General features: G+C 58.0%; 60 protein-coding genes, 1 tRNA gene and 1 pseudogene (1 of these 62 cut by a window edge). 33 read left to right on the forward strand and 29 right to left on the reverse strand.

Annotated features, from left to right (window positions below):
* Together ASD60_RS28130 and ASD60_RS09730 are read left to right on the forward strand one after the other, a co-directional pair.
* Nucleotides 1–976, forward strand: a pseudogene (locus tag ASD60_RS28130) (RHS repeat-associated core domain-containing protein); the annotation flags it as partial.
* Nucleotides 977–978: 2 nt separating this feature from the next.
* Nucleotides 979–1,371 carry a hypothetical protein gene (locus ASD60_RS09730; RefSeq protein ID WP_056853800.1) on the forward strand — a complete coding sequence of 131 codons (393 nt, stop codon included), beginning with the start codon at nt 979–981 and terminating at the stop codon, nt 1,369–1,371.
* 471 nt (nt 1,372–1,842) lie between these two features.
* Here ASD60_RS09730 and ASD60_RS09740 read toward each other — a convergent pair whose 3' ends face one another.
* The 8 genes from ASD60_RS09740 to ASD60_RS09775 all read right to left on the reverse strand — a co-directional run bounded on the left by ASD60_RS09740 (nt 1,843) and on the right by ASD60_RS09775 (nt 5,066).
* On the reverse strand, nt 1,843–2,055 hold the full coding sequence (locus ASD60_RS09740) for a hypothetical protein (protein ID WP_056853802.1): 213 nt from the start codon (nt 2,053–2,055) through the stop codon (nt 1,843–1,845).
* Between the two features lie 108 nt (nt 2,056–2,163).
* On the reverse strand, nt 2,164–2,352 hold the full coding sequence (locus tag ASD60_RS09745; protein WP_056853803.1) for a hypothetical protein: 189 nt from the start codon (nt 2,350–2,352) through the stop codon (nt 2,164–2,166).
* Between the two features lie 125 nt (nt 2,353–2,477).
* Nucleotides 2,478–2,888, reverse strand: coding sequence for a glycine zipper domain-containing protein (locus tag ASD60_RS09750; protein ID WP_442965991.1), 411 nt, complete (start codon nt 2,886–2,888; stop codon nt 2,478–2,480).
* Between the two features lie 162 nt (nt 2,889–3,050).
* Complete coding sequence (locus tag ASD60_RS09755) at nt 3,051–3,419, reverse strand: hypothetical protein (RefSeq protein WP_034150136.1); 369 nt, start codon at nt 3,417–3,419, stop codon at nt 3,051–3,053.
* 310 nt (nt 3,420–3,729) lie between these two features.
* Nucleotides 3,730–3,918, reverse strand: coding sequence for a hypothetical protein (locus tag ASD60_RS09760; RefSeq protein WP_056853805.1), 189 nt, complete (start codon nt 3,916–3,918; stop codon nt 3,730–3,732).
* A 149-nt stretch (nt 3,919–4,067) separates the two neighbouring features.
* Entirely contained in the window at nt 4,068–4,388 is a 321-nt protein-coding gene (locus tag ASD60_RS09765) for a YbjQ family protein (protein ID WP_056853806.1), read from the reverse strand.
* Nucleotides 4,389–4,486: 98 nt separating this feature from the next.
* Nucleotides 4,487–4,669 carry a hypothetical protein gene (locus ASD60_RS09770; RefSeq protein ID WP_082557555.1) on the reverse strand — a complete coding sequence of 61 codons (183 nt, stop codon included), beginning with the start codon at nt 4,667–4,669 and terminating at the stop codon, nt 4,487–4,489.
* 307 nt (nt 4,670–4,976) lie between these two features.
* Nucleotides 4,977–5,066 (reverse strand) — tRNA-Ser (locus tag ASD60_RS09775).
* A gap of 308 nt (nt 5,067–5,374) precedes the next feature.
* Here ASD60_RS09775 and ASD60_RS09780 point away from each other — a divergent pair.
* The 3 genes from ASD60_RS09780 to ASD60_RS09790 all read left to right on the forward strand — a co-directional run bounded on the left by ASD60_RS09780 (nt 5,375) and on the right by ASD60_RS09790 (nt 8,118).
* On the forward strand, nt 5,375–6,064 hold the full coding sequence (locus ASD60_RS09780; RefSeq protein WP_056853807.1) for a crotonase/enoyl-CoA hydratase family protein: 690 nt from the start codon (nt 5,375–5,377) through the stop codon (nt 6,062–6,064).
* A gap of 213 nt (nt 6,065–6,277) precedes the next feature.
* Nucleotides 6,278–7,000 (forward strand): lysophospholipid acyltransferase family protein, encoded by a 723-nt coding sequence (locus tag ASD60_RS09785; protein ID WP_056853808.1) that lies wholly within the window; start codon nt 6,278–6,280, stop codon nt 6,998–7,000.
* Nucleotides 7,001–7,146: 146 nt separating this feature from the next.
* Nucleotides 7,147–8,118, forward strand: coding sequence for a magnesium and cobalt transport protein CorA (locus tag ASD60_RS09790; protein ID WP_056853809.1), 972 nt, complete (start codon nt 7,147–7,149; stop codon nt 8,116–8,118).
* A gap of 89 nt (nt 8,119–8,207) precedes the next feature.
* On the opposite strand, the gene ASD60_RS09795 is transcribed toward ASD60_RS09790, so the two are convergent.
* The 3 genes from ASD60_RS09795 to ASD60_RS09805 form a co-directional block, all read right to left on the reverse strand.
* Entirely contained in the window at nt 8,208–8,930 is a 723-nt protein-coding gene (locus ASD60_RS09795; RefSeq protein WP_056853810.1) for an amidotransferase, read from the reverse strand.
* 95 nt (nt 8,931–9,025) lie between these two features.
* A complete protein-coding gene (locus ASD60_RS09800) occupies nt 9,026–11,170 on the reverse strand; it encodes a 3-hydroxyacyl-CoA dehydrogenase NAD-binding domain-containing protein (RefSeq protein WP_056853811.1) in 2,145 nt (714 codons plus the stop codon).
* A 24-nt stretch (nt 11,171–11,194) separates the two neighbouring features.
* Nucleotides 11,195–12,400 (reverse strand): acetyl-CoA C-acetyltransferase, encoded by a 1,206-nt coding sequence (locus ASD60_RS09805; RefSeq protein ID WP_056853812.1) that lies wholly within the window; start codon nt 12,398–12,400, stop codon nt 11,195–11,197.
* Nucleotides 12,401–12,686: 286 nt separating this feature from the next.
* Between ASD60_RS09805 and ASD60_RS28805 the strand changes: the two genes are divergently transcribed.
* Nucleotides 12,687–12,890: a hypothetical protein gene (locus ASD60_RS28805; protein WP_130905432.1), complete on the forward strand. Its 204-nt coding sequence runs from the start codon at nt 12,687–12,689 to the stop codon at nt 12,888–12,890.
* 96 nt (nt 12,891–12,986) lie between these two features.
* A complete protein-coding gene (locus tag ASD60_RS09815; protein WP_056853814.1) occupies nt 12,987–13,808 on the forward strand; it encodes a c-type cytochrome in 822 nt (273 codons plus the stop codon).
* A gap of 205 nt (nt 13,809–14,013) precedes the next feature.
* On the opposite strand, the gene ASD60_RS09820 is transcribed toward ASD60_RS09815, so the two are convergent.
* From ASD60_RS09820 to ASD60_RS09860, 9 genes are all read right to left on the reverse strand, one after another.
* On the reverse strand, nt 14,014–14,823 hold the full coding sequence (locus ASD60_RS09820) for a transglutaminase family protein (protein ID WP_056853815.1): 810 nt from the start codon (nt 14,821–14,823) through the stop codon (nt 14,014–14,016).
* On the reverse strand, nt 14,820–15,770 hold the full coding sequence (locus ASD60_RS09825; RefSeq protein WP_056853816.1) for an alpha-E domain-containing protein: 951 nt from the start codon (nt 15,768–15,770) through the stop codon (nt 14,820–14,822). The genes ASD60_RS09820 and ASD60_RS09825 overlap by 4 nt, the downstream gene beginning before the upstream one ends.
* A 12-nt stretch (nt 15,771–15,782) precedes the next feature.
* Nucleotides 15,783–17,192 carry a circularly permuted type 2 ATP-grasp protein gene (locus tag ASD60_RS09830; protein WP_056853817.1) on the reverse strand — a complete coding sequence of 470 codons (1,410 nt, stop codon included), beginning with the start codon at nt 17,190–17,192 and terminating at the stop codon, nt 15,783–15,785.
* A 385-nt stretch (nt 17,193–17,577) separates the two neighbouring features.
* Nucleotides 17,578–17,922 (reverse strand): ribonuclease E inhibitor RraB, encoded by a 345-nt coding sequence (locus ASD60_RS09835; RefSeq protein ID WP_056853818.1) that lies wholly within the window; start codon nt 17,920–17,922, stop codon nt 17,578–17,580.
* Between the two features lie 214 nt (nt 17,923–18,136).
* Nucleotides 18,137–18,370, reverse strand: a complete 234-nt coding sequence (locus tag ASD60_RS09840; protein ID WP_056853819.1) for a hypothetical protein — start codon at nt 18,368–18,370, stop codon at nt 18,137–18,139.
* A gap of 233 nt (nt 18,371–18,603) precedes the next feature.
* Nucleotides 18,604–18,795: a PLDc N-terminal domain-containing protein gene (locus ASD60_RS09845; RefSeq protein WP_056853820.1), complete on the reverse strand. Its 192-nt coding sequence runs from the start codon at nt 18,793–18,795 to the stop codon at nt 18,604–18,606.
* Between the two features lie 81 nt (nt 18,796–18,876).
* Nucleotides 18,877–19,407, reverse strand: coding sequence for a hypothetical protein (locus tag ASD60_RS09850; RefSeq protein ID WP_056853821.1), 531 nt, complete (start codon nt 19,405–19,407; stop codon nt 18,877–18,879).
* 151 nt (nt 19,408–19,558) lie between these two features.
* Nucleotides 19,559–20,077: an ankyrin repeat domain-containing protein gene (locus ASD60_RS09855; RefSeq protein ID WP_056853822.1), complete on the reverse strand. Its 519-nt coding sequence runs from the start codon at nt 20,075–20,077 to the stop codon at nt 19,559–19,561.
* Nucleotides 20,078–20,187: 110 nt separating this feature from the next.
* Nucleotides 20,188–22,026, reverse strand: a complete 1,839-nt coding sequence (locus ASD60_RS09860; RefSeq protein WP_056853823.1) for a long-chain-acyl-CoA synthetase — start codon at nt 22,024–22,026, stop codon at nt 20,188–20,190.
* Nucleotides 22,027–22,453: 427 nt separating this feature from the next.
* Here ASD60_RS09860 and ASD60_RS09865 point away from each other — a divergent pair, with 427 nt between their 5' ends.
* Complete coding sequence (locus ASD60_RS09865; protein WP_056853824.1) at nt 22,454–22,729, forward strand: DUF3509 domain-containing protein; 276 nt, start codon at nt 22,454–22,456, stop codon at nt 22,727–22,729.
* Between the two features lie 119 nt (nt 22,730–22,848).
* Here the strand turns inward: ASD60_RS09865 and ASD60_RS09870 are convergent, their stop codons facing one another.
* Genes ASD60_RS09870 through aroC form a run of 3 tightly spaced genes read right to left on the reverse strand, consistent with a single transcriptional unit; the run spans nt 22,849 to nt 25,699 of the window.
* Nucleotides 22,849–23,382 carry a 1,2-dihydroxy-3-keto-5-methylthiopentene dioxygenase gene (locus tag ASD60_RS09870; protein WP_056853825.1) on the reverse strand — a complete coding sequence of 178 codons (534 nt, stop codon included), beginning with the start codon at nt 23,380–23,382 and terminating at the stop codon, nt 22,849–22,851.
* A 45-nt stretch (nt 23,383–23,427) separates the two neighbouring features.
* The gene (locus ASD60_RS09875; RefSeq protein WP_056853826.1) at nt 23,428–24,579 is read right to left on the reverse strand and encodes an MFS transporter; all 1,152 of its coding nucleotides are present in this window, start codon (nt 24,577–24,579) and stop codon (nt 23,428–23,430) included.
* Between the two features lie 28 nt (nt 24,580–24,607).
* Entirely contained in the window at nt 24,608–25,699 is a 1,092-nt protein-coding gene (gene aroC / locus ASD60_RS09880; RefSeq protein ID WP_056853827.1) for a chorismate synthase, read from the reverse strand.
* 84 nt (nt 25,700–25,783) lie between these two features.
* On the opposite strand from aroC, the gene ASD60_RS09885 reads away from it, so the two are divergent.
* Both ASD60_RS09885 and ASD60_RS09890 read left to right on the forward strand, forming a co-directional pair.
* The gene (locus ASD60_RS09885; RefSeq protein WP_056853828.1) at nt 25,784–26,782 is read left to right on the forward strand and encodes an alpha/beta hydrolase; all 999 of its coding nucleotides are present in this window, start codon (nt 25,784–25,786) and stop codon (nt 26,780–26,782) included.
* Between the two features lie 109 nt (nt 26,783–26,891).
* Nucleotides 26,892–27,683, forward strand: a complete 792-nt coding sequence (locus tag ASD60_RS09890) for a hypothetical protein (protein ID WP_056853829.1) — start codon at nt 26,892–26,894, stop codon at nt 27,681–27,683.
* Between the two features lie 244 nt (nt 27,684–27,927).
* On the opposite strand, the gene prmB is transcribed toward ASD60_RS09890, so the two are convergent.
* Nucleotides 27,928–28,836: a 50S ribosomal protein L3 N(5)-glutamine methyltransferase gene (gene prmB / locus ASD60_RS09895; protein WP_056853830.1), complete on the reverse strand. Its 909-nt coding sequence runs from the start codon at nt 28,834–28,836 to the stop codon at nt 27,928–27,930.
* Nucleotides 28,837–29,075: 239 nt separating this feature from the next.
* On the opposite strand from prmB, the gene ASD60_RS09900 reads away from it, so the two are divergent.
* The 5 genes from ASD60_RS09900 (at nt 29,076) to ASD60_RS09920 (ending at nt 31,891) form a co-directional block, all read left to right on the forward strand.
* Nucleotides 29,076–29,666 carry a cysteine hydrolase family protein gene (locus ASD60_RS09900; RefSeq protein ID WP_056853831.1) on the forward strand — a complete coding sequence of 197 codons (591 nt, stop codon included), beginning with the start codon at nt 29,076–29,078 and terminating at the stop codon, nt 29,664–29,666.
* A 132-nt stretch (nt 29,667–29,798) separates the two neighbouring features.
* Nucleotides 29,799–30,119 (forward strand): hypothetical protein, encoded by a 321-nt coding sequence (locus ASD60_RS09905; protein ID WP_056853832.1) that lies wholly within the window; start codon nt 29,799–29,801, stop codon nt 30,117–30,119.
* Between the two features lie 115 nt (nt 30,120–30,234).
* The gene (locus tag ASD60_RS09910; RefSeq protein WP_056853833.1) at nt 30,235–30,792 is read left to right on the forward strand and encodes a Smr/MutS family protein; all 558 of its coding nucleotides are present in this window, start codon (nt 30,235–30,237) and stop codon (nt 30,790–30,792) included.
* Between the two features lie 77 nt (nt 30,793–30,869).
* Nucleotides 30,870–31,415: a GTP cyclohydrolase I FolE gene (gene folE, locus ASD60_RS09915; RefSeq protein WP_007988130.1), complete on the forward strand. Its 546-nt coding sequence runs from the start codon at nt 30,870–30,872 to the stop codon at nt 31,413–31,415.
* A 104-nt stretch (nt 31,416–31,519) separates the two neighbouring features.
* Nucleotides 31,520–31,891, forward strand: a complete 372-nt coding sequence (locus tag ASD60_RS09920) for a glutathione S-transferase N-terminal domain-containing protein (RefSeq protein WP_056853834.1) — start codon at nt 31,520–31,522, stop codon at nt 31,889–31,891.
* Nucleotides 31,892–32,056: 165 nt separating this feature from the next.
* On the opposite strand, the gene ASD60_RS09925 is transcribed toward ASD60_RS09920, so the two are convergent.
* Nucleotides 32,057–33,223, reverse strand: a complete 1,167-nt coding sequence (locus tag ASD60_RS09925; RefSeq protein ID WP_056853835.1) for an aminotransferase-like domain-containing protein — start codon at nt 33,221–33,223, stop codon at nt 32,057–32,059.
* 83 nt (nt 33,224–33,306) lie between these two features.
* Between ASD60_RS09925 and ASD60_RS09930 the strand changes: the two genes are divergently transcribed.
* The 3 genes from ASD60_RS09930 (at nt 33,307) to ASD60_RS09940 (ending at nt 36,096) form a co-directional block, all read left to right on the forward strand.
* Nucleotides 33,307–33,753: a MarR family winged helix-turn-helix transcriptional regulator gene (locus ASD60_RS09930; RefSeq protein ID WP_056853836.1), complete on the forward strand. Its 447-nt coding sequence runs from the start codon at nt 33,307–33,309 to the stop codon at nt 33,751–33,753.
* A gap of 293 nt (nt 33,754–34,046) precedes the next feature.
* Nucleotides 34,047–35,396 (forward strand): NCS2 family permease, encoded by a 1,350-nt coding sequence (locus ASD60_RS09935; RefSeq protein ID WP_056853837.1) that lies wholly within the window; start codon nt 34,047–34,049, stop codon nt 35,394–35,396.
* A 73-nt stretch (nt 35,397–35,469) separates the two neighbouring features.
* Complete coding sequence (locus tag ASD60_RS09940; RefSeq protein WP_056853838.1) at nt 35,470–36,096, forward strand: LysE family translocator; 627 nt, start codon at nt 35,470–35,472, stop codon at nt 36,094–36,096.
* Nucleotides 36,097–36,290: 194 nt separating this feature from the next.
* On the opposite strand, the gene uraH is transcribed toward ASD60_RS09940, so the two are convergent.
* Entirely contained in the window at nt 36,291–36,644 is a 354-nt protein-coding gene (gene uraH / locus ASD60_RS09945) for a hydroxyisourate hydrolase (RefSeq protein ID WP_056853839.1), read from the reverse strand.
* A 435-nt stretch (nt 36,645–37,079) separates the two neighbouring features.
* On the opposite strand from uraH, the gene puuE reads away from it, so the two are divergent.
* The 8 genes from puuE to ASD60_RS09985 all read left to right on the forward strand — a co-directional run bounded on the left by puuE (nt 37,080) and on the right by ASD60_RS09985 (nt 45,272).
* Nucleotides 37,080–38,006 carry an allantoinase PuuE gene (puuE, locus tag ASD60_RS09950; RefSeq protein ID WP_056853840.1) on the forward strand — a complete coding sequence of 309 codons (927 nt, stop codon included), beginning with the start codon at nt 37,080–37,082 and terminating at the stop codon, nt 38,004–38,006.
* Nucleotides 38,003–38,518 (forward strand): 2-oxo-4-hydroxy-4-carboxy-5-ureidoimidazoline decarboxylase, encoded by a 516-nt coding sequence (gene uraD / locus ASD60_RS09955; RefSeq protein WP_056853841.1) that lies wholly within the window; start codon nt 38,003–38,005, stop codon nt 38,516–38,518. The genes puuE and uraD overlap by 4 nt, the downstream gene beginning before the upstream one ends.
* Nucleotides 38,519–38,606: 88 nt before the next feature.
* On the forward strand, nt 38,607–39,602 hold the full coding sequence (gene alc, locus ASD60_RS09960; RefSeq protein WP_056853842.1) for an allantoicase: 996 nt from the start codon (nt 38,607–38,609) through the stop codon (nt 39,600–39,602).
* A gap of 138 nt (nt 39,603–39,740) precedes the next feature.
* The gene (locus ASD60_RS09965) at nt 39,741–40,244 is read left to right on the forward strand and encodes an ureidoglycolate lyase (protein ID WP_056853843.1); all 504 of its coding nucleotides are present in this window, start codon (nt 39,741–39,743) and stop codon (nt 40,242–40,244) included.
* 51 nt (nt 40,245–40,295) lie between these two features.
* Nucleotides 40,296–41,600: a urate hydroxylase PuuD gene (locus ASD60_RS09970; protein ID WP_056853844.1), complete on the forward strand. Its 1,305-nt coding sequence runs from the start codon at nt 40,296–40,298 to the stop codon at nt 41,598–41,600.
* A 180-nt stretch (nt 41,601–41,780) separates the two neighbouring features.
* Complete coding sequence (locus ASD60_RS09975) at nt 41,781–43,133, forward strand: nucleobase:cation symporter-2 family protein (protein WP_056853845.1); 1,353 nt, start codon at nt 41,781–41,783, stop codon at nt 43,131–43,133.
* 193 nt (nt 43,134–43,326) lie between these two features.
* The gene (locus ASD60_RS09980; RefSeq protein WP_056853846.1) at nt 43,327–44,112 is read left to right on the forward strand and encodes an outer membrane protein OmpK; all 786 of its coding nucleotides are present in this window, start codon (nt 43,327–43,329) and stop codon (nt 44,110–44,112) included.
* A gap of 374 nt (nt 44,113–44,486) precedes the next feature.
* Entirely contained in the window at nt 44,487–45,272 is a 786-nt protein-coding gene (locus ASD60_RS09985; protein WP_056853847.1) for an outer membrane protein OmpK, read from the forward strand.
* A gap of 80 nt (nt 45,273–45,352) precedes the next feature.
* Here the strand turns inward: ASD60_RS09985 and ASD60_RS09990 are convergent, their stop codons facing one another.
* The 3 genes from ASD60_RS09990 to ASD60_RS10000 all read right to left on the reverse strand — a co-directional run bounded on the left by ASD60_RS09990 (nt 45,353) and on the right by ASD60_RS10000 (nt 50,359).
* Nucleotides 45,353–48,148, reverse strand: a complete 2,796-nt coding sequence (locus ASD60_RS09990) for an RHS repeat domain-containing protein (RefSeq protein ID WP_082557554.1) — start codon at nt 48,146–48,148, stop codon at nt 45,353–45,355.
* Nucleotides 48,149–48,221: 73 nt separating this feature from the next.
* The gene (locus tag ASD60_RS09995) at nt 48,222–49,391 is read right to left on the reverse strand and encodes a patatin-like phospholipase family protein (RefSeq protein WP_056853849.1); all 1,170 of its coding nucleotides are present in this window, start codon (nt 49,389–49,391) and stop codon (nt 48,222–48,224) included.
* 35 nt (nt 49,392–49,426) lie between these two features.
* Entirely contained in the window at nt 49,427–50,359 is a 933-nt protein-coding gene (locus ASD60_RS10000) for a lipid A biosynthesis lauroyl acyltransferase (protein ID WP_056853850.1), read from the reverse strand.
* Nucleotides 50,360–50,477: 118 nt separating this feature from the next.
* On the opposite strand from ASD60_RS10000, the gene minC reads away from it, so the two are divergent.
* The 7 genes from minC to ASD60_RS10030 form a co-directional block, all read left to right on the forward strand.
* On the forward strand, nt 50,478–51,215 hold the full coding sequence (minC, locus tag ASD60_RS10005) for a septum site-determining protein MinC (protein WP_056853867.1): 738 nt from the start codon (nt 50,478–50,480) through the stop codon (nt 51,213–51,215).
* A 200-nt stretch (nt 51,216–51,415) separates the two neighbouring features.
* A complete protein-coding gene (minD, locus tag ASD60_RS10010; protein ID WP_007974946.1) occupies nt 51,416–52,228 on the forward strand; it encodes a septum site-determining protein MinD in 813 nt (270 codons plus the stop codon).
* A 3-nt stretch (nt 52,229–52,231) separates the two neighbouring features.
* The gene (minE, locus tag ASD60_RS10015; protein ID WP_007974947.1) at nt 52,232–52,486 is read left to right on the forward strand and encodes a cell division topological specificity factor MinE; all 255 of its coding nucleotides are present in this window, start codon (nt 52,232–52,234) and stop codon (nt 52,484–52,486) included.
* Between the two features lie 182 nt (nt 52,487–52,668).
* A complete protein-coding gene (locus tag ASD60_RS10020; protein ID WP_056853851.1) occupies nt 52,669–53,304 on the forward strand; it encodes an RluA family pseudouridine synthase in 636 nt (211 codons plus the stop codon).
* 98 nt (nt 53,305–53,402) lie between these two features.
* A complete protein-coding gene (locus ASD60_RS10025) occupies nt 53,403–54,692 on the forward strand; it encodes a M18 family aminopeptidase (protein WP_056853852.1) in 1,290 nt (429 codons plus the stop codon).
* A 98-nt stretch (nt 54,693–54,790) separates the two neighbouring features.
* A complete protein-coding gene (locus ASD60_RS29135; protein ID WP_177336566.1) occupies nt 54,791–54,967 on the forward strand; it encodes a hypothetical protein in 177 nt (58 codons plus the stop codon).
* Nucleotides 54,968–55,043: 76 nt separating this feature from the next.
* A protein-coding gene (locus ASD60_RS10030; RefSeq protein WP_056853853.1) for a mechanosensitive ion channel family protein crosses the window boundary here: on the forward strand, nt 55,044–55,543 show its 5' end (the start). Its footprint extends 1,657 nt past the window's final position; 500 of the gene's 2,157 nt are visible here — the first part of the coding sequence; its start codon is at nt 55,044–55,046; its stop codon lies off the right edge, out of view.

Below are 55,543 nucleotides of genomic sequence, written 5' to 3' on the forward strand. Positions count from 1 at the left end.
CCCGACGGCCGCGAAACGTCCTACCGCTACGACGCCTTCGGCCGACGCATCAGCAAGACCGTCGACGGCCAGACCACGGCGTTTTTCTGGCAAGGCGATCAAGTGATCGCCGAAAGCAGCCCAAGCCACTACCGCAGCTACCTCTACGAACCGGGCAGCTTCCGCCCGCTGGCGATGCTCGACGGCCAAGGCCCGAAACACGCCTGCCCGTTCTACTACCAACTCGACCACCTCGGCACCCCGCAGGAACTCACCGACTACAGCGGCGAGATCGTCTGGTCGGCCCGCTACACCGCCTACGCTGCGCTTCCAGGGCCAGTACTTCGACCCCGAAAGCGGCCTGCACTACAACCGCCACCGCTACTACCACCCCGACACCGGCCGCTACCTGACACCGGACCCGGTGAAGCTGGCCGGCGGGTTGAACCCGTATCGGTATACGCCGAACCCGACGGGGTGGGTGGATCCGTTGGGGTTGAGCGGGAATTGTCCGGGGGCGAATAGGCCGGGTTGTTCGGTGCCGGATGGTATGAATGAGGCTAGTGTTGATGATGGGGACGTTGCGCTTCCTTCTTCTGAAAATCAGGGAAAATATCTATACCGTGGTGATCTTCGTAGGCCGGATGAAGTCTTTGCTAAAGGATTCGTTAGTAGAGGGAAAAGCACCAACTTAAAGCTTCATGTTTGGGATAATAAAAATCCACCAAGCAATTTTGTTAGCACATCAACTGACCCAGAAATTGGCATCGATTTCGGTACAGACTACAGAACAAAAAAAGGATTTTTATACACATTGAAAAAAATCGAAGGCCGCGACGTCAATAAAGAGCTTGACCCGTATGATGTTCCCTATGCCTATGAAGATGAAATTGCAATCCCTGACAGAATCAAAAGCGAAGATATTTTAGGCGCAACCCCTTTAAATGAAGATGGCAGTTACGTGGGATATTCCATCTCAAACCCAAAGAGGAAGTAATAATGAAAACCAAAAAAGTATCTATTTTAATCGCTGACAAAATGGAAGTCGCAACAATCGAATATGACGAGCGGAAGCCGGCCATGACAGTAACATTAGAGAATGGTTGGACAACCCAGACAACTGGATCTGACATATATGAGTGCCTTGGCAAAATCATCAAAGAGCTTCCGAACATTAAATTTCTATGTAAAGGCGCAAAACTAAATGTTCGACCATCGAGCATGTCATCGCAAATGGGATCGGGAATAATGGCTTACGAACATAAACTGGGGATCAAAGCATCTAGAAATGATCTCGTTAATATATTTGACTACGACGACGAAGAAATCATCAATGACCCTCAAATGCAGACCGATTTCTTTTTTCGTTGGTTAGAATCCCTAAAAAAATAAAGCCATATACCTTGCACTCACAAAAAAGCCCAGTGAAAAACTGGGCATAATTATCCACAAACTACTAAATTATTCTTCCATCTCTGCATTTACATTCTCCGAATTACCTGCCTTTCTCGCCTCAGATTCTCTCCCTATAGATTCCCCTCTTGTATTCTTTCCAGCTCCACCCTCCGAACTAGTACTACCCCCATCCGCATCCCCCCCAATCGACCCCGGCGGCAGCGCATTTTCGGGGCCGGCACCTGCGTTCATTTCCGTAGACGGCGGCATTCCGCCCTTGTCGACGGGCGCGTCGTTGCCGGCATACACCGACACAGAACCCAGCGACAACAACCCGACTACCGTCACCGCAGTCAATGTCGACCTGTTCATGACGAATCTCCTCAGAAAGTGCTTACCTGATTTCTGGCAGCAGCCACTTTTCAAGGGTGCCGCTCAATCGACGAGCGGCTATGTGATGTAGGAGCATTAACTGGGTTCGCCCGAATTATCCTTGCCGGCAATGTCCGGGTCTTTGGGGATGGCCTCAACATCCGTGCGCTTCACATCTTCGTTGGGAACTTGCTCGATCCCGGCATCCTCGTCGGGTGGGCGCTGGTCACGGCTCAGGGGATCGGTCGGTGAAGGCAGCGGATACTCCGGGGTGTCGTCGATGTCGGAATCTTTCGGGTCAGGGATCATGGTGCACCTCGCAAAGAGCCTGAAATGCAGGCTCTGAACGTTTGAGATATCCACAAGGCACCGGGTTCTATCTGCAAGACAACCGGTCACCGCCGCAGTGGCGCGCAATCAATCCTCTTCCCCGTCTTCATCCTCATCTTCAAACTCGAGGTTTCCGACGTCGCCGGCGTCATCGGAGTCGTTCAGCGGTACGGTCGCATCGTCCATCAGGGAACCAGGGTCTTCGTTGCCGGGGTCGTTGATAAAGGGCAAACCGCTCGGGCCTTTCTCTTCATTGCCTTCGGTTTCGGGAGTCATGGCGAACCTCAATTGTGCAGGGGTGTATGAAGTTCGAGGCGACTGACTGCCAAAACGTTCCTGAGGTATAGCCAGAAATGAAAAACCCGGCGCTTGGCCGGGTTCTTACATTGATACACGCTGTATCAATGATTTTTGTGTTTGTTCTTGTGTTTATGTCCGCCGCCAGAATGGGAGCTGTCGTTGCCATCCCCCAAATTGTTACCAACTGCGCCTCCAGCTGCACCGCCCAGGCCTGCGCCGATGGTAGAACCCGTCCTGCCGCCAATGCTGTTGCCGATTACCGAGCCACCTGCCGAACCAAGACCACCACCAATCGCTGCTTCCGTCCGGCTACCTTTTTCCGCGCCAACCGCACTACCGGCCGCGCCGCCCACACCGGCACCAATGGCGGCCCCGGTGCTGCCACCCATCTGACCACCGACTACGTTGCCCAGTGCACCGCCAAGTCCACCACCTACCGCTGCCGTACCGTCACCGGCCGCCAACGCCGCTTGAGAGAGGAACAATCCAAAAACAATCGCGGGCAACTTCATACGTAGAGCACTCAGGCTTACAACTGCATCGCCTTTGGTTTTCGGGTTCATGGCACGCCTCATTCTTCGGGGGTATGCAAGATTGGAGGGATTACACCGAGAAACGTTCAATAACCAAAAAGCCCGGCATTAGGCCGGGCTCTTTCGAAGCATCATTTGTGATCAGTGACGCTTGTGACCCTTGGCCAGGTTGCTGCCTACGCCGCCGCCCAGAGCGCCACCCAAGCCTGCCCCGATGGTCGAACCGGTCTTGCCGCCCAAGCTGTTGCCGATCACCGAACCACCGGCAGCACCCACGCCACCGCCGATGGCAGCGCTGGTACGGTGGCCTTTCTTAGCCGCTACCGCACTGCCCGCTGCGCCTGCAACACCAGCACCAATGGCTGCACCAGTGCTGCCGCCCATGCTCTGGCCTACGACGTTACCCAGCGCACCGCCCAAACCGCCACCGATGGCGGCAGTGCCGTCACCAGCCATTGCACCTTGAGCAACCAGAAGACCCAGAACCAGAGCAGGCAGTGTGAAACGCATGACAAAAACCTCAAAAATAGGGGTGTAAACGAAAGGGGCGAGATTGAATGCTTTAGAGGAGAAAATGTCCAGACATGCGCGCGCTCAACCTCGTTATTAGCGACGGTTGGACAGCATTTTTCGGAAAGGTTTTATGACAGGCAAAAAAAAGCCCGCTGGGGAACGGGCAGGGTGTTGCTTCTAACGGATGAGTTGAGCCTACGTAGGTCCTTGTGAAAACTTTGTGAAAAAAAACCGGGTTAAAAAAACATTCACACAAAGTCACCCGCATAAAAAACCCCGCTCGATGACGGGGTCTGCTCAATGTCCATTATTTCCTGGTCGGCGCCGAAACCCTGGGCAGGAATTTGCCCTTCAGCACCCGACAAGCCCGGGTCTTGATCTTGTCTACCTCGGTCTGGTCCTCACCAAAGCTGGCTACATACTGCGTCTGGCCGCACTGTACATAGTTGTTGATCGGATACTCTGCGCCGTCGTCTTCAATATACGGATCAGCCATCTCTTCACCCCTCTGCTCAAAAGCGGGATCGACACCGGCAAGCCCAATTGCCTGAAAAAATATCGATCACCAAGGATTTTGAGACTAGCCGGTCATTACTGGACTTGCCGTTCAGATCGTAGCGCGCCCGACGAGTGGCCAAATGCCAATCACCGAAGCTTGACCGCCGTACCCGTGACAAAAACCACCACCATCCCCCCCTTCCCGGCCGGCATGCTGATTTCATAATCGAGCCCCACCACCGCATCCGCCTGCAGCGCCCGCGCCCGCTCCTTGATCTCTTCAGTGGCCTGGATGCGCGCTTCTTTCAATGCGCGCTCCAGCGTCTGCGAGCGCCCACCAAAGATATCCCGCATCCCGGCAAACATATCGCGAATCACGTTGACGCCCTGCACCGACTCGGCACTGACGATATCGAGGTAAGCAGTGATTTGCCGACCTTCGATGGAATGGGTGGTAGTGGTGATCATTGGGGTTCCTGTTTATTCAAATATTGAAGCGCATGCACGCTGCGCGACATGAATGCTGCGTCGCCAACTCTGATCGGGAGCGTATGACAGACGTGGAATCAGAGGAGCTTGACCAACACCGCAGTGACCGTCGCCACTGTGCCAATCAGCCCTGTAGCGACCGCAACCGGGTACCAGAAAGTTTCTCGGGTCATCTTGCCAGCCTCAGCGTTCAACTTGCGCTGCTGCGCCATCAGCTTGACGATCTCCACATGAATCTTTTCCAGCTCTGCCTGCTTCATGGTGAGTTCCTGCATCACGTACGCGTATCCGTCCTGATGAAGGGGCAATCCAGGTTGCGCTGCCCTTTGATTCATCTTGTACCCTAACGAAGGCACAAAACGAATCCCCTGCGGGAATGCCTTTATCAAGAGCTGAATCTATCCAGGCGTCTGAATGCACGGATTTCCAACGCACCGTCCTACACGTCGATCCAACGTCCTACATCAAATTCAGAAGCACCTTCGTATCTACTTTGGAAATTCAACCACCAGAAACAACAAAACCCCTGGTTTCTTTCGAAACCAGGGGTTTTGTTTACATCGAATTTGGCGGTGAAGGAGAGATTCGAACTCTCGATACAGTTTCCTGTATACACACTTTCCAGGCGTGCTCCTTAAGCCACTCGGACACTTCACCGTATCTCTTCAAACATGTTCTGTCTGTCGAGGCGCGCTAATGTAGTCGAAAGCATTTCTGATGGCAAACATTTTTTTCAGAATTTTCATGCGGTTAACGCAGTTGCCCGATTGCGATCGCTCAAAGACATGGCAAACCGGCCAATCTCCGGCTTCGCGCCCACCTCTATATAGAGGGGAATGCGCGGCAGGTGCGGCGAGCTACGCTTGCCGGGCGGGTAAAGGGTGACTGGTGGGTCAGTCACGGTGCTTTACCTGGCCGGTGGCGGTGAGTAACGTCTGCCCTACTTTACTGAAAGGAATAGCGTCATGAGTGAGTTGATTTCCTACCATCTCGAAGACGGTATCGCGACCCTGACCTTGAGCAATGGCAAGGTCAATGCCATCTCCCCGGACGTGATTGCCGCCTTCAACGCTGCGCTGGATCAGGCGGTGACTGATCGCGCGGTGGTGATCATTACCGGGCAGCCAGGGATTTTGTCCGGTGGCTATGACTTGAAGGTGATGACGTCCGGCCCTAAAGAAGCCGTGGCACTGGTGACGTCCGGCTCGACGCTGGCCCGCCGCCTGTTGTCGCATCCGTTCCCGGTAATCGTGGCCTGCCCTGGGCATGCCGTAGCCAAGGGTGCGTTCCTGTTGTTGTCGGCCGATTATCGCATCGGTGTCGAAGGCCCGTTCAGCATCGGTCTGAACGAAGTGCAGATCGGCATGACCATGCACCATGCCGGCATCGAGATTGCTCGTGATCGCCTGAGCAAAGCGGCGCTGCAACGTTCGGTGGTCAACGGTGAAATGTTCAATCCGCAAACCGCTGTGGATGCCGGGTTCCTCGACGTGGTGGTAGCAGCCGAAGAGCTCCAAAGCGCTGCGCTGGCGGCGGCTCGTCAGTTGAAGAAGATCAACATGACGGCCCACAAGAACACCAAGTTGAAGGTTCGCAAATCGTTGCTGGAGGCTCTGGACAACGCCATCATCCAGGACCAGGAGCATTTGGGTTAAGCCCGGCTCCGCGTCAGCGAAAAGCCCGACCGTCGTGTCGGGCTTTTTCATTCAGGCATCTACGAAAAGCAGGTAACCGCTCTAGAACAAGTCTCACCCAAGATTCAGAAACATGTACTCAAACATCGGCCAACTTCCGACTCTATAGCCGCAATTGCCGAAAACAGTGCACATCCGTACACTGCGCCACCTTTTGTCCCGGTGGGCCTGAAAATGCTGTTTGTTTTACGTATGTCATTGATGGGCCTGCACTTTGTTGTAGCGGGTGTGCTGGGCGTCATTCTCGGCCTGTGTCGTCCGTTCAATCCGGACAACAGCCGCCTGTGCGCACGCCTTTATGCGTGGCCGGCAATGTGTATTTTGCGTTTGCGGGTGAAGGCCGAAGTCGGGCCGTTGATGGATAAACCCGACAGTTGCGTGATCATTGCCAACCACCAGTCCAACTACGACCTGTTCGTTTTCGGCAACGTAGTCCCCCGCCGCACCGTGTGCATCGGCAAGAAGAGTCTGAAGTGGGTCCCGTTGTTCGGTCAGTTGTTCTGGCTGGCCGGTAACGTTTTGATCGACCGTGGCAATGCGCAGAAGGCCCGCCAGTCGATGTTGACCACCACCCACACCCTGCAAAACGAAGACACCTCGATCTGGGTGTTCCCGGAAGGCACGCGCAATCTGGGCGAAGCGTTGCTGCCGTTCAAGAAAGGCGCGTTCCAGATGGCCATTGCCGCGGGAGTGCCGATCGTGCCGGTGTGTGTCAGTAGCTACGTCAAGCACATGCGATTGAACCGCTGGCGCAGTGGGAAAATTCTGATCCGTTCGTTGCCAGCGATTCCCACCGCGGGCTTAAGCCTTGATGACATGCCGATGCTGATGGCCCAGTGTCGTGAACAGATGCGCGAATGCATCGATTCGATGGACCGGCAACTGCAATCGGCCTGAAAAGAAACCCGCCCTGTGCGGGTTTTCTTTTGCCGGTGAACTGTGCAGATTTCACTGACTCTCAAGCAGCAGACAAGGCTAAGCTGAACATGCCTGCCACGGCCATTTGCCAATTGAAAGCTGCCAAGAAGAAGTGAACCAAGACCATGGGTAGAGTTGTTGCTGCTGCGGTTTATAGCGCGGGTAAAAAGGTCACCAATATTACCCTCGACGAAGGCGCGGCCTGGGCTGCAAAGCCTGGTCACTTTGTCTGGATCGGCCTTGAAGAGCCGAACGAAGAGGAACTGTACAACCTGCAACGCCAGTTCAACCTGCACGAACTGGCCATCGAAGACGCCCTGGAAAAACACAGTCGCCCGAAACTGGAAACGTTCGGCGATGCGCTCTTCATCGTCACGTACTCTCCGATTATGGAAGACGGCAAACTCAAGTTCATCGAGACCCACATTTTTGCCGGCAATGGTTACATCATCACTGCGCGTAACGGTCATTCGGCGTCCTACGCCTACGTCCGACAGCGTTGTGAAGCGCGCCCGCTGTTACTGGAGCACGGGGAAGATTTCGTCCTCTACGCCATCCTCGATTTCGTGATTGAAAACTACCAGCCGATGGGCGAAGCGATTCACGCCAGGATCGATGAGCTGGAACGCAACGTCATGTGTGGCTCGTTGAATGAACGTGACATCCAGAATCTTCACAGCCTGCGCCGCGATGTGCTGCGCCTGCGCCGTTATGCGGCGCCCATGGTGGAGATCGGCGAGGAACTGCAAAAACTGAACTTTCCCTTTATCGACAAGAACATGCGCCCGTATTTCCGCGATGTGCAGATTCATGTAACCCGGCAGTTGGAAGACCTGACGACCCTGGCGGATATCGCCAGCCAGACCATCGAAGTTGGGGTGCTGCTGGAGGCGTCGCGCCAAAGTGTGGTGCAGCGCAAATTCGCTGCATGGGCGGCGATCCTGGCGTTCCCGACCGCGGTGGCGGGGATCTACGGGATGAACTTTCAGAACATGCCCGAACTGACCTGGTATTACGGTTACTTCGGTGTGCTGGGGTTTATTGCGGTGGGTTGCGTGGGTTTATGGACGAGTTTCAAGAAGTCGGGTTGGCTTTGAATTCTCGGCGAATGCTTCGCACTCGGTCGCAAGCAAGCCTCGCTCGCACAGGTATTGCAATAGTCCTGTGCAAGCGAGGTATTAACTGATTAAACGGTTTCTGGCTTGTGCGCCACAAAACGCATCATCCACTCGGCTACCGTGGTGCCGTGGTGCTCGCTGTCCAGGCTCGCGATGCCTTTCGAATACACCTGCTCGCCCAGCGCTTGCTGACGGATCTCCAGCAAGGCGCGGGAATAGTCGTGAATGAATTCTGGATGGCCCTGGAAGCACAGCACCTGATCGTTGATGTGGTACGCGGCAAACGGGCAGAAATCGCTGGATGCAATCACCGTGGCGTTTTCCGGCAATGAGGTGACCTGGTCCTGATGGCTGATCAACAGGGTCAACTCTTCACGCACCGGGTTCAGCCACGGTGCCTTGGCGGCGAGTTTGTATTTGTGCGTGCCGACGCCCCAGCCCTGGCTCGCGCGTTCGCTCTTGCCGCCGAGCAACAAGGCCAGCAACTGGTGGCCGAAACACACGCCCAACAGTTTGTCGCCGCGCTTGTAGCGGGTCAGCAGATAGTCCTTGAGGGTTTGAATCCATGGGTCGGTGCCGAAGGAATCGGCCTTGCTGCCGGTGACCAGGTAAGCGTCGAAGGTCAGGTCATCGCTCGGGTATTCACCCTGCACCACGTTGTAGATCGTGAAATCGGCGGCAATCGGTTGCTGCGAAAACAGGCGCTTGAACATCTGCCCGTAGCCCTGATACTGGTCGACCAATTCCGGACGCAGGTTGTCGGTTTCCAGAATGCAGATGCGTAACGACATAAAAAATACCTGACACGTGATGGGAATAATGCACACCCCAGAGCCTGCCTTGAAACACGGTATCAAGGCAAGCCCTTCGGTGCGTCACCTGTCCCTTAGAACGCCTCCCCTTTGGCAGCCTTTTCCAGCAATAGCGCCGGTGGTGCGAAGCGCTGGCCGTATTGCCCGGCCAGGTATTGGGCACGCGCGACGAAATCGTTGATCCCGTACTGGTTGATAAACTGCAGCGCACCACCGGTCCAGGGGGCAAAACCGATACCGAAGATCGATCCAACGTTGGCATCGGCCGTCGAGGTCAGCACACCTTCCTCCACGCAGCGTACGGTTTCGATGGCTTGAACGAACAGCAGGCGATCGCGTACGTCCTTCGGTGAAATCTGTCCCTCGGCCTTCTCGAAACGGGTTTTCAATTCCGGCCAAAGATGTTTTTGGCCACCGGCTGGATACTCGTAAAAACCGCCCCCGGCGGCCTTGCCCGGCCGCTTGTATTCGTTGAGCAACAAGTCAATCACGGCAAACGCCGGGTGCTCAGTCAGCGGTTTCCCTTCTGCCTGAAGGTCTTTGGCGGTTTGCTGGCGGATATGGTTCATCAAGCTGAGTGAAACTTCGTCAGAGATCGCCAGAGGACCGACAGGCATGCCGGCCTTGCGCGCTTCGGTCTCGATCATCGGCGCGCTGACGCCTTCGCCGAGCATGGCGATGCCTTCGTTGGTAAAGGTGCCGAACACCCGCGAAGTGAAGAAACCACGACTGTCGTTGACCACAATCGGGGTCTTCTTGATTTGCAGGACGAAATCGAAGCCGCGCGCCAGGGTTTCGTCGCTGGTGTTGGCGCCCTTGATGATCTCCACCAAGGGCATTTTTTCCACGGGACTGAAGAAATGCAGACCGATGAACTTGCTCTGGTCCGGCACCGCCGTGGCGAGACCACTGATCGGCAGGGTCGAGGTATTGGAGGCGATCACCGCGTCCGCGCCGACGACTTTCTGCGCGGCCAACGAGACCTTGGCTTTCAATTCTCGATCTTCAAACACCGCTTCGATGATCAGGTCGCAACCCGCCAGGTCGGCATCGTTTTCCGTGGGATGAATGCGCGCCAGCACAGTTTCACGTTGCTCGACGCTCATCTGCCCGCGCGCCACTTTTTTGTCCAGCAGCGCGGCCGAGTGCGCCCTGCCCTTCTCGGCGGCCGCAAGGTTGAGATCCTTGAGCACCACGTCGATACCCGCCGATGCACTGACAAACGCGATACCCGCGCCCATCATGCCCGCACCCAGCACGCCGACCTTGCGGGTGGCATAAGGCGCAAAACCTTGAGGCCGGGAACCGCCGGCATTGATTTCATTGAGTTGGAACCAGAAGGTGCCGATCAGGTTTTTCGACACTTGGCCGGTGGTCAGTTCGGTGAAATAACGGGTTTCGATCAGGTGCGCGGTATCGAAATCCACCTGTGCACCCTCGACTGCCGCACAGAGGATTTTCTCGGGAGCGGGCAAGGTGCCTTGGGTTTTGCTGCGCAGGATCGACGGAGCAATCGCCAGCATCTGCGCGACCTTGGGGTTGGACGGCGTGCCACCGGGAATCTGATAGCCCTTCACATCCCAACGTTGCACCGCGCCGGGATTGGCAAGAATCCACGCCCGCGCCTTGGCCAGCAGTTCGTTGTGGTCCGCTGCCAGTTCATCGATCAATCCCGCCTGCAACGCCTGCTGTGGCCGGACTTTTTTACCTTCGAGCAAGTACGGCAAGGCTTTTTCCAGGCCGAGCATGCGCACCATGCGCACCACCCCGCCACCGCCCGGCAACAGACCCAGGGTCACTTCCGGCAGGCCGAGCTGCACCGACGGATTGTCCAGCGCTACCCGGTGATGGCAGGCCAGGCAGATTTCCCAGCCACCGCCGAGCGCCGCGCCGTTGATGGCGGCGACCACCGGTTTACCGAGGGTCTCCAGGGTGCGCAGCTGGCCTTTGAGGGTCAGCACCATGTCGTAAAAGGCTTTGGCTTCGGGTTTGCCGACCTTGATCAGCTCATTGAGGTCGCCGCCGGCGAAGAAGGTTTTTTTCGCCGACGTGATGATCACGCCAGCGATGTTGTCCATGTCGCTGACCAGGCGGGCGACGCAGTCTGCCATGGCTTCGCGGTACACCGCGTTCATGGTGTTGGCGCTCTGGCCCGGCATGTCGATGGTCAGGACGACGATCTGGTCCTGGCCCTTTTCGTAACGAATGGCTTGGCTCATAAACAGGTTCCTTGAAGGCGAGGCTCAGAGGCGTTCGATGATGGTGGCAATGCCCATGCCGCCGCCGACACACAGGGTCGCGAGGCCATAACGCTGACGCCGCACCTCCAGTTCATCGAGCAAGGTGCCGAGGATCGCGCAACCGGTAGCGCCCAGCGGATGGCCCATGGCAATGGAGCCGCCATTGACGTTGACCTTTTGCGGGTCGACGGCCATGTCCTTGATGAATTTGAGCACCACGGAGGCAAAAGCCTCGTTGACCTCGAACAGGTCGATGTCTTCTACCCGCAACCCGGCCTTGGCCAACGCCTTGCGCGTCGCTGGCGCGGGGCCGGTGAGCATGATGGTCGGGTCAGTGCTGGTGACCGCCGTGGCGACGATCCGCGCCCGGGGTTGCAAGCCGAGCGCCCGGCCCTTGGCTTCGGAACCGATCAACATCAATGCCGCGCCATCGACGATCCCCGAACTGTTGCCTGGGGTGTGGACATGGTTGATCCGCTCCACATGGCTGTAGACCCGCAGCGCCGTGGCGTCGAAGCCCATCTGCCCGATCATTTCGAAGCTCGGCTTGAGCTTGGCCAGCCCTTCCAGGGTCGATTCGGCACGAATGAACTCATCATGATCAAGCAGGATGATGCCGTTCTGATCCTGCACTGGCACCAGCGATTTGTTGAACGAGCCATCGGCCCGCGCCCGCGCGGCTTTCTGTTGCGAGTGCAGTGCGTAGGCATCGACGTCCTCACGACTGAACCCTTCCAGGGTGGCAATCAGGTCGGCGCCCACGCCTTGCGGTGTGAAATGGCTGTGCAGGTTGGTGGCAGGGTCCAATGCCCATGCCCCGCCGTCGCTGCCCATCGGCACTCGCGACATCGACTCGACGCCGCCAACGACCACCAGGTCTTCAAACCCGGAGCGCACTTTCATCGCCCCCAGGTTCACCGCCTCCAGTCCGGACGCGCAGAATCGATTGATCTGCACACCGGCTACGCTGACGTCCCAATCCGCCACTTGCGCGGCGGTTTTGGCGATATCGGAGCCTTGATCGCCGATCGGCGTCACGCAGCCAAGGACCACGTCATCGACCTGACTGGTATCCAGGGCCGTTCGCTGTTGCAGCGCCGTGAGCAATCCTGCGACCAGGTTCACCGGTTTCACGCTGTGCAGGGCGCCGTCGGCCTTGCCTTTACCACGGGGCGTGCGTAATGCGTCGAAAATCAAAGCTTGGGTCATGACGTCCTCGAAGCGCGATGCAGATGGGGAAAACACAGCTGCCACTCTTGGCCCAGGGCGCGATGGTTTCAATGACCGCAACGCTCACAGAAGTTGACGGTCACGCTCAGACGGACGGTCATCCCTGGCTCGGTGAACCGGTGCAGGACGCGCAGGTGTCTAGCAAAAGGCCGCCCAAGAAGCTGGCAATAGGCCTCATACCGTTTTGATAGCGATTTTCGAGAACACCATACTAAATGGATCTAAACCAAGTGTGACGCGGGCTCTAAGGTGAAGGTGTACGAAGTTGTCGTCGGGTTTTGCCGAGGCGCTCGTGCTACAGGAAGTGCATCGCGCTGCCGTCATGGAGATATGCAGGCAGGCATCAGGAAATAACAATAAAGGCGGTCAAGCCATGTTCAAACAATCGAAAGTTCGTCAAGCCGGGCTCATTCTTTTCGCCACCACGCTGTTGTTAATCGTGCCGAACCTGACGAAGGTGATCGGCTGAATCAAGCGCCAGAGTTAATTATCGCCACATAAAAATGTGACTGGCTCGCTACCCGGGCCAGCGTGGCTGTGCCAACCTTTGGGGCACTTCCACGACATGGACGGCGATCCTTTGAAAACGCTCATTCTGTTCGGGGCTTTGCTGCTCAGCACGCCCTCGTATGCCGCACAGCTCAACCTGGAGCTGGGCGCGGTTGGCCGCACCTGGCAAACCGAGGAGTTGCTCAAGCATCCTCAAGTCCAGACCATCACCATTGCCAATGACGTTTCCTACAAACGCGACATGATCTATCGCGCCGTGCCCTTGGCCGCCTTGTTGACCGGTATCAAGCCTGACGATCACCTGCAAGCCGTGGCGCTTGACGGTTTTGCCGCTGAACTGGCGGCTGCGCCCCTGCTCAACAGCGAGGGAGCTCGCGCCTGGCTGGCAATTGAAGACCCCGCCAAACCCTGGCCGCCACTTTCCGAAGGCAAGCACAGCGCCGGGCCGTTTTATCTGGTCTGGACCGATCCGCGGGCGGGCAATATCAGCCCGGAACAATGGCCGTTCGAAGTCGCCAGCATCAAGCGCCTGGCCCCGGTGGCCGAGCGCTTCCCTGCCCTGCTGCCGGACCCTGCGTTAAGGGCCGACGATCCGGTCAACAAGGGTTTTGCGTTGTTCCAGAAAAACTGCCTGGCCTGCCATCGGTTGAACGGTGCCGGGGATGCGCAGTTCGGACCGGACCTGAACATTCCGTACAACCCCACCGAATATTTCGGCGCTGACTTCCTCAAGCGCTACATCCGCGATCCGCAGAGTTTGCGCCAGTGGCCGCAGGCAAAAATGCCGGAGTTTTCGGCCGAGGTTTTGCCGGATGAGGATCTGCAGAAGTTGGTGGGGTATTTGAAGCATATGACAGGGCGTAAGGTTAAGCCCTGACATGCATTTCTGTGGAAGCCAGCCTGCAGGCGATCGCCGCGGGCAAGCCCCACAGTGATTTGTGGTGCCACAGATTTCGCGACCGACTTCACACCCTGTGGGAGCTGGCTTGCCAGCGATGGCGAACTGCCGGTTACTGAAATAGTGTCTGAACCACCGCAATCGCGGGCAAGCCGGCTCCCACAGGGTTCTGCGGTGTCCTGGCTTACTGTTGTTGCACGGAAATCACAGGCGCAGGCGTTGGGGTCACCAGGACCTTGGCATGCATCTGCTCACACCCGCCGCCCCGACGCATGCCGCGAACCGGGCAGGCATCCAGGTAATCAAGGCCCACCGCCAGTTTCAGGTGACGTTCGGGGCGCGCCAGTTGGTTGGTCACGTCGAAGCTGTACCAGGCGTCATCGAGCCAGGCTTCAGCCCAGGCGTGACTGGCCAGGTGCTCGCTGTTTTCGCTGTACAGATAACCCGACACATATCGCGCCGGAATGCCCAGGCTGCGGGTGCAGGCAAGGAATGCGTGAGTGTGGTCCTGGCACACGCCTGAACGCCCGGCGAAGGCTTGTGCGGCGCTGGTGTCCACTTCGGTAGCGCCCGGCGTGTAGGTCATGTGCTGGTTCAGGCCATGCATCAAGTCGATCAGTGCCGTACGGTCCCGACGTTGCTTGCACTCTTTTTCGGCAAACGCACGCATTGCCGCGTCAGCCTCGGTCAAGCGGGTAAAGCGCAGGAACGGCAGCGCCGACTGGCTCTCGTGCTCGGCTTCGCGCAGTTCGTCGATGTCGACCTGGCCCCGGGCGCCGATAATGATCGCCTCATGGGGTTCGTCCATGGTCAGTACGTGCAGGATGTTGCCGAACGGATCGAGTTGCGCACGCACCGGGCGCGGCAGGTCGAGTTGCCAACTGAGCACGTGCTGGCGCTCGCTGTCGTGGGGTGTCAGTCGCAGGTACTGGATGCTCGCCCGCACCTGATCTTCGTAGTGATAGGTGGTCTCGTGGCTTATGGAAAGTCTCATGCAGCCTCCAGGTAGGAACTGTGAATCGCGTTGCCCAACTGGCGCACCAGCGGGATGAACTCGGTCAGCCAGGCGTGCAGGCCTTCGTCGAGAATTTCGGTGATGCCGGTGTAACGAAGCCTCGCGTCGATTTCCGCCGCCAGACGTTGCGCGGGCCGGCCGTTAGCCCCTGGTAGCTGGGCGAGAATCTGGTCGATCTCCTCGGTGCAGGCGCGCAGGGAGCGTGGGACATCCGCCCGCAATAACAGTAATTCGGCGACATGCCGCGCACCGGGAGCGTCACGGTAGATTTCGGTGTAGGCCTCGAAGGACGACAGTGCCCGCAGCAGCGCACTCCACTGGTAATAGGCGTGAGCCGTGCCGTCGCTGACCGCTTCGGCCTGATCGCCGGCCATTTCGTAACGGGCGTCGAGCAGGCGCAACGTGTTGTCGGCCCTTTCGATAAAGGTGCCCAAGCGAATGAAGCGAAAAGCGTCGTTACGCATGATGGTGCCGTAGGACGCACCTCGGAACAGGTGGGAACGCTCCTTGATCCACTCGCAGAAACGGCTCATGCCGTAGCGGCTGAGGCCTTGTTCAGCGATCCCGCGAATTTCCAGCCAGGTGGCGTTGATGTTTTCCCACATGTCGGCGGTGATTCGCCCACGCACCGCATGGGCACTGGCCCGTGCGGCGCCGAGACAACTGTAAATGCTGGCCGGGTTGGCTGCGTCCAGGGCGAAGAAATGCAGCAACCGCTCGGCGTGCAATTCGCCGTGGCGTTCGAGGTAATCGTCCAGCGTGCCGGTAATCAGCAGCGGCATGGCCAGTTCGTGCAAACCGTTGCCACGGCCATCCTGTGGCATCAGTGACAACGAGTAACTGATGTCGAGCATCCGCGCGAGGTTTTCCGCGCGCTCCAGGTAACGCGACATCCAATACAAATCCGAGGCAGTTCTACTTAACATGACAGGCTTCCTTCAATCCTCGACCACCCAGGTGTCCTTGGTTCCGCCACCCTGGGAGGAATTCACCACCAGGGAGCCTTCACGCAGGGCGACACGGGTCAAACCGCCGGGCACGACCCGGGTTTCACGGCCTGACAATACAAACGGCCGCAAATCGATATGGCGCGGTGCGATACCGTTTTCGACAAAGGTCGGACAGGTCGACAGCGACAGCGTCGGTTGCGCGATATACGCGTGGGGCTTGGCGATGATGCGCGCGCGGAAGGCTTCGATTTCCGCAGCCGTCGCCGCCGGCCCCACCAGCATTCCGTAACCGCCGGAGCCTTGGGTTTCCTTGACCACCAGTTCTGGAAGATTGGCCAGCACGTGGGAAAGTTCAGAAGGATTACGGCACTGCCACGTAGGAACGTTCTTGAGGATCGGCTCTTCATCCAGATAGAAACGGATCATGTCGGTGACAAACGGATACACCGATTTGTCGTCCGCCACCCCCGTGCCGATGGCGTTGGCCAACACGACGTTGCCGGAACGGTAAGACGACAGCAGCCCCGGCACACCGAGCATCGAATCCGGATTGAACGCCAGCGGATCGAGGAACGCATCGTCCAGGCGACGGTAGATCACGTCGACGGCTTTGGGGCCGTCGGTGGTGCGCATGTAGACCTTGTCGTCGCGCACGAACAAGTCCGCGCCCTCCACCAGCTCAACGCCCATTTCCCGTGCCAGGAACGCATGTTCAAAGAATGCGCTGTTGAAGCGCCCCGGCGTCAGGACGACCACGCTCGGGTTGTCGATCGGGCTGGAGCTTTTCAGGGTGTCGAGCAACAGGTTCGGGTAGTGGTCGATGGGGGCGATGCGTTGTGCCGCGAACAGTTCGGGGAACAGACGCATCATCATTTTGCGGTCTTCAAGCATGTAGCTGACGCCGCTCGGTGTCCGCAGGTTGTCCTCAAGCACGTAGTACGTGCCGTCACCGTCGCGCACCAGATCGACACCGGAAATGTGCGAATAGATATCGCGATGCAAATCCAGCCCCTGCATCGCCAACTGGTATTGCTCGTTGGCCAGCACCTGTTCGGCTGGAATGATCCCGGCCTTGATGATGCGTTGCTCGTGGTAGAGATCGGCGAGGAACATGTTCAACGCCTTGACCCGCTGAATGCAGCCGCGCTCGACAACGCGCCACTCACTGGCAGGGATGCTGCGGGGGATGGTGTCGAAGGGAATCAGGCGCTCTGTCCCCTGCTCATCACCGTAGAGCGTGAAAGTAATCCCGGCGCGATGAAATAACAGATCGGCCTCGCGTCGCCGTTGCGCCAAAAGCTCGTCAGGCGTTTCGGCCAGCCAACGGGCAAACTCCCGATAATGCGGACGGACCTGGCCGCCGGCATCGTACATCTCATCAAAATAGGTGCGGATCATGCCGTACTCCTTGTCACCCGGACATGCAGGCCTTCGCAAGGCCCGTGCCATCGGCATAAACGCTTTGATTTCAATCGGTTGGATTATCAACGCGGATTCGCCGCACCAATCCTGTGCGGCAAACGCCCCAACCTGATCGCCCCCGCTTCATTGCAAGGCGCTGTTGTCGCCTATCACCAGCATAGTCAGAGTTGATTTCACTGCCCGGTTAACGCTGGGGATAATCCGCTCATTCGCTGAAAAGCTGACCGAACTTCCCTTTAGCCGCCCGTTTCGGGCGGTTTTTTTTGCCTCTGCGAAATGTTGTGAATCAAATACGCGAGCAAAAACGAAAACGGCCAACCCAAAGGTCAGCCGTTATTGATGCTTGTTACTGTTCATAAGGTTATGCGAGTCGCCCTCGTACCTCCTGCTTGACACCCCAGCCCTCAATGATGCCGCCCAAGGGCTCGACCACCGCTTCGAAACCCTGTTCGAAATCGCCGATATCATCGTAGGTGGCGTACATCACTTTGCTCAGTTCGAGCGCCCATGCGCCATCGTCGCGCACACTGATCTGCGCATTCAGGCATTCACCATGATGGAACTGTCGTGCCGCCCTGCGTGCCCGCTCCTCGTCCGGGAAAATGGCGTAGAACTCGATGGGGTGGAACCGTGAAAAATCAAAACCGCCTTCTTTCATGCGGCGCAACACGCTGCTGCTGATGTCTTCTTGATAGGCTGTGCTCATGAAACGTCCTCCTGAAACTGATGGATAGACTTTCCGTACTCCCTGACGCGCGCAACCCGATGGTGCGAACGCTTCGGCAACCGATGTGCCGACGGGAAACAAGCATGGAGCTGACAAGACCAGACCTTAGCGATCCATTCGCTGATCTCGCTTGCAGATTAGCCCCAAGATAGAGCCGCTGCCAAGGCCTGGTTGCGAATGTGACAGGAAGTGTTCAGTTTGGCGTGATGCCGAGGATTTGAATGCTGTTCTGGGTTTTCAGGCTTTTGACGCCCGCATCGGCGGTTCGCCCTTCCAGATCGTTCAGATCCAGTTCAGCGGCGACGGGAAGGAGTCGTTCCTTGATGAGTTTGGCGGCCTGCTCATGGCTTGGGCATTCCTCGCACTCGAAGACTTCGTCGATTGTTTCACCATGATCATCCACGAAAGTGACTTTCCACTTGGACATCGGAGCCTCCTCGATCAAACCCGCAAATGGGCTTACACCTATCTCGACCTGGGTAGCTGGCTAATCGTTCCAACGGATCAGTTGCAGCCCAAGTGCAATCAATGTGAGGGCTAGCCTGCTGCGGGCGGCGTTCCGAAGATTGCGATTCTTCAGACAGTTATCCAGTGACGGATATTTCGCCATCGCGAGCAGGCTCGCTCCCACAGGGAAACGCGTGGGACCTTAGGCCTCGGTCATATCCTGACGTTCCCACGCGGCCCGGCAATCGCCCAGATGATCAGGCCCAAAACCGGCAGCAACAGGATCAACAGCACCCAGAGGACTTTCGCCCCCGTTCCGGCGCCACTTTTCAGCACGTTGATGATTGCCCAGATGTCCAGGGCAAGAATGATCAGGCCAACCAGGCTGTTGAAGGTGGAACCCATAGTGACGCTCCCGAAGAGTGATCTGCCCCCTTAGGATAGCCGGCCATGGCCAGGGTTCCCTTTTATTGAAAGCTTACCGCCTCAGACGTGGATGGCGACTTTCAACGCTTCGAGGGATGGTGCCGCCGCAATGCCGACTTCGGCGCACAGCTCCAGCACCCGCGGCAGGTCATTGCCGTAGACCAGCACGACCTGCAACTCGTCATCGAGCAATTGGCTGAAGTTCATCAGTGTGTAACCGCCGTTTTCCTTGTTCAGGCTGCTCATCTGCACCTGGATGCGATTGAGCGCGGTCAGCGCTTCGGTCTTGGCCAACTGCTTGGGCTTGAGGTTGAAATCGACTCCCGGGCCGAACGAAGCGACGATCTGTGCGAAAAGGTCCATGTAGGTGTCGGCCTGGAACAGCACGGTTTCCGGCAGGCTGCCGACAACCACCCATTCACCCAACGGGATCGGGAAGGTGTCGTCGTAGTTGATGTCCGGGTTGGCCGTCAGAAAACCTTGAGGATCCGCGTAAGCCTGGGCCGCTTCGTCAGCGACTTTGTGGATTTCGTCATCACCCATGCACCCGGAGCTGATTTTGCTGATGAGTTCGACGAGTGCGGCTTTCATGGGGTAAATCCTGTAGCGAGGGAATTTTGAGGGCGCGAAGGATACCGCAGGTTAACCTCAAAAACGAAAAGATCGCAGCCTACGGCAGCGCCGGCAAGGAACACGCGTTCCCTGGTAAGAGCCGCCGAACGCTGCGATCTTTTTGAGGCAATCAGCCCAGCAGTTTTTCCAGCTGCGCGATGGTATCGGTAGCGCCCATTGTCCTGGCGGCATCCAGCGCGGTAATGCCATTGGCATCCTTGGCTTTGGCGTCAGCACCTTTGCTGATCAGGTAATCGACGACTTCGACGCGGTTGAACATCGCAGCCATCATCAGCGCCGTCCGGCCGTCGAATGACGAACCTTCCACCTGCGCGCCGCCTTCAACCAACGCCTTGATCACCGCCAGGTCACCCTTGAACGCGGCGCCGGCAATCGGGCTCTGGCCGTTGTCATTGCGGATTTCCGGATCGGCCTTGTGTTCCAGCAACACTTTCACCGTGTCCACATGGCCGTGATACGCGGCCAGCATCAGTAATGTGTCGCCCTTGTGGTTGCGCAGGTTGGGCGGCAGGCCCTTGCTCAGCAGCGCAGCCATCATGGCCGCATCGCCCTCGCGCGCTTTGTTGAATACCTGTTCGGCAAACTCGGCAGCTTCTTCGGGGGTCATCTGGCGGCTTTTGTCGGACATCGGGCACTCCATTGTGTCATTCGTAAAAGCCGACAGTTTCCCGAGCAGCCCCGACACTGTCACTTCTTTTTTCTGATGCGCACCTATAGCCACATTCAATGGCGCCGTTTTCAATAACGGTGTTTGCCAGCCTGAATGTCCGACAGCACTTGCCCGGTGACCTGCACGTAAGTGTCGGTACCAGGCAGCCAGGCGTAGATCGGGTCATCGCCGGTTTTGCCCGGATCGAAGGCTTCGTCCTTGAGCCGGGTCTTCTGGTACTTGAACGTCCCGGTGGTCTCCATTTTGACTTTCACCCGCAAGAACAACGGCACCGCATAGCTCGGCATCTGCTGACGGGCAAAGGCCAGCAGTTCGCTGAAATCCAGCGTCGCCAAAGATTCCGCTGGCGTAATGGCTGCCATGCCGGCGCGACCGTTGGTGTTGCGGATTTCCACGCCATAAGCCACCGCTTCGGAAATATGCGGGTACTGCAGGAGGATGTTCTCGACCTCGGTAGTGGAGACGTTCTCGCCCTTCCAGCGATAAGTGTCGCCCAACCGATCGACAAACTGGGCATGCCCAAAGCCAATGTTGCGCAGAAGGTCACCGGTGTTGAAGTATCGGTCGCCTTTCTCGAAGACATCGCAGAGGACGACTTTCTCGGTTTTCTGCGGATCGGTGTAACCGTCCAGCGGCGCCTTGTCGTCGATTTTGGCCAACAACAAGCCTTGCTCGCCTTTACCGACCTTGCGCATGAAACCATTGACGCCACGGATTGGCGCCCCGCTGTCGTGGTCATACGCCGCCAACTCCCACGCCATCAGGGAAAAACCCACGGTGTTGTCGAAATTCAGAATGTTGGTGAAACCGATATTACCGTCGCTGGCGGCATACAGCTCGCAAATGTGATCCACCGCAAAACGACTCTTGAAGTCGGCCCATGCACCGGGGCGCAGGCCATTGCCGATCATTTTCCTGACCCCGTGTTTGCCATCGTCGACACTGGGCGGTTGATCGACCAGATAACGGCACAACTCGCCCACGTAACCGATGGTCGTCGCCCGGTATTTGTGCACATCGCTCCAGAACTGGCTGGCACTGAACTTGCGGCGGATGGCGAATCCCGAGGCGCCGCTGACTGCAGAGCCCCAACACACACATAATCCGGTGGCGTGATACAGCGGCAAGGTGCAATAGACGACATCCTCGGGCCGCATATCCAGTGCAATCATCCCGAAGCTGGCGCAGCTGCGCATCCAGCGCCCGTGCTTGAACACACCGGCCTTGGGCAAACCCGTGGTTCCGGAGGTGTAGATGTAGAAACAAGGGTCATCGAAAAAAACCTGCTGGCTGCTTGCCGGATTTTCACTGTTGGCGTCGATGCTGGCGGTCATCAGATTGATGAATCCGAGCGGGGCAATTCCCGGATGGCTCCAGGTGTCCTGATCGGCGACAAACCAGGTGCGCGACGCATCGATCGACAGTTTCTCGCGCACTGCCAAAAACGCCGGGACCAACTCCTCGCCGACAACGATGGCAGCCGGCGTCACCAGGTTCACGCTGTGCACCAGGGTGTCGCGGGTTTGTGAGGTATTGAGCAGCGCCGAAATGGCACCAACCTTGGCCACTGCCAAAATTGTCACCAGCAGCTCCGGGCGGTTCTCGATGAACAGCGCCACCACGTCGCCCTTGCCGATGCCTTGGTCGATCAAATGATGGGCAATGCGATTGGCCCACTGATTGACCTGCGCATAAGTCAGCGAAACGTCGCCGTGCAGCAATGCCGGGCCATCAGGATTACGCAGGGTGGCTTGCTCGAAACTCCACCCCAGGCCACACGGTTGGGTCGGATCCTTGACGTTGGCTACCTTCATCCCCTTCACCACGCGTGGAATGGCTTTGGCGATGGCAGGCAGCTTGCGGAGCATCATGCTCCAGGTGATCGTGTCGCTTGATGTGCGGCTCATGGCTGCTCCCGTTCGATCTTTTTATTGTCGGGCGGCGTTGATTGAGCCCGAAAATACGTCAACGGTTCTTGAGCTGTACACGCGGTTTTTGAAATGTTTTGTATCTGCGATCTTGATCCGCGATCTTGATCTGCGATCTTGATCCGCGATCTTGATCTGCGATCTTGATCTGCGATCCGCGATGTCGACCGCAACGGTTCCGGGAAATGCAGGAGCGCATGCCTGCCCAATGGTTCAATCCAATTGCCGAGAAACCCGCAAAATGCAGGATGCACGATGGCTATTCATGCAATTTGCAAGGAAGTGAAAATCCATGCTTTTGATAAGCTATTGATTTATATAAGTTTTTTATAAAACAGGATACTGGCACAATCACTGCAACTCTCTCCCCACGCTTGCCATTCAAGAGCTAACGGAGCTGATAGACATGAGCCTGATCCAAGAAAAATTTTCGTCTTTGTTCTCCAACTTCGAAGTCACCACCCAAGCGCGACCTGACGGTGGAATCCTGCTGACCCTGCGTGGCGACGGCCGAGAATTCAAACGCTCGATTTCCTACCAGCAATTGCACAATGGCGATCAACTGTCGTGGGTCATCAGCGCGATTCGCCGCGACCTTGCCGAACAGGCCAGCGAACTGCCGCAAATCTCGATGTTGCAGAGCCAGCAGCGATTTGCACTGCCGACTTATCATTCGCTGTAAACGCTCAAAGCGCTGAAAAATTGTGGGAGCCAGCCTGCTGGCGATGCGGTGAGTCATTTAACGCTGATGTTGACTGACGCGCCCTCATCGCCAGCAGGTTGGCTCCCACAGGTTTTTTGTCAGTCTTCCAAACACGGAAACTGGCCGGCAATATCGTCGCCGGTGAAGTTGGCCTCACAGCCTTGCGGGTTATTGAACAGGCGGATCGCCACGAGATGCGGGTGCTCCCCCCTATCGAACCAGTGCCGGGTACCGGCCGGCACGCAAATCAGGTCGTTCTTCTCGCAGAACACGGCATAGACGTAATCGTCGATGTGCAGGTTAAACAAGCCACGACCGGCAACGAAAAATCGCACCAAATCTTCGCCAAGATGCTGCTCTTTGAGCATTTGGTCTTGTTGCGGGTGATCGCCGGTGACGCTGAGCACATCGACGTTGATGTAGCCGCGCTCAGTCATCAGCTTATCGATTTGCCCCTGATAGGCGGCGATCATTTCTTCCTTGCTCGCGCCGGGCTGGATTTTCGCAGCGGCTTGCCAGCGGTCGAAACGCACGCCGTGCTCGGCCAGGGTCGATTGAATGTCTTCGAGATGGGTCAGCACCTTGTTGGGAATCTCAGGGCTGGAGACGTGGTATACGGACAGGCTGCTCATCAGGGCAATTCCTTAACGGTTCATGGCAAGGACAGTGACCGGCGCTCACGGCCTGTCCTCTTGCATACGTATGGCAATGATAACCGCAGCCGCGACGGCGGCGAGGCTGGCAATACTAAAGGTCCATGCCGCGCCGAGAGCGTTCCAGCTGTAGCCGGAATACAACGCACCCATGGCGCCGCCCGTGCCGGCCAGCGCGGCGTACAATGCCTGGCCCTGACCTTGCTGGCGCGCACCGAAGCTCCGTTGCACGAAGGCAATGGCTGCGGCGTGAAAGCTGCCGAACGTCGCCGCGTGCAAGACCTGGGCAAACAGCAACACCCACAGAAATTCCGCCAACGTGCCGAGCAACAACCACCGCAGTGCCGCCAGCAGAAAACTCGCCAGCAATACCTGGCGTAACGAGAAACGCGCAAGAATTCTGCTCATGGCCAGGAACATCAACACTTCGGCGACTACGCCGACTGCCCACAGCATGCCGATCACGCCGCGGCTGTAGCCCAGGCGTTCAAGGTGCAGGGTCAGAAAGGTGTAATACGGCCCGTGGCTCATCTGCATCAACGCAACGCAAACGTAAAACGCCAGCACGCCGGGGCTGCGCAGTTGCTTGACAAACCCCTCTCCCGCCACCCGATTACCCGGAGCCGGCTGTGCGTTCGGTACCCACAGGCTGCTCAGCACGATGCCAGCCATGATCAGCACCAGCGCCGCCGGGTAGATGTCCAGGCTCAGCCATTCGAACAGACGGCCCAGCGCAACCACGGTAATGATGAAACCGATGGAACCCCACAGGCGAATCTGGCTGTAGCGCGAAGTCTGCCCTTGCAGATGCGCCAGGGTGATGACTTCAAACTGCGGCAGCACCGCGTGCCAGAAGAACGCATGAAGGGCCATGACCATCGCCAGCCAGGCGTAGGTCTTGCTGACGAAAATCAGCGAGAAGGTCAGTAATGTGCACACCGCGCCGAAACGCACGATCGCCAGCCGTCGACCGGTGTAATCGCCAAGCCAGCCCCAGATGTTCGGCGCCACGCAACGCATCAGCATCGGGATGGCCACCAGTTCGCCGATGCGTGCGGCGCTGAACCCCAGGTGATCGAAGTACAGCGCCAGAAACGGCGCTGTCGAACCGAGCAAAGCGAAATAAAACAGATAGAAACTGGAGAGCCGCCAGTACGGGAGCGCCGCCGCAACCATCAGATTGCAGCAGCTGCGAAGTCAGCCATTAGAGCTGACCCAGCACCGGCGTGCTCACGCGCACGTCGGCGTTCTGCCCACGGTGACGCAGCAGATGGTCCATCAGTACGATGGCCATCATCGCTTCAGCGATAGGCGTGGCGCGAATGCCGACGCAAGGGTCGTGACGGCCCTTGGTGATCACGTCCACCGGATTGCCATGAATATCGATGGAACGGCCCGGTGTGGTGATGCTGGATGTCGGCTTCAGCGCCAGATGCGCGACAATCGGCTGACCGGAAGAAATACCGCCGAGAATGCCGCCCGCATTGTTGCTGAGGAAGCCTTCCGGGGTCATTTCATCGCGATGTTCAGTGCCGCGCTGGGCGACGCTGGCGAAACCGGCGCCGATTTCCACGCCCTTGACCGCGTTGATGCTCATCAGCGCATGGGCCAGTTCGGCGTCGAGGCGGTCGAAGATCGGCTCGCCCAGGCCCGGCATCACGCCTTCAGCGACCACGGTGATTTTCGCGCCGACCGAATCCTGGTCGCGACGCAACTGATCCATATAGGCTTCCAGTTCCGGCACCTTGTCCGGGTCCGGGCTGAAGAAGGCGTTTTCCTCGACCGAATCCCAGGTCTTGAACGGAATTTCGATCGGGCCGAGCTGGCTCATGTAGCCACGAATCACGATGCCCTGGCTGACCAGGTACTTTTTCGCGATCGCTCCGGCCGCCACACGCATCGCGGTTTCCCGCGCCGAACTGCGACCGCCGCCGCGATAATCGCGTTCGCCGTATTTGTGGTGGTAGGTGTAATCGGCGTGGGCCGGGCGGAACAGGTCCTTGATCGCCGAGTAGTCCTTGGACTTCTGGTCGGTGTTGCGGATCAGCAGGCCGATGGCGCAACCGGTGGTGCGACCTTCGAACACACCGGAGAGGATTTCGACTTCGTCGGCTTCCTGACGCTGGGTGGTGTGGCGGCTGGTGCCGGGCTTGCGGCGGTCCAGGTCGCGCTGCAGATCTTCAAGGGAGATCTCCAGGCCCGGCGGGCAGCCATCGACAATGGCGACCAACGCCGGACCATGGCTTTCGCCCGCGGTGGTGACAGTGAACAGCTTGCCGTAGGTATTGCCGGACATGCAGGACGCTCCGTGAAATCGAACCCAAATACATAATGCGCGCCAGTATACGCAGGCTACCCAAGTAGTTCATCCTCGAACCTTATGGGTGTCAGCGAGTCCAACCGGCATCTTGATAATGATGGCGTGATGATGCTGCGAGTTTTGCTCTTGACCCTGACCTTGTTTACAGGCTTCGCCCAGGCCACCGTTCTGCAACGGCCGATCTCGTTGGACACCGGCAGTGGAACGCTTTTCGGCTCGTTGTTGTTGCCGAAATCCGACACGCCGGTGCCCGTTGTCCTGATCATTTCCGGCTCCGGTCCTACGGATCGTGACGGAAACAACCCCGATGGCGGGCGCAACGACAGCCTCAAGCGGTTGGCGTGGGTGCTGGCCAAACACAATATCGCCAGTGTGCGCTACGACAAACGTGGTGTGGCGGCGAGCCTGGCGGCCACGCCGGACGAGCGCAACCTGACGTTGGAAGCCTATGTTTCCGACGCCGAGGCCTGGAGTCGCAAGCTCAAGACTGATCCGCGTTTCGCCAAACTGATTCTACTGGGGCACAGTGAAGGCGCGTTGATCGCCAGCCTCGCCGCGCCCAACGTCGATGCGGCGGCGGTCATTTCCATGTCCGGCAGCGCCCGGCCAATCGATCAGGTATTGCGCCAGCAACTGAGCAATCGCCTGCCGCCGCCGTTGATGCTGCGTAGTAATGAACTGCTCGACAGCCTCAAGGCCGGGAAAACCGACGACAACGTGCCACCGCAACTTCAAGTGATTTTCCGTCCGAGCGTGCAGCCCTATCTGATTTCCCTGTTTCGTCAGGATCCGGCCGCTGCGTTCGCCAGGCTGAAAATGCCCGCGCTGATCATCCAGGGCAGCAATGACATTCAGGTCGGAGTCAACGATGCCCGGCTGCTCAAGGCGGCCAAGCCGGACGCCGAACTGGTGTTGATCGAAGGCATGAACCACGTCATGCGCATCGTGCCCAACGACGTCAAACGCCAACTGGCGTCCTACAAGGATCCGAATTTGCCCCTGGCAGCGGAACTGGGCGCGAAAATCCTCGAATTTATTGACGGACTTCGCTCCACTTAAGCGCTGTTTAACCGGTGTTGCCCTCCAGTCCTGAAAAAAACGGCCGATAAGCCTTTGTCGCCAGCGCAATGGCTGGTGACAAGTTGAGCTTGGACAGGATCTCGCCGTTATGACTGATACCCAGACTTCACCCGACACCACCGCTGAACAAGACGCACCGCCAGCGGTCGAGCTGCCATGGGCGGACGTCCACGTCGAGCACCATAAAATGCTCCGTCTGGCGCCGCTGCAGACCGATCGCAACACCGGTGGCCGCCCATTGCGCTTTGTCGAATTCGGCTATGCCGAACGCAACGACAAGCAGCACAGCCTGATGCGCATGAGCATTACCCTGCCCGGCCAGCGTGTGCGCAAGGAACAGAATCATCTGGACGTGTGGGTCGACCACGCCGAAAAACGCGTGCGTTTCGGCCCGGACAGCGGTTTGCAGATTGAACCGGTGAATCGGGGTATCGGTCGCTTCATGGCGGCTCAGGGCATCGTCTGGGCGAAAAAGCGCTGGCCTGGCTACACCGTCGATGGCGTTGACTTGAACAACAAGGACGCGCTGAACGAAGACACTCGCCTGCGTCGCGACCATTTTTTGCGGGTGCACGGCTTTGATGTGGTTTACGCCGATGCCCAGCATTTGAAGGGCAGCGTTAAAGAGGTGCGGGTCGGCGACCTGTTGAGCGATTGGAACACGGAAAAACTGCAGGTCGTGGAAATTCTTGAAGCGGCGCAAATGCTCCAGCAGGCCGAACAGAACCTGGCCGAGCAGGAAGTGAAACTCAAGAAACACGAAGAAAAGGTCAGCAAGTACAAACGCGAAGACGCCGGACTGCGCTTCACCATTACCTGTCTGGTGGCGTTTGCAGTGTTCCAGGCGGGGTTGTTGATCTGGATTGCCACGCACCGTTGATAGGTAGGCAGGGACTCATCTGTGGCGAGGCAGCTTGCTCCCGCTGGGTGCGATGCAGCCTCTTTCGGCGACCGCTTCGCGCTCGAGCGGGAGCAAGCTCCCTCGCCACAATATTTGTTGAGGTGGCTGATCGTTCCCACGCTCCGCGTGGGAACGCCTCAACGGACGCTCCGCGTTCGGCTCTTGGGACGCAGAGCGTCCCGGACTGCATCCCCACGCAGAGCGTGGGAAGGATCAGGGCAGGTCAGACGCGCGAGGCGAACAGCGCCTGATGATCGCGGCACTGTTGGGCTGACAACATGAAGACGCCATGCCCGCCTCGCTCGAATTCCAGCCAGGCGAAGTCCACTTCCGGGTACAACGCTTCGACGTGAACCTGACTGTTGCCCACTTCGACAATCAGCAAGCCCTTTTCGGTCAAATGATCAGCGGCCTGCGCGAGCATGCGCCGCACCAGGTTCAACCCGTCGTCACCGCACGCCAGGCCCAATTCCGGTTCGTGCTGGTATTCATCCGGCATGTCGGCAAAATCTTCGGCATCTACATACGGCGGGTTCGACACGATCAGGTCGAAACGCTGACCCGGCAAACCATCAAAACCATCGCCCTGCACGGTATAGACCCGCTCATCGACGCCGTGACGCTCGATGTTCTGGTTGGCCACTTCCAGCGCTTCGAACGACAGATCGGCCAGCACCACCTCGGCGTTCTGAAACTCGTAGGCGCAGGCGATACCGATGCAGCCGGAACCGGTGCACAGGTCGAGAATCCTTGCTGGCTCGGTGCCCAACCAAGGCGTGAAACGGTTTTCGATCAACTCACCGATCGGTGAACGCGGGATCAATACGCGCTCGTCGACAATGAACGACATGCCACAGAACCAGGCTTCGCCCAGCAGGTAAGCGGTTGGAATGCGTTCTTCGATGCGGCGCTTGAGCAACCGCTGCAAGCGAACCACTTCATCTTCTTCCAGGTTGCAATCGAGGTAACTGTCGGCAATTTCCCACGGCAAATGCAACGCACCCAACACCAGTTGACGGGCTTCGTCCCATGCGTTGTCGGTCCCATGGCCGAAAAACAGATCCTCCCCATGGAAGCGGCTGACGGCCCAACGGATATGGTCACGCAGGGTGCGAAGGCGGGAAGTGATCACGACGGCTAACTCCAGAAAAATCGACTGGCGATTCTACCAGTCAAACGACGCCACGACGACGCGAGAACAACGCGGGGGCAAATGTAGGACTAATCTCTTTTTTCAGTTCGGTATTGAACAAAACGGAGCACTTGACAACGCTACACGCCAGTAACGACGGTGCCTACAATAGTAGCGATTCACAGAAGCGCTCAGCCGGAGGACAATGTCGCAAAAGCCCCACTCGAAGGAGCCCCAGAATGTCCGTTCCACAAACGATGTTTCAACTCAGCGGCCGCGGTTATGCCGCCGCCAAACTGAGTCATGCGACCCTGATCATCATCGATGCCCAGAAAGAATACCTCAGCGGTCCTTTGGCCCTGAGCGGCATGGATGCGGCTGTCGCGAACATCAAAAAACTGGTGACTGCCGCCCGTGCGGCCGGTCGTCCGATCGTGCATGTCAGCCATCTCGGCACCGTTGGAGGGTTGTTTGATCCACGCGGCGAGCGCGGCCAGTTCATTCCTGGGCTGGAGCCACTTGACGGTGAAATCAAGATCGAAAAAATCCTGCCGAGTGCTTTTCATGGCACGGATCTGAAAAAACGCCTGGAAGACCTGGGTTCGGTAGACCTGGTGGTTTGCGGCTTCATGAGCCATTCCAGCGTCAGCACTACGGTGCGCGCAGCAAAAAACCTGGGGTTCCGTTGCACACTGGTGGAAGATGCTTGCGCCACCCGCGATCTGCCCTACAAAGGCGGCGTCCTGAGCGCCGAGCATGTTCAGCAGACCGAAATGGCGATCATGGCGGACAACTTTGCCGCCGTCGCCCAGACCAACGACCTGGTCTGAGCAGTGTTTACATGAGCGGCCTGCACCGCCGCTCATCCGCAAAAGCCTCTCATTAGCCGTAATTGTCTTAGCCTCAGGAACATCCCGGTCAACTCCCGGTCGAAGGGCCGATACCCATTGAGGAAGGTCGGAATGAAGTTATCCGATGGTTTTGACGCTCGCCGCTTACGGCCCAAAGGCCAAAGTAACTGGCGTTTTCGAATCGGCGCGGCGTTCGCTGCGCTGCTGGCGACGAGTGGTGTGTTGCTCGCCATGGCCGGCATCGCCAGCCTGTTGGGCCACGCCCCGGCCCTGGGTGAGATGAATACCAACCGGGTCGGTGCGGCAGTGATTCTGCTGATTGGCCTGTTCGTGCTGTACCTCGGCGTGTGGCTGTGGCGCCGCTGCCGTCGCCGCTCGCGACAGTCGCGGGAGCTGAACATGTCGCCGCACCTGATGAAAAAACACGACTGAGACCAAGGTCGCGGACCAAGGTCGCGAACCAAGGTCGCCACCGAATGCCGCGCACTTTGATGCGCGCTCATTCGCCTGGAGTTGGGTAAACTGGCCGCCCTTCGCGGAGGCTGACATGCAAGACGACGATTTTTCCCTGTTCAAAAGCGCTATCCAAGGCGTCAAGCCGATCAAGCACGATCGCGCTGAAACCGGCAAACCCAAAGCTGACCGAGCACAGATTGCCAAGCTGCGTCAGGCCGCCACCGTGCGCACGGATGCCACCACCGTCGACGGCCTGTCCGATCAGTTCGTCATCGACGTCGGCCCGGAAGACGAGCTGATGTGGGCGCGTGACGGTGTTCAGGAAAGCCAGATGCGCAAGCTCAAGACCGGACAGATTCCGTTCGAAGGCAGCCTCGACCTCCACGGCATGAACGTTGAAAAAGCCCGGGAAACCCTCTGGGCTTTCCTGGCAGAAGCGACCAAATTCGAAATCCGCTGCGTGCGCGTCACTCACGGCAAGGCCGTGCGCCTGGACGGCAAGCGGCCGATGATCAAAAGCCACGTCAACACCTGGCTGCGCCAGCATCCGCAGGTACTTGGCTTCACCTCTTGCCAGGCGAAACACGGCGGTGCCGGAGCGGTTTATGTGATGCTCAAACGCACGATGATGGAAGGTCGCGACGAGTAAACCTGATGCGTCACGCTTGCAGCGTCGTGTCCGCCACCGTACCCTTGCCCTTTGCGTAAAATCCCACAGGTAGTTTCATGTCCCTGGAACAGAATTACACCGCGATTCTCGGCCAATTGGGCGAGGACGTGTCCCGCGAAGGCCTGCTCGACACGCCAAAACGTGCCGCCAAAGCCATGCAGTACCTCTGCCGCGGTTATGAACAGACGCTCGAAGAAGTCACCAATGGTGCCTTGTTCAGCTCCGACAACAGCGAAATGGTGCTGGTCAAGGACATCGAGCTGTACTCGTTGTGCGAGCACCATTTGCTGCCGTTCATCGGCAAGGCGCATGTCGCCTACATCCCGAGCGGCAAGGTGTTGGGGCTTTCGAAAGTCGCGCGCATCGTCGATATGTACGCTCGCCGTCTGCAGATCCAGGAAAACCTCAGCCGCCAGATCGCCGACGCGGTCCAGCAGGTCACCGGCGCCCTGGGCGTTGCAGTGGTGATCGAGGCCAAGCACATGTGCATGATGATGCGTGGTGTGGAAAAGCAGAACTCGACGATGATCACCTCGGTGATGCTCGGGGAGTTCCGCGAGAACGCCGCCACCCGCAGCGAATTCCTCAGCCTCATCAAGTAATTCGCAACACAAGGAAAACCGGCATTCATCGCCGGTTTTTTTTCGCCTGTGAAAAATCAGGTAAGCTGCGCGCCTTTCTTCATTTGCCCCGTGAGGCTTTCAACGTGTTCGTAAAAGCGCTTCGTGTCGGCCTTGGCCAACTGATCATCTTCATCGACTTCATCACCCGCCCAAGCAAAAAGAAGCGCCCCGCCGCTGCTCAGGCGCAGGTCGAATCCGCCGCCAAGGGCCTGACCCTGTATCAATTCCACGCCTGCCCGTTCTGTGTGAAAACCCGCCGCACCTTGCATCGCCTGAATGTACCGGTGGCGTTGCGTGATGCGAAAAACAACGAGCAAGACCGCCAGGCCCTGCTGGAGCAAGGCGGCAAGATCAAAGTGCCGTGCCTGCGGATTGAAGAAAATGGGCAGACGACCTGGATGTATGAGTCCAAGGTGATTATTGATTATCTGGACAAGCGGTTTGCGGCAGCCTGAATGATTTGGATTGTTTGAGCCGGCGCCATCGCTGGCAAGCCAGCTCCCACAGGGTCTTGTGGTGCTCACATCACTTGTGGGAGCTGGCTCGCCAGCGATGAGGCCGGCACAAATGCTACAAATCCCGGACAAAAATAAACCGGCTCATCAGCCGGTTTATTCATTTCAGGCCGCTTTATCTATCTGCGCTTGCCGCACCACTGCCGCCAGACGCTTGAGCCCTTCATCCAGCCGCGCCGGTTCGATATGGCTGAAGTTGAGTCGCAAATAGCCGTGATGCTTGTCCGGTTCTGGAAAGAACGGCTCGCCCGGCATGAACGCCACATCATTGGCCAGTGCATCGTTGAGCAAGGTACGAGTGTCCAGCGGCTGCTTGAGCCGCAACCAGAAAAACAGCCCGCCCTGCGGCTCGTTCCAATCCGCCAGATCAGCGAAGTGCGTTTGCAGCGCGGCCTGGAACGCATCCCGACGCCCTCGGTAAAATTCGCGCAGTTCACTGCGATGCTGTCGATACCGCTCGTTGCCGATCCATTGCAAGGCTTGCCATTGGCCGACCCGATTGGTGTGCAAGTCCGCCGATTGCTTGAGCTTGAGCAAATGCGGGAACAGGTCGGGGCTGGCGATCAGGTAGCCGACGCGCAGACCGGGCATCAGGGTTTTCGACACGGTACCGGTGTAGATCCAGCTGGCTGTTTTCAAACGACTGACAATCGGGGTCGCGCTGCCGCCATCGAAGGTTAATTCGCGATAGGGCTCGTCTTCAATCAAGGTCACGCCGAATTCATCGAGCAGGGCTGCCACGGCGTCACGCTTGGCTTCGCTGTAACGCACCGCGGACGGGTTCTGGAAAGTCGGGATCAGGTAGATGAAGGCAGGACGATGCTGCGCCAGGCGAGTGCGCAATTGCACCAGGTCCGGGCCATCAGCCTCCAATGGGACAGTGATGCAGTCCGCGCCGAACAACTGAAAAATCTGCAGTGCCGCCAAGTAAGTCGGCGCCTCGAGAAAAACCTCGGTGCCTTTGTCGATGTAGAGCTTGGCGGCCAGATCGAGGGTCTGCTGGGAGCCGCTCACCACCAACACCTGGCTCGCCTCACACTGTAAGCCCAACCTCCTGGCCTCTGCCGCCAGAGCTTCACGCAATGCCGGCTCGCCTTCGCTCATGCCGTATTGGCCGATGGACAGCGGCATGTCGGTCCAATCGACCTTGGGCAACATGACCTCAGCCGGCAGACCTCCAGCGAACGACATCACCTGCGGGCGCTGAGCGGCGGCAAGGATTTCACGGATCAAAGAACTTTTAAGGCGTGAGACACGTTCGGAAAAAGCCATGGAAGTCACCCGGTAGCCTGGCATGAGGAAAATGAGTCAAACTTGTTGACCGAAATTACGACAGCACAAGCGGATACGTCAACATGATTGACCTTAAAAACCCGATTTCCCAGCAACAGGCCATGGAAGCGTTTTTCTTCGGTTACCAGGCTTTCACGGCCAAGGCCGATGAAATGCTTGAACGCCGCGGCTTGAGCCGGGTGCATCAGCGCATCGTGTTTTTTATCGCCCGTTACCCGAACCTCAGCGTGAAAGAATTGCTGGCATTGCTCGGCGTGAGCAAACAGGCGCTGAACATGCCGCTACGACAATTGGTGGAAATGCATTTGGTGAACAGCGTGGCGTCGCAGACGGACAAACGGAAACGGTTGTTGGAGCTGACCGATGACGGAGCACGGTTCGAGCAGTCGCTGCGTCGCGAGCAGGTGAAATTGCTGGAGCGGGTGTTTGCAGACGCTGGTGAGACGGCGGTGGATGGGTGGTTGGCGGTGAATCTGGCTCTTGGGAAAAGTCAGACTGTTATTGACTGACTGCTCTGCCCCCATCGCCAGCAGGCTGGCTCCCACAGTGATCTGCGTTCACAAACCAGTGGGAGCCAGCCTGCTGGCGATGAGGCCTTCGAAGGCGATATATCCCTATTGCCAAAACTTTCGTCGACAAAATCAAAAACATTATTTGCTTTATTTGTATACAAAAGCATAATCCACTTCGTGCGAGTTCCTGACCAACCGGTCAACAAATTCGCAAGTGCCTCAAAGGGCCGCCGCCGCCCTCATGGGTCCGGCCCTGGAAATAAAAATAAAACTCTTGAGGAGTACTCGCTGTGGAAAGCCGCAAATCCGAAGCATCGACGCTGGATCTCTCGCCGCCACTACGCAATGGCTGGCTGGAACGTCTGTTCAAACTCAGCTTGCATGGCACCACGGTGAAGACCGAGTTGATTGCCGGTCTGACTACCTTCATCACGATGGCCTACATCATCTTCGTCAACCCGAACATCATGGCCGACGCCGGGATCGACCATGGCGCGGCGTTCGTCGCTACCTGCATCGCCGCCGCCCTGGGTTGCCTGTTGATGGGCCTTTACGCCAACTGGCCGGTCGGCCTGGCACCAGGCATGGGCCTGAATGCGTTCTTTACTTACACCGTCGTCGGCACCATGGGCTACAACTGGGAAACCGCCCTCGGTGCGGTGTTTGTTTCCGGTGTGTTGTTCATGATCCTGACCTTTTCCAGGATTCGTGAATGGCTGCTCAACAGCATTCCTGTAAGCCTGCGCTACGCCATGGGCGCGGGCGTTGGTCTATTTCTGGGGCTGATCGGCTTGAAAACCGCAGGTATCGTCGTCGATAGCCCGGCTACTCTGATCAAGCTTGGTTCCTTGCGCGAGCCTGGCCCGCTGTTGGCTGCCGTGTGCTTCCTGATGATCGCCATCCTCAGCTACCACCGGGTGTTCGGAGCGATCCTCATCAGCATCATCACCGTCACCCTCGCCGGCTGGGGCCTGGGCCTGGTGCATTACGAAGGGATCATGTCCGCACCGCCGAGCCTGGCTCCGACCTGGATGGCCATGAACGTCGCGGGCGTATTCAACGTCAGCATGATCAGTGTGGTTCTGGCGTTCCTTTTCGTGCACATGTTCGACACCGCCGGCACCCTGATGGGCGTGGCACAACGTGCCAATCTGGTGGCGCCTGACGGTCGCATCGAAAACCTCTCCCGCGCGATGAAAGCCGACAGCGCATCCAGCGTATTCGGTGCCGTGGTCGGCGTGCCACCGGTTACCAGTTACGTGGAAAGTGCCGCGGGCGTAGCCGCGGGTGGTCGCACTGGTCTTACCGCTGTCACCGTAGGCGTGTTATTTATCGCAGCGATGTTTTTCGCTCCGCTGGCCGGCATGATCCCCGCCTACGCCACCGCTGGCGCACTGATTTATGTCGCGATGCTGATGATGGGCGGCATGGCCCATATCGAATGGGATGAAGCGACCGACAGCATTCCGGCGATCGTTACCGCGATCATGATGCCGCTGACCTTCTCGGTCGCCGACGGTATCGCACTGGGCTTCATCACCTACGTGGCGTTGAAGGCCGGTACCGGCAAGTACAAGGAAATTTCCGTCAGCCTGTGGGTGCTCTGCGCGATCTTCATCGCCAAGTTCATCTTCTTGTAAGCCTTAACGCGGGACACGTTTCGAAACAGCCTCACCCCGTCGGGTGAGGCTTTTGTGCAAATGGAGGAAAGTGATGAGTCTGGAAACCTGGCTGCTGTTCAGCGGCGCGGCACTGGTAGTGATCCTGATCCCGGGGCCACTGTCACTGTTGATGATCAGCAACAGCCTGAATTACGGCCTGCGCCGTTCCTACCCGGCATTTCTCGGCGGGGTGATCGCTTCGATTTGCCTGTTGAGCGCCTCGGCACTGGGCCTGGGCGCTTTGTTGCTGGCCTCGGAACAGCTGTTCAGCGCCTTGAAGATCGTCGGCGCGCTGTATCTGTTCTACCTCGCCTGGCAGAGCTGGCAGCAATCGCGTCAACCGTCCCATGGCGCTGAAGTGCCACTGGCAGCGCCCGTGCCGCGCTTTCGCGCACTGTTCGGCCGTGCATTCATGCTCGGCGCCAGCAACCCGAAAGACATCCTGTTCTTCGCCGCGTTTCTGCCGCAGTTCCTCAGTGCCGAACAGCCGTTCCTGCCGCAGTTGCTGGTGATGATTGCGACCTGGACCGTGCTGGACCTGCTGTGCAAATTGGCCTACGGCCTCGGCGCCCATGGTGCGGCGCGCTATTTGCGCAGCGGCAAGGGGCAGAGCTGGTTCAACCGGGTGAGTGCCGGGTTGTTCAGCGGCGCGGGCGCGGCATCTTTGTTGAGTCGTTAAGCAAAAGCATCGCGAGCAAGCTTTGCTCCTACGGTCATTCGACACGAAACCTGTAGGAGCAAGGCTTGCCCGCGATGGCGTCAGCCCGGTCAGCACTTTTCCACAGACGAAAAAAAGCCCGCAGTGTGAGCGGGCGAAAGACCAAAGAAGCTATATGCGCAGTCGCTTCCAGGTGGTGGCAGCTGCTTGGGGGATCAGCTGCCGCGGTACGTGGAATAGCTGTAAGGCGAGATCAGCAGCGGAACATGGTAATGATCCTGCTCGGCGTTGATGCCAAAACGCAGCACCACCACATCCAGAAACGCCGGCTCCGGCAGCTGAACGCCGCGGGCGCGGTAGTAATCGCCTGCATGGAACTGAACCTGATAAACCCCGGTACGGTAATCGTCACCCTGCAGCAGCGGCGCATCGACACGACCGTCGCTGTTGGTTATCGCGCTGGCGACCAATTCCAGGTGCGAACCTTCAACGCGGTACAACTCGACCTTGATCGAGCTGCCCGGGCAACCATGTGCAGCGTCCAAAACGTGTGTAGTCAAACGTCCCATTGATTCTGCGCGCCTGCCTGCCTGGAGCAGTCAGACTTCGCGCCTCCCGAAGTCAGGTGAAAAGGAGACCGCACCGATTCGGAGCACGAAAAGCTGCGGCGAGCGATTGATTAAGACACTTTTCTAAAAAATTGTACACAATAAAAACGACATTTTAGCGACCGATAGCGCCATGACAGAAATTTCTGTCATTTTCCTGCGAAACCATATGCTTTCTATACGCTGCAATCATTAACTGACCAGTCGGGCAGATTTCTTGCAGGTGCTTGTCAGTAGCACGTGAAGATGACCGTTAACGAAAAATGCAAAAAATCAGGCTTACAAAGTGAATATAAAGTTGTATACAATCAACCCATCGCTGTGACGCCAGCCAGTGATCCAACCTTTAGTCGCGTCACACCAACTGTCACCACGCATACAAGAAGGAAGACTGCAGTGAGCGCTGACTACCCTCGCGACCTGATCGGTTACGGCAGTAACCCTCCGCACCCACACTGGCCGGGCAACGCCCGCATTGCCCTGTCGTTCGTCCTCAATTACGAAGAAGGCGGCGAGCGCAATATCCTGCACGGCGATAAAGAATCCGAAGCGTTTCTCTCGGAAATGGTGTCCGCCCAGCCGCTGCAAGGCGCGCGCAACATGAGCATGGAATCGCTTTACGAGTATGGCAGCCGCTCCGGTGTCTGGCGGATTCTGAAACTGTTCAAGGAATTCGACATCCCGCTGACCATCTTCGCCGTGGCCATGGCTGCCCAGCGTCACCCGGATGTGATCCGCGCCATGGTCGATGCCGGCCACGAGATCTGCAGCCACGGCTACCGCTGGATCGACTACCAGTACATGGATGAAGCCCAGGAACGCGAGCACATGCTCGAAGCGATCCGCATCCTTACCGAAATCACCGGCGAGCGTCCGCTGGGCTGGTACACCGGCCGCACCGGCCCCAACACCCGCAAACTGGTGATGGAAGAAGGCGGTTTCCTCTACGACTGCGACACCTACGACGACGACCTGCCCTACTGGGAACCGAACAACCCGACCGGCAAGCCGCACCTGGTGATCCCCTACACCCTGGACACCAACGACATGCGCTTCACCCAGGTCCAGGGTTTCAACAAGGGCGACGACTTCTTCGAATACCTCAAGGATGCGTTCGACGTGCTCTACGCCGAAGGCGCCGAAGCCCCGAAAATGCTGTCGATCGGCCTGCACTGCCGGCTGATCGGCCGTCCGGCGCGTCTGGCTTCGCTCAAGCGCTTTATCGAATACGCTAAAAGTCATGAACAGGTGTGGTTCAGCCGCCGCGTCGACATCGCGCGTCACTGGCAAGCAACCCACCCGTACCAAGGGGCCGCGAAATGAGCGCCTTTCAAACAGTGAAACCATCGACCTTGAGCCGCGACGCCTTCGTCAAAGCCTTCGCCGACATCTACGAACATTCGCCATGGGTGGCCGAGAAGGCCTTCGACCTGGGCCAGGACGCCTCGATCGACGAGATCGAAACCCTGCACCAGCGCATGAGCGACATCCTGTTGAGTGCCGATCAGCAAAGCCAACTGGCCCTGATCAACGCTCACCCGGACCTGGCCGGCAAAGCCGCCGTCCAGGGCCAACTGACCGAAGCCAGCACCAATGAACAGGCTGGCGCCGGTATTCACCAATGCACGGCCGAAGAGTTCCAGCGCTTCACCGAGCTGAACGACGCCTACAAGGCCAAGTTCAAGTTTCCCTTCATCATGGCGGTAAAAGGCAGCAACCGGCATCAGATCCTCGCGGCGTTCGAAACGCGCATTCACAACTCGGCAGACACCGAATTCAAATGCGCGCTGGCGGAGATCAACAAGATCGCCCTGTTCCGATTACTGACCCTATAGCAAGCCTGGCCCGAGTACTTTCAAACGCAAACAGTACCCAGGGCCTTGCAAGCATCCCAAGCCAACTTATTAAAGGCAGACAAGAAGAATGAAAGCTTACGCCGTACCTTTCGAGAAGTTCGTCAACCTGGCCGACGCCCGCCTGGGCACCAAAATCATCTCGGTCACCGATGACTGGTTCGCAGACGCCAACCGTCTGTTCCAACCGACCCCGGCCGTGTGGAAGGAGGGCGTGTTCGATGACAACGGCAAGTGGATGGACGGCTGGGAGTCGCGCCGCAAGCGCTTCGAAGGCTACGACAGCGCTGTGATCCGCCTGGGCGTACCGGGATCGATCAAGGGCGTCGACATCGACACTTCATTCTTCACCGGCAACTTCCCGCCGTCGGCCTCCCTGGAAGCCTGCTTCCTGGCCGAAGGCGAGCCGAACGAAAACACCCAGTGGACCGAAGTGCTGTCCGCCGTCGAACTGCAAGGCAATAGCCACCACTACCACGAAATCAGCAACGACCAGGCGTTCAGCCACCTGCGCTTCAACATCTATCCGGATGGTGGTGTTGCCCGTCTGCGCGTCTATGGCATTCCGTTCCGCGACTGGTCCGCTGTCGGCGACAACGAGCAAGTCGACCTGGCCGCCGCCCTCAATGGTGGCCGCGCCCTCGCCTGCTCCGATGAACACTTCGGCCGCATGAGCAACATCCTCAACCCGGGCCGTGGCATCAACATGGGCGATGGCTGGGAAACCGCACGTCGTCGCACCCCGGGCAATGACTGGGTGATCGTCGCGCTGGGTCACCCGGGCGAGATCGAGAAAATCATCGTCGACACCCTGCACTTCAAAGGCAACTACCCGGACAGCTGCTCGATCCAGGGCGCGTTCGTCAAGGGCGGTACCGACAGCCAGATCGAAACCCAGTCGCTGTTCTGGCGCGAACTGCTGCCAAGCCAGAAGCTGGAAATGCACGCCGAACACACCTTCGCCGAGCAGATCAAGGCACTGGGCCCAATCACCCACATCCGCCTGAACGTGTTCCCGGACGGTGGCGTCAGCCGCCTGCGCGTATTGGGCAAGGTTGCGAAGTAAGCGCTGAACCTGTGGCGAGGGAGCTTGCTCCCGCTGGGCTGCGAAGCGGCCCCAAAAAAAGGGACTGCTGCGCAGTCCAGCGGGAGCAAGCTCCCTCGCCACAATAATCAACACAGAATTCAAGGTAAGAAGACCAGCATGCGCACATTGACGATTGAACCGCTGACCAAAGAAGCCTTCGCCCCTTTCGGTGACGTGATCGAAACCGACGGCAGCGATCACTTCATGATCAACAACGGTTCGACCATGCGCTTCCATAAACTGGCGACGGTGGAAACCGCTACGCCGGAGGACAAAGCGATCATCAGCATTTTCCGCGCCGACGCGCAGGACATGCCGCTGACCGTCAGCATGCTGGAGCGCCATCCGCTGGGCAGCCAGGCTTTCATTCCGCTGCTCGGCAACCCCTTTCTGATCGTGGTCGCGCCAGTTGGCGATGAACCTGTATCAGGCTTGGTCCGCGCCTTCGTCACCAACGGCAGGCAGGGCATCAATTACCATCGCGGCGTCTGGCACCACCCGGTGCTGACGATCGAAAAGCGGGATGACTTCCTGGTGGTTGATCGCAGTGGCACAGGCAATAACTGCGATGAGCATTTTTTCAAAGAGGATGAGCGTTTGATCCTCGCCCCCCACCAATAAGAGAAGGTCTGATCACTCGACAACAAGAGTGACAGGCGAGAGGTAAAGACTGTGGAAGCACATCTGTTGGAATGGCTGAACCTGAGCGTGCGCTGGGTTCATATGATTACTGGTGTGGCCTGGATCGGCGCATCGTTCTACTTCGTCTGGCTGGAAAACAACCTCAATCGGGTCAACCCGAAAAGCGGTCTGGCCGGTGATTTGTGGGCGATCCACGGCGGCGGTATCTACCACCTGGAAAAATACAAACTGGCTCCACCGACCATGCCGGACAACCTGCACTGGTTCAAATGGGAAGCCTACTTCACCTGGATGTCGGGTATCGCGCTGCTGTGCGTGGTGTTCTACTCCAACCCGACGCTCTACCTGCTGGCTCCGGGCAGCACCCTGAGCGGTCCTGAAGGCGTGGCCATCGGCATCGGCTCGCTGTTCATCGGCTGGTTCGTCTACTCCTTCCTTTGCGACTCGGCCCTGGGCAAACGCCCTGCCCTGCTCGGCTTCATCCTGTTCGTCCTGATCATCGGCGCGGCCTATGGCTTCAGCAAGGTGTTCAGCGGTCGTGGTGCGTACCTGCACGTCGGCGCGATCATCGGCACCATCATGGTCGGCAACGTGTTCCGCATCATCATGCCGGCGCAACGCGCACTGGTGGCGGCCATCGCCGAGAATCGCACGCCGGACCCGGCGCTGCCAGCCAAAGGCTTGCTGCGTTCGCGCCACAACAACTACTTCACCTTGCCCGTGCTGTTCATCATGATCAGCAACCACTTCCCGAGCACCTACGGCAGCCAGTACAACTGGGTGATTCTGGCCGGGATCGCGGTGCTGGCGGTGTTGGTGCGTCACTACTTCAACACCCGTCACGACAGCCACAAATTTGCCTGGACCCTGCCGGTGGCAGCGGTGGGCATGATTTGCCTGGCGTACGTGTCCGGTCCGAAGCCGATGTCCAGCGCCCCCGAAGTAGCCAAGGCCCCTGCTGCCATCGAATACCAGCCATTGCCGGAAACTGCAGTGGGCGGTGGCTTGAAACCGGCCGAAGCCAAACCCGCAGAAACGCCTGCCGCCGCCCCGGCGCAAGCGACCAACGCCGGTCCGAGCTTTGACAAAGTGCACAGTGTGATTCAGGAACGCTGCTCGGTCTGCCACTCGGCCAAACCGACCAGCCCACTGTTCAGCGCAGCCCCGGGCGGAGTGATGTTCGACACCCCCGAGCAGATCCGCCAGAACGCCGCGCGGATCCAGGCTCAAGCCGTCGCCACTCAGATCATGCCACTGGGCAACATCACTCAGATGACTCAGCAGGAACGTGACCTGATCGGCGCCTGGATTGTGCAGGGAGCTCCGACCAACTAAGCAACACAAAAGCCTGTGACAAGCGGGCTTTTGTGGCAGGGATGCTCCCGCTGGGCTGCGAAGCGGCCCCCTCTCTATCTGAAAAGAAGGGGACTGCTGCGCAGTCCAGCGGGAGCAAGCTCCCTCGCCACAGGTCTGCCTTATAAAAATCACAAGAATAAAAAAGATCCGAGGTGTTGCATGTCCGAGCTCTCCAAAGCACGCATCCCCGACGCACCCGCCATTCAGCGATTGCCCCTATTGCAACTGATTCTGGTCGGTCTGCAACATGTTCTGCTGATGTACGGTGGCGCCATCGCGGTGCCGCTGATCATCGGACAGGCCGCTGGCCTGAGTCGTGAAGAAATCGCCTTCCTGATCAACGCCGACCTGCTGGTCGCCGGCATCGCCACCATCGTTCAATCTCTTGGTATCGGCCCCATGGGCATCCGCATGCCGGTGATGATGGGCGCCAGTTTTGCCGCTGTCGGCAGCATGGTCGCCATGGCCGGCATGCCTGGCATCGGCTTGCAAGGCATCTTCGGTGCGACTATCGCAGCCGGCTTCTTCGGCATGCTCATCGCCCCGTTCATGTCCAAGGTCGTGCGCTTCTTCCCGCCTCTGGTGACCGGTACGGTCATCACCTCGATCGGTTTGTCGCTGTTCCCCGTGGCCGTGAACTGGGCCGGCGGCGGTGCCAGTGCCAGCCAATTCGGCTCACCGATTTACCTGATCATCGCCGCGCTGGTGCTGGGTACCATTTTGCTGGTGCACCGCTTCATGCGCGGTTTCTGGGTCAACATTTCCGTGCTGATCGGCATGTGCCTGGGCTACGTACTCTGTGGTGTGCTCGGCATGGTCGACCTCAGCGGCATGGCCCAAGCGCCATGGCTGCAATTCGTCACCCCGCTGCACTTCGGCATGCCGAAGTTCGAACTCGCGCCGATCCTTTCGATGTGCCTTGTCGTGGTAATCATTTTCGTCGAGTCCACCGGGATGTTCCTCGCGCTGGGCAAAATTACCGGCCAGGAAGTCTGCCCGCGGATGCTGCGCCGCGGCTTGTTGTGTGATGCCGGCGCGTCGTTTTTCGCAGGCTTTTTCAACACCTTCACTCACTCGTCCTTCGCCCAGAACATCGGCCTGGTGCAGATGACCGGCGTACGCTGCCGTTCGGTGACCATCGTCGCCGGCGGCTTGTTGATCGTCTTGAGCCTGCTGCCCAAGGCCGCATTCCTGGTGGCGTCGATTCCGCCAGCGGTATTGGGTGGCGCGGCGATTGCGATGTTCGGCATGGTTGCCGCCACGGGCATCAAGATTCTTCAGGAGGCCGACATCGGTGACCGTCGCAATCAGTTGCTGGTAGCGGTGAGCATCGGCATGGGCCTGATCCCGGTGGTCCGTCCGGAATTTTTTGCCCACCTTCCGCTGTGGATGAGCCCGATCACCCACAGCGGTATCGCCATGGCCACCCTCAGCGCGCTCACGCTGAACCTGCTGTTCAACATTCTTGGCGGCGCCGAGCGCGCGGCCATCAACGACTGCCACGCCCACTAAGACAGAAACGCCGCCCCTGTAGGAGCGAGCCTGCTCCGGGCGGCGTTCCGACGATGGACCCGAGAACACCGCGTTATCCAGATAACACGCGTAATCGTTGACGACCATCGTCGGAACGCCGCCCGGAGCAGTCTCGCTCTTACAGGGTAGGGGTTTGCTGCGCCTTGAAAATAACAACAAGAGGGAGCAACAGATGATTCGGACAACAACCAACCTGCTGTTGGGTGCTGGCCTGCTGGCTGCTAGCCAGGCCATGGCCGGCGATTTGCTGCTGTGGCAGACCAACAGCCTGAGCTATCTGTACGGCAAGGACTTCGCGGTCAACCCGTCGATTCAACAAACGATAACCTTTGAGCACGCCGACCGCTGGAAGTACGGCGACAACTTCATGTTCATCGACAGCACTTACTACAACGGCGAGAAAGACCGGAACAAAGGCGTCCACGCCTATTACGGCGAGTTCAGTCCGCGGTTGTCCCTCGGCAAAATCCTCGACCGCCGTTTCGAATTCGGTCCGATCAAGGATGTGCTGCTGGCCATGACTTACGAAAACGGCGAAGACGACACCGAGGCCTACCTGATCGGCCCCGGCTTCGACCTTGCGATCCCCGGCTTCAATTTTTTCACCTTGAACTTTTATAACCGCCACACCGAAGGTTCGCGCCCCGGCGACGACGTCTGGCAGATCACCCCGGCCTGGTCCTATACCGTGCCGCTGGGCAATTCGAGCCTGTTGATCGACGGTTACATCGACTGGGTTGTGGATAACGACCAGAACTCGCGCGGCACCTATCACGCCAACGTGCACTTCAACCCGCAGATCAAGTACGACCTGGGCAAAGCCCTCGGCTGGCGGGAGAAACAGGTGTACGTCGGCGCCGAGTACAGCTACTGGAAAGACAAGTACGGCATCGAAAACACCGCGAACTTCGATACCAATGAAAACACCACCAGCCTGCTGGTGAAGGTGCATTTCTAAAATGACCCGCAACCGTGCCCCACACCTGTCGTCGGTGCGCTGTTGCGGGGCACTTGAGACCTGGCCAAGGAGTCAGTATTCTCCGCGGCCGCCTGAATCCGCTTTAAAAAAAAGCCCGGATTTAATTCCTGACCAGAAAGCCAACTTATCCCGGCTCTGGACGGTATCAAGGCATCCCCATACCCCTCTCAATCGACTGTTTTTGAGCAGCCGAGCGGGAGTTTTTTTGCTTTTCGAATGCCTTGGCGCAGCTCTTGCTAACAGCATGAAAGCTGACCGATTGGATGAATATTTACCGCAACGAAAAAAGGCGCCACACCAGAGCGCCGACCTTAAAAAAATACGTGGAACACCTACTTTTTGGGAGCAACCGAATGAAACGTACGTGCACTAGCCTGATGCTGGCGGGATCCATGCTGGCGGGGGGTCAGGCGATGGCGGGCGATCTGCTGCAATGGCAGAACAACAGCCTGACTTATTTGTATGGCAAAGACTTCCAGGTCAATCCGCGCATCCAGCAGACGGTGACCTTCGAACACGCCGATGGCTGGAAATACGGCGATAACTTCTTCTTTATCGACAAGATTTTCTACAACGGCAAGGAAGACGGCTTCGCCGGTGAAAACACCCATTACGGCGAACTCAGCCCACGGCTGTCGTTCAACAAGATCTTCGACCAGAAAGTCGAATTCGGCCCGATCAAAGACGTGCTGCTGGCCATGACCTACGAGTTCGGCGAAAACGACACCGAGTCCTACCTGATCGGTCCGGGTTTCGATCTGGCCATTCCGGGCTTTGATTATTTCCAGCTGAACTTCTACAACCGTCACACCGAAGGCGGTCGCCCGGGTGATGACGTGTGGCAAGTCTCGCCAGTCTGGTCCTACACCGTCCCGGTCGGCGACTCGGACATCCTGATCGATGGTTTCATGGACTGGGTGGTCGACAACGACGTCAACGACAAAGGCGAATATCACGCCAACCTGCACTTCAATCCACAGATCAAGTACGACCTGGGCAAGGCGCTGAGCCTGGGAGAGAAGCAGTTGTACGTCGGTGTCGAGTATGACTACTGGAAGAACAAGTACGGGATTGAAGACAGCCAGGGCTTCAAGACCGATCAGAGCGTGACCAGTTTCCTGGTTAAGGTTCACTTTTAAGTAAAGCAAAAGACGGCTAAAACCTCCCTGTGGATAAAACTCCCACAGGGAGGAACATATATCAACTTCAACTCATACCCCTACCCTACTTTATTGAGGAACAGATACTTGATATGCAACTCAAAAGCAGAATAGACCAAACTATCTGCGTTTTCGGAGGCCATAGTACTTCGATAAATCTGATGACTATTGAATATATCAACCGCATCGCTATTACTCGTCACCACTTCAGTTCCAGCCACCATCTCTAAAACCCGTTTAAGCATATTATTTTTCAGCGCATTATCGACCTCTTTTAAAAAATTACCCGATTTTCCATCCAGTATTATTCGAGAGTTATCACGAGCCGCATTTAAATCATCCGAACCTACAAAATCATCCCTCTCAAAATCTGACTGTTTAATACTGGGAAAATACCAATAATCATCTGTCTCAGGCCCTTCTGCACTAATACCAGAAATTGTCCCAAGGTGGCTAACTTCGTGAGCAATCACAATCGACAGAAATTCAGTATCATTCAGAAAATTTTTATTGAAAAAAATCCTTCCATATTTATCATCCGTTCTAATTTTTGCAATTGACGTATCTCCTTCGGGAAAATCTAGTTTGACCATTTTATCCGCCCCCAGGCCAGAAGAATTTAGCTCCGACAACACTGCCCCTATGTCACGCCAAGCATCAACCACTCTGTCCTCGATACTTTTGTAATATTCACCAAAATAGGCGATTAAAATATCTTTACTTTCCTCCGGATAGTGCTTCACCATCTCCTGTGCACTGATCATAAAACTGTTTGCTTCAAACATACTTTCATTTACAAGGTCACGCTCAACCTGGGGAAATTTGTCAAGCCCACGAGCCAGTATAGAGTACCCTTTTCGGACAAAAGACCTTTCAATCTCATCGTCAGCCCCTTCATAAACACGACCGTCAAGATCATGGTTTTTCACTGGACTATTTTGAACAAAGTTAAATAGATTCAAACCATCGATACATCCCGCTGGATCCGCACTCACCCACCGCTGCAACCACGGCGCGTAATACCGATACCCATAATAATAAAGCCCCGTCGCATCTCGTTCTTTCCCCGAATAACGAATCGTCTTGTACTTGCCTTCAGTTTCGCTGGCACCCGCCCACAACGCCGTGCCGCCAAACGGGTAATAAACCTCCCGACTCAACACGCCACCCTGCTCGTCCAACTCCAGGGTGCTGGAGTTCAGATGATTGCTCAGGCAAAACCGCAGTTGATCGTTACGAACGTCACGAGGCAACTTCGTGACCCAGTGCAAGGTACGAACCTGACTGCGCCCGGCCTCGACACTGATGACATGCCGCTCTTCACCCGTTCCCGCATCACGGTGGATTTCCACCCCCGGCAAGTAGCGGACTTCCGCGCGTAATGTACGACTCGCAGTCTGGGTAAGTCGGACCTTTCGCAAACGATGCCCAGGACTGTCGTAGTAATAACACTCGGTGTCGTCGGGGCCGTCGTCACGCTTGACCAGCGTGACCCGGCTCAACTGATTGCGGATGTCCCAGCTCATCTTTTGCCCGCGCAACAACTCCAGCTGATTGCCATTGGCGTCGAACCCGTCCGCAAGACTTTCCTTATCCGCGACGCTGCGATTGCTTTGCAGCGAAGTAAACATTTCGAAGGTTTGCGCGCCGCTGTGATGACGGGTTTTCAGGTTGCAGGCGCAATCGTAATTGAAGGTCTGGGTGTAATTGCGCAACTGCTGGGGGTCCAGCGGCGTGGTGTGCCACGGCGGCAACGCAGGGCCGTAGCTCGGCTGAATGACCTCACTGCCGGTGGCTTCGATCAGTTGATAAAGACTGTCGTAGACATAGCAACAGAGCGGATCGACTCGCTGATTATTGAAATGACGCGTCAGTTGGGACTTGTCTTCGATGCGGGTGATATTGCCGACCGGATCGTATACATAACTGAAATCCTGAACCGGGTTGCCCTCGGCATTGCAAGATTGCAGTTGCAACAAACGTCCATCTTCACCTGCATAACGGGTGATGGTAATCACACCATTTCCAGCGCGCTCGCTGACGCCAAAACCCATGGCGTCGTAGCGAATTTCACTGACCAGCAGGCGCGGTTCTTCTGAAGCACCTGCCAGCTTCAATCGAGTCTCACGTAACTGCCCGGCCCGGTCGTAAGCGAACGATCTGACGTTTTCCACGGCATCAGTCTGACTGCGCATGTCGCCCAAGGGACTGTACTGCTGCGTTGTCTCGAACACCTCGTCTTCCAGTCCGGCATCGGCGAACACGGGCGACCAATTCGGCGGATCCAGATCGCGCAAGAAGCGCATTCGCTCCGACAGCAGCAAACCACCCACACCGTATTCGCAGAGGCGGCGGCTGCCGGCCGGATGGTCATGACAGATCAGCTGCCCGCATTGGTTATGCAAGGCAAATTCATGATCGGCATCAGCATACGCGAACCGATCGGAAACACGCGCCGGTTCCCCCGCCATTTGTTCGGTGACAGTGATCGGACGCAGAAGCTCATCGTATTCAGTGTCACGTTGGCTACCGCGCCCGTCCCAGAAGCAACAGGTCGCATCCGCCTGATTCATTAAACTCAGCTGCCAACCGGAATCGACGCTCTCCACCAGCAGAGCCCGGCCTTGCAAATCAAAGGTAGTTTCAAGGTTCGGTTGCGGTGCCGTGCCCCACAATCGTGGATCCCAGGAGGACACCTGTCGTCCGGTTGCGTCAAAGTGATTGCGGGTGATGCGAGCCTCCATGGACGGGCTACTCGGATGACGGCAATAGGCGATATTTCGCACAGCCAAACCACGCGAATCCACCACCGACACGCTCGGTGTGTGCGCATCAATCCATTCTGCAGCCGCCATTTTCGAACCCTCTGCAAGAGGGCTTCAATCTGATAGGAGAAGCACGCAAACGTCTACTGTCACAACTGACAGTTCAATCGTTTTCAGATCCCGAAAGCCCAAGAAACCGCGCAAGCTCCCCGCGCTTGGCCAACGCATCGCGCCGCCCCAGATCAATCAACTCGCTGCAGTACCCCGCTTCGAACAGCAGATAACTCAACACGCCCGCGCCACTGGTCTTGGTCGCGCCCGGTCCGCGCAGAAACAGCCGCAATGCCGCCGGCAGTTCCTGGCGATGACGTGCAGCGATCTCGTCGATTGGCTGACTCGGTGAAATCACCAACACCTCGACAGGAGCCACGCCCAGAGTGCGCGTCGGCGTACCGTCAGGCATGAGGTGGCTGAACTGATTCAAGCGGCGCAACAACTCAATGTCGCTTTCCAGACTGTCGATGAACGTACTGTTGAGCATGTGCCCACCGATTTGCGCCAGCGTCGGTTGCTGGCCGGTGTAGACACGTTGCAACGGATGCTCGGGGTCGACGCCTCGCGGGTTGCCGCTGACGCCCACCACCAGCACACGATTGGCGCCCAGGTGCAGCGCCGGGCTGATCGGTGCTGACTGCCGCACCGCGCCATCGCCGAAATATTCCTCGCCGATTTTCACCGGGGCGAACAGCAGTGGAATGGCTGAACTGGCCAGCAGGTGATCAACGGACAATTGCGCAGGAACGCCGATCCGGCGATGACGCAACCAGGCTTCGATTGTGCCGCCGCCCTGGTAAAACGTCACGGCCTGCCCCGACTCGTAACCGAATGCCGTCACCGCCACCGCCTTCAACTGCTTTTGTGCGATGGATTCGGCGATGCCGGTCATCTGCAACTTGTCGTTGAGCAAACGGCGCAGCGGCGAGCTGTCAAGCAGCGCAACCGGCACCTGAGCACCGAGCCCCAGCAAACTGTGGCTGATAAAGCGGCTGGCCTGATGGATGACGCCTGGCCAGTCGCTGCGCAGCACCAGGCGACTGCGAAAGCCCTGCCAGAAGACCGTCAAGCGTTCGATGGCAGCGCGAAAATCCGTGGCGCCGCTGGCCAGGCTGACTGCATTGATCGCCCCGGCCGAGGTGCCGACAATCACCGGAAACGGATTGTCCGCGCCCAGGGGCAAAAGCTCGGCAATTGCCGCCAGCACGCCCACCTGATAGGCCGCCCGAGCCCCGCCACCGGAAAGAATCAAACCAGTTACCGGTTCAGCAGGACTCATTGCAACACTCCATGGTGCTTATTGGGGGCGGCGGGTCAACCGCGTTTTGCGTAGAGCTTGGGCTCGCCCGGTGGACGACTCTTGAAGCGGCGGTGCGCCCACAGGTATTGCTCCGGACATTCGCGCAACACGCCTTCGATCCATTGGTTGATACGCAGGCAATCGGCCTCTTCGGTTTCGCCGGGGAAGCCTTCGAGCGGCGCATGGATGACCAGACGATAACCGCTGCCATCCGCCAGACGCTCCTGGGTGAACGGCACCACCAGCGCCTTGCCCAGCCGCGCAAACTTGCTGGTGGCGGTGACGGTTGCAGCCTGGATGCCGAACAGCGGCACGAAAATGCTTTGCTTGGCGCCGTAGTCTTGATCCGGCGCGTACCAGATCGCCCGCCCCGCACGCAGCAGCTTGAGCATGCCGCGCACATCTTCACGCTCCACCGCCAGCGAATCGAGGTTGTGGCGCTCACGTCCCTGGCGCTGGACGAAGTCGAACAACGGGTTCTTGTGCTCGCGGTACATGCCGTCGATGGTGTGCTGCTGGCCCAACAGCGCCGCACCGATTTCCAGGGTGGTGAAATGCACCGCCATCAGGATCACGCCCTTGCCTTCACGCTGAGCCTGCTGCAAATGCTCCAGCCCTTCAATATGTGCCAGCTTCGCCAACCGTTCGCGCGACCACCACCAGCTCATGGCCATTTCGAAGAACGCGATGCCGGTGGAGGCGAAGTTTTCCTTGAGCAGGCGCTTGCGCTCGGCCGCGGACTTTTCCGGGAAACACAGCTCCAGATTGCGCTTGGCGATGCGCCGTCGGTCGCCCGCCACGCGATACATCAAGGCGCCGAGCGCGCGACCGAGCCACAACAATGCCGGATACGGCAACTGGACAATCAGCCACAACAGCCCCAAGCCACACCACAGCGGCCAGAAACGTGGAGAGAGAAAGGTTTTTCGAAAACGCGGGCGGTCCATTAATGCATCCGTTAAGACAATGGCCGCGCATTCTACATCGTTCGACCCGGCTTGCGGCCTGCGGGCGTTCTCGTTATAAGTCTCGGCACTTTTAGTGACAAGTCGTTGTATGCCGACCATGAGCCAAACCGAACCGCTAGACCAAGATCCCGTGTTCCAGCTGAAGGGCAGCATGCTCGCCATTACGGTGCTGGAACTGGCCCGTAACGACCTCGAGGGCCTCGACCGGCAATTGGCCGCCAAGGTCGCCCAGGCGCCTGGTTTTTTCAGCAATGCGCCGCTGGTACTGGCCCTGGACAAACTCCCGGCCAGCGAAGGTGCGGTCGATCTGCCGGGCCTGATGCGCGTCTGCCGCCAGCATGGCCTGCGCACCCTGGCGATCCGTGCCAGCCGCATTGAAGACATCGCAGCGGCCATCGCGGTCGATCTGCCGGTGCTGCCGCCCTCCGGTGCGCGTGAGCGTGCGCTGGACCTGAACGAAGGCGCCGTTGCAAAAAAACCGGAAAAACCGCCGGAGCCGACGATCAAACCGACCAAAATCATCACTTCGCCAGTACGCGGTGGCCAGCAGATTTATGCACAAGGCAGCGACCTGGTGGTGATCTCCTCGGTCAGTCCTGGGGCGGAACTTCTCGCCGATGGCAACATCCATGTATACGGCCCCATGCGTGGCCGGGTGTTGGCCGGCGTCAAAGGCGACACCAAGGCCAGGATTTTCTGTCAGCAAATGAGCGCTGAACTGGTTTCGATCGCAGGACATTACAAGGTCTCCGAAGACCTGCGTCGCGACCCGTTATGGGGTTCGGGCGTACAGGTCAGCCTGTCGGGCGATGTGTTGAACATCATTCGGCTTTAACGGATACTGCCGCATTTTCCAAGCATCTCTAAAACGTAGCGAAAACGGCTCAAACGAAGTAGGAAACAGGCCAAAAGCAGTGTTTACCGGGGGTAAACGCCGCTCACAACCGAACTCCAGCCAAGGCTGTCCGACTGCAGTAGTTTTCAAGAGATGTTTTTCAGGGGCTAAAAGTCCTTTTTCCTTAGGGGTGAAACACCTTGGCCAAGATTCTCGTGGTTACATCCGGCAAGGGTGGTGTGGGTAAGACCACCACCAGCGCCGCTATCGGTACCGGCCTCGCTCTGCGCGGCCACAAAACAGTGATCGTCGACTTCGACGTGGGTTTGCGTAACCTCGACCTGATCATGGGTTGCGAACGTCGCGTGGTGTATGACTTCGTCAACGTGGTCAACGGCGAAGCCAACCTGCAACAGGCCCTGATCAAAGACAAGCGCCTGGAAAACCTCTACGTCCTGGCCGCCAGCCAGACCCGCGACAAAGACGCGCTGACCGTCGAAGGCGTGGAAAAAGTCCTGATGCAACTCAAGGAAGACTTTGAGTTCGTGGTCTGCGACTCCCCGGCAGGCATCGAGAAAGGTGCCCACCTGGCCATGTACTTCGCTGACGAAGCGATCGTCGTGACCAACCCGGAAGTGTCCTCGGTTCGAGATTCCGACCGCATGCTCGGCCTGCTGGCCAGCAAGTCCCGTCGCGCCGAACGCGGCGAAGACCCGATCAAGGAACACTTGCTGATTACCCGTTATCACCCGGAACGTGTGAGCAAAGGCGAAATGCTCGGCGTAGAAGACGTCAAGGAAATCCTCTCGGTAACCCTGCTCGGCGTGATCCCGGAATCCCAGGCGGTGCTCAAGGCATCCAACCAAGGCGTTCCCGTGATCCTCGACGACCAGAGCGATGCCGGCCAGGCCTACAGCGATACCGTAGATCGCCTGCTGGGCAAGACCGTGGATCATCGATTCCTCGATGTACAGAAGAAGGGATTCTTCGAGCGCCTGTTTGGAGGCAACTAAGCAATGAACCTTTTTGACTTCTTTCGTGCCAACAAAAAGCAAAGCACCGCGTCGGTAGCGAAAGAGCGTCTACAGATCATCGTGGCGCACGAACGCGGCCAACGCAGTACCCCGGACTACCTGCCAGCCTTGCAGAAGGAACTGGTCGAGGTGATTCGCAAGTACGTCAATATCGGGTCCGATGACGTGCACGTCGCACTGGAAAGCCAGGGCAGCTGCTCGATTCTGGAACTCAATATCACCCTGCCAGATCGCTGAGTCGATCCGGCTGGAGCCACGGCGGTTCAGGTTTTCCCGCATTTTGCAGGAGCAAAACTTGCTCGCGATAGCATCACCTCGGTTTATCGGAATACCGAGTTGCCTAAATCGCGAGCAAGCTTTGCTCCTACAGAGAGCGGGAGACCTGAGCCGCCGTTGGCGTTTGTTACGAGGCTGTTTTAATGCCGCTGTCCAATGTCCAAATCATTCATCAGGATGCCGCCGTTCTGGTGGTGAACAAACCCACCTTGCTGCTCTCCGTCCCGGGCCGGGCCGATGACAACAAGGATTGCCTGATTACCCGCCTGCAGGAAAACGGTTACCCGGAAGCCCGCATCGTCCATCGCCTGGACTGGGAAACCTCCGGCATCATCCTGCTGGCTCGCGATCCCGATACGCACCGTGAGCTGTCCCGCCAATTTCACGACCGCGAAACCGAAAAGGCGTACACCGCGCTGTGCTGGGGCCAGCCCGAGCTGGACAGCGGCAGCATCGATTTACCGCTGCGCTATGATCCGCCGACCAAGCCACGCCATGTGGTCGACCATGAGTTCGGTAAAAACGCCCTGACCTTCTGGCGCGTACTGGAACGCTGTGGCGACTGGTGCCGCGTCGAGCTCACGCCGATCACCGGACGCTCGCACCAGTTGCGTGTGCATATGCTGTCGATCGGTCACCCACTGCTGGGCGACGGGCTCTATGCTCACGAACAAGCCCTGGCCGCCTGGCCTCGCCTGTGCCTGCACGCGAGCATGCTCAGCTTCACTCATCCGCAAAGTGGCGAACGCCTGCGCTTTGAGTGCCCGGCACCGTTCTAGTAGCCAATGCCCTCTGTAGGGATTTGCTAGTCAGCAGTCCCCCCGCCAATTCTCTGACCAATACGTTAAACTGGCGCCATTGCTGTCTGGAGCTTCTTATGCGCGAAGAGTTGAACCAAGGCCTGATCGACTTTCTCAAGGCCTCCCCTACCCCGTTCCATGCCACTGCCAGCCTTGTTCAGCGACTGGAAGCAGCAGGCTATCAACGCCTGGACGAGCGTGAGCCCTGGTCCACCGAAGCCAACGGTCGCTACTACGTCACGCGTAACGACTCTTCGATCGTTGCGATCAAAATGGGCCGCCATTCACCGCTGCACGGCGGTATTCGCCTGGTCGGTGCCCACACCGACAGCCCGTGCCTGCGGGTCAAGCCGCAACCGGAACTGCAACGCCAAGGCTTCTGGCAACTGGGCGTCGAAGTGTATGGCGGCGCGCTGCTGGCACCGTGGTTCGATCGTGACCTGTCCCTGGCCGGCCGCGTGACCTTCCGCCGTGACGGTAAGGTCGAGAGCCAGTTGATCGACTTCAAGGCACCGATCGCAATCATTCCGAACCTGGCCATTCACCTCAATCGTGAGGCCAACATGGGCTGGGCGATCAATGCCCAGACCGAATTGCCACCCGTGCTGGCACAATTCGCCGGTGACGAGCGCGTGGATTTCCGCGCTGTGATCACCGACCAACTCGCCCGCGAGCACGGTTTGAATGCCGATGTGGTACTCGATTACGAGCTCAGCTTCTACGATACGCAAAGTGCCGCGGTTATCGGCCTTCACGGTGATTTCATCGCTGGCGCCCGCCTGGACAACCTGCTGTCGTGCTACGCCGGCCTGCAAGCGTTACTGACCGCCGACACCGACGAAACTTGTGTACTGGTCTGCAATGATCACGAAGAAGTCGGTTCCTGTTCTGCTTGCGGCGCCGATGGCCCGATGCTCGAACAAACCCTGCGTCGCCTGTTGCCCGAAGGTGACGAATTCGTACGCACCATTCAGAAATCCCTGCTGGTTTCGGCCGACAATGCCCACGGCGTGCACCCCAACTACGCCGACAAGCACGACGCCAACCACGGCCCGAAACTCAACGCCGGCCCGGTGATCAAGGTCAACAGCAATCAGCGCTACGCCACCAACAGCGAAACCGCTGGTTTCTTCCGCCATTTGTGCATGGCCGAAGAAGTACCGGTGCAGAGCTTCGTGGTGCGCAGCGACATGGGCTGCGGCTCGACCATCGGCCCGATCACCGCCAGTCACCTGGGTGTGCGCACCGTGGACATCGGCCTTCCGACGTTCGCCATGCACTCGATCCGTGAACTGTGCGGCAGCCACGACCTGGCGCATCTGGTCAAAGTGCTGAGTGCTTTCTACGCCTGCCGCGAGCTGCCGTAGATCCCCGTACAGGAGCTGCCGCAGCCTGCGGCAGCTCCTGCACGGATCGCAGGAAATCCACCTAGACTTCAATTATCCCTTTCGACAAGGCAGTCGCCATGATCTCGCTATCCTCGTTCCACGCCATGCTGATTCCGATTCTTATCGGTATGTTGATGCTGGCAGTCGGCTTCAACTTTCGTGACAAAAATGCCGGCGTACTCGCCATGTGGCTCGGCATGCTGCTGATCCTTGCCACTGTGATCTTCAAGATCCTCGCCAAACTCAACGAATAAATTATCCCCCGACTCGCTTTGAATTTGACGGGCTCGTACACTCGGTCGATCCGCTCACTCTGAGGTTGACCGCCTAGTGTCCGCTCGTCTTTTCGCTCTGCCGTGTTTGCTCCTTGTTTGCCTGCTGTCGCTGCTGCCAGTGGCGTCTGCCCAGGCGGTGGGTTTGCCGAGCCTGCTCAACAGCTCCTCGAAAGCCCAGCCAGAAGCGCAGGAGCCCTTGGCTCAATCACTGGACGAAGTGATCAAGTCCCTGGAAAACGATCAGCAACGAAGCAAATTGCTGGCGGACTTGAAGAAACTGCGCGATGCCACGAAAAAGGCGCAACCCGTCGCCGAAGAGGGGGTACTGGGCCTCATTGGGGGCACGCTCGCCAGCTTCGAGAAACAATTTTCCGGCGCCGACAGCCCGATTACACGCTGGTCCAACGAATTCGACCAGGCCAAGGACGAACTCACGGCGCGGATACTGCCGGCCAATGAATGGCTGCCAATCATTTTCGCCTTTGCCCTGATTCTGATGCTCTGGAGCCTGCTGGCGGCTGCGTTGATCTGGATCAGCCACCGGGTGCGCATGCG

Source organism: Pseudomonas sp. Root562, from assembly GCF_001427125.1.
GTDB lineage: Bacteria > Pseudomonadota > Gammaproteobacteria > Pseudomonadales > Pseudomonadaceae > Aquipseudomonas.

Excerpts from the sequence above, each read along its gene's own strand:
- ASD60_RS09805 (WP_056853812.1), bottom strand. The coding sequence starts at position 12,400 with ATGACCCAAGCTTTGATTTTCGACGCATTACGCACGCCCCGTGGTAAA.
- uraD (WP_056853841.1), top strand. The coding sequence starts at position 38,003 with ATGAGCGCCTTTCAAACAGTGAAACCATCGACCTTGAGCCGCGACGCC.
- ASD60_RS09995 (WP_056853849.1), bottom strand. The coding sequence starts at position 49,391 with ATGAGTCCTGCTGAACCGGTAACTGGTTTGATTCTTTCCGGTGGCGGG.
- uraH (WP_056853839.1), bottom strand. The coding sequence starts at position 36,644 with ATGGGACGTTTGACTACACACGTTTTGGACGCTGCACATGGTTGCCCG.
- ASD60_RS09925 (WP_056853835.1), bottom strand. The coding sequence starts at position 33,223 with ATGGCTTTTTCCGAACGTGTCTCACGCCTTAAAAGTTCTTTGATCCGT.
- ASD60_RS09755 (WP_034150136.1), bottom strand. The coding sequence starts at position 3,419 with ATGCGTTTCACACTGCCTGCTCTGGTTCTGGGTCTTCTGGTTGCTCAA.
- ASD60_RS09840 (WP_056853819.1), bottom strand. The coding sequence starts at position 18,370 with ATGTCCAAGTGGAAAGTCACTTTCGTGGATGATCATGGTGAAACAATC.
- ASD60_RS09875 (WP_056853826.1), bottom strand. The coding sequence starts at position 24,579 with ATGGTTGCGGCGGCGCTCCCGTACTGGCGGCTCTCCAGTTTCTATCTG.
- ASD60_RS09930 (WP_056853836.1), top strand. The coding sequence starts at position 33,307 with ATGATTGACCTTAAAAACCCGATTTCCCAGCAACAGGCCATGGAAGCG.
- ASD60_RS29135 (WP_177336566.1), top strand. The coding sequence starts at position 54,791 with ATGATCTCGCTATCCTCGTTCCACGCCATGCTGATTCCGATTCTTATC.
- ASD60_RS09865 (WP_056853824.1), top strand. The coding sequence starts at position 22,454 with ATGAGCCTGATCCAAGAAAAATTTTCGTCTTTGTTCTCCAACTTCGAA.
- ASD60_RS09975 (WP_056853845.1), top strand. The coding sequence starts at position 41,781 with ATGTCCGAGCTCTCCAAAGCACGCATCCCCGACGCACCCGCCATTCAG.
- ASD60_RS09990 (WP_082557554.1), bottom strand. The coding sequence starts at position 48,148 with ATGGCGGCTGCAGAATGGATTGATGCGCACACACCGAGCGTGTCGGTG.
- ASD60_RS09795 (WP_056853810.1), bottom strand. The coding sequence starts at position 8,930 with ATGTCGTTACGCATCTGCATTCTGGAAACCGACAACCTGCGTCCGGAA.
- ASD60_RS09905 (WP_056853832.1), top strand. The coding sequence starts at position 29,799 with ATGAAGTTATCCGATGGTTTTGACGCTCGCCGCTTACGGCCCAAAGGC.
- ASD60_RS09740 (WP_056853802.1), bottom strand. The coding sequence starts at position 2,055 with ATGATCCCTGACCCGAAAGATTCCGACATCGACGACACCCCGGAGTAT.
- ASD60_RS09855 (WP_056853822.1), bottom strand. The coding sequence starts at position 20,077 with ATGTCCGACAAAAGCCGCCAGATGACCCCCGAAGAAGCTGCCGAGTTT.
- minC (WP_056853867.1), top strand. The coding sequence starts at position 50,478 with ATGAGCCAAACCGAACCGCTAGACCAAGATCCCGTGTTCCAGCTGAAG.
- ASD60_RS09890 (WP_056853829.1), top strand. The coding sequence starts at position 26,892 with ATGACTGATACCCAGACTTCACCCGACACCACCGCTGAACAAGACGCA.
- ASD60_RS09745 (WP_056853803.1), bottom strand. The coding sequence starts at position 2,352 with ATGACTCCCGAAACCGAAGGCAATGAAGAGAAAGGCCCGAGCGGTTTG.
- ASD60_RS09870 (WP_056853825.1), bottom strand. The coding sequence starts at position 23,382 with ATGAGCAGCCTGTCCGTATACCACGTCTCCAGCCCTGAGATTCCCAAC.
- ASD60_RS09765 (WP_056853806.1), bottom strand. The coding sequence starts at position 4,388 with ATGATCACCACTACCACCCATTCCATCGAAGGTCGGCAAATCACTGCT.
- ASD60_RS09750 (WP_442965991.1), bottom strand. The coding sequence starts at position 2,888 with ATGAAGTTGCCCGCGATTGTTTTTGGATTGTTCCTCTCTCAAGCGGCG.
- ASD60_RS09900 (WP_056853831.1), top strand. The coding sequence starts at position 29,076 with ATGTCCGTTCCACAAACGATGTTTCAACTCAGCGGCCGCGGTTATGCC.
- ASD60_RS10000 (WP_056853850.1), bottom strand. The coding sequence starts at position 50,359 with ATGGACCGCCCGCGTTTTCGAAAAACCTTTCTCTCTCCACGTTTCTGG.
- folE (WP_007988130.1), top strand. The coding sequence starts at position 30,870 with ATGTCCCTGGAACAGAATTACACCGCGATTCTCGGCCAATTGGGCGAG.
- ASD60_RS09985 (WP_056853847.1), top strand. The coding sequence starts at position 44,487 with ATGAAACGTACGTGCACTAGCCTGATGCTGGCGGGATCCATGCTGGCG.
- ASD60_RS09980 (WP_056853846.1), top strand. The coding sequence starts at position 43,327 with ATGATTCGGACAACAACCAACCTGCTGTTGGGTGCTGGCCTGCTGGCT.
- ASD60_RS10020 (WP_056853851.1), top strand. The coding sequence starts at position 52,669 with ATGCCGCTGTCCAATGTCCAAATCATTCATCAGGATGCCGCCGTTCTG.
- ASD60_RS09790 (WP_056853809.1), top strand. The coding sequence starts at position 7,147 with ATGGGTAGAGTTGTTGCTGCTGCGGTTTATAGCGCGGGTAAAAAGGTC.
- ASD60_RS09830 (WP_056853817.1), bottom strand. The coding sequence starts at position 17,192 with ATGATCCGCACCTATTTTGATGAGATGTACGATGCCGGCGGCCAGGTC.
- ASD60_RS09825 (WP_056853816.1), bottom strand. The coding sequence starts at position 15,770 with ATGTTAAGTAGAACTGCCTCGGATTTGTATTGGATGTCGCGTTACCTG.
- minE (WP_007974947.1), top strand. The coding sequence starts at position 52,232 with ATGAACCTTTTTGACTTCTTTCGTGCCAACAAAAAGCAAAGCACCGCG.
- ASD60_RS09940 (WP_056853838.1), top strand. The coding sequence starts at position 35,470 with ATGAGTCTGGAAACCTGGCTGCTGTTCAGCGGCGCGGCACTGGTAGTG.
- ASD60_RS09885 (WP_056853828.1), top strand. The coding sequence starts at position 25,784 with ATGGGTGTCAGCGAGTCCAACCGGCATCTTGATAATGATGGCGTGATG.
- alc (WP_056853842.1), top strand. The coding sequence starts at position 38,607 with ATGAAAGCTTACGCCGTACCTTTCGAGAAGTTCGTCAACCTGGCCGAC.
- ASD60_RS09965 (WP_056853843.1), top strand. The coding sequence starts at position 39,741 with ATGCGCACATTGACGATTGAACCGCTGACCAAAGAAGCCTTCGCCCCT.
- aroC (WP_056853827.1), bottom strand. The coding sequence starts at position 25,699 with ATGTCCGGCAATACCTACGGCAAGCTGTTCACTGTCACCACCGCGGGC.
- ASD60_RS09780 (WP_056853807.1), top strand. The coding sequence starts at position 5,375 with ATGAGTGAGTTGATTTCCTACCATCTCGAAGACGGTATCGCGACCCTG.
- ASD60_RS10025 (WP_056853852.1), top strand. The coding sequence starts at position 53,403 with ATGCGCGAAGAGTTGAACCAAGGCCTGATCGACTTTCTCAAGGCCTCC.
- ASD60_RS09760 (WP_056853805.1), bottom strand. The coding sequence starts at position 3,918 with ATGGCTGATCCGTATATTGAAGACGACGGCGCAGAGTATCCGATCAAC.
- ASD60_RS09815 (WP_056853814.1), top strand. The coding sequence starts at position 12,987 with ATGGACGGCGATCCTTTGAAAACGCTCATTCTGTTCGGGGCTTTGCTG.
- ASD60_RS09860 (WP_056853823.1), bottom strand. The coding sequence starts at position 22,026 with ATGAGCCGCACATCAAGCGACACGATCACCTGGAGCATGATGCTCCGC.
- ASD60_RS09785 (WP_056853808.1), top strand. The coding sequence starts at position 6,278 with ATGCTGTTTGTTTTACGTATGTCATTGATGGGCCTGCACTTTGTTGTA.
- ASD60_RS09845 (WP_056853820.1), bottom strand. The coding sequence starts at position 18,795 with ATGGGTTCCACCTTCAACAGCCTGGTTGGCCTGATCATTCTTGCCCTG.
- ASD60_RS09820 (WP_056853815.1), bottom strand. The coding sequence starts at position 14,823 with ATGAGACTTTCCATAAGCCACGAGACCACCTATCACTACGAAGATCAG.
- ASD60_RS09850 (WP_056853821.1), bottom strand. The coding sequence starts at position 19,407 with ATGAAAGCCGCACTCGTCGAACTCATCAGCAAAATCAGCTCCGGGTGC.
- ASD60_RS09770 (WP_082557555.1), bottom strand. The coding sequence starts at position 4,669 with ATGAAGCAGGCAGAGCTGGAAAAGATTCATGTGGAGATCGTCAAGCTG.
- ASD60_RS09730 (WP_056853800.1), top strand. The coding sequence starts at position 979 with ATGAAAACCAAAAAAGTATCTATTTTAATCGCTGACAAAATGGAAGTC.
- ASD60_RS09800 (WP_056853811.1), bottom strand. The coding sequence starts at position 11,170 with ATGAGCCAAGCCATTCGTTACGAAAAGGGCCAGGACCAGATCGTCGTC.
- ASD60_RS09835 (WP_056853818.1), bottom strand. The coding sequence starts at position 17,922 with ATGAGCACAGCCTATCAAGAAGACATCAGCAGCAGCGTGTTGCGCCGC.
- ASD60_RS09910 (WP_056853833.1), top strand. The coding sequence starts at position 30,235 with ATGCAAGACGACGATTTTTCCCTGTTCAAAAGCGCTATCCAAGGCGTC.